Source organism: Nocardia sp. NPDC056541, assembly GCF_042794235.1.
In the GTDB taxonomy this organism is placed as follows: domain Bacteria; phylum Actinomycetota; class Actinomycetes; order Mycobacteriales; family Mycobacteriaceae; genus Nocardia.
Genome location: NZ_JBHTUD010000008.1, coordinates 285,440 through 343,110 on the forward strand (window position 1 = coordinate 285,440; position 57,671 = coordinate 343,110).

Sequence of the window (57,671 nt, forward strand, 5' to 3'; positions counted from 1 at the left end):
AAGCGGCCGCCGCCGCGGCGGTCGCGGTGTGCCTCGACCCGCGTTCGGGACCCGGCGGGGAGTGGGAGCCGCGGTACCTCGCGTGGAAGCGGTCGCGGATCAGGAAGGTCGCCCGGCGGGCGCGTGGTGCGCAGTGGGTGGCCGCGGGAGACGTCGACGGTGTGACGGTCGAGGTCGACGGCGCGCAGGCCCGTGCGTTCGTTCCCGGCCCGGTCGGGGAGATCGATCAGCGCATCCGCAAACTCCAGATCGGCGGTACCGATCTCGACCACGACGAGCCGGGCCCGGCGGATCCGGCATCGCCGGTGCTGTGGGTGAACGCGGCGCTGGAGATGTCGGTGGGCAAGGCAGCGGCGCAGGTCGGGCACGCGAGCATGCTGCTGGCGGGTGCGTTGCCCGTGGACGCGGCGGCCGCGTGGGCGGCCCGCGGATTCCGCTGCGCGGTGCGCGACGCCGGCGAACAGCAGTGGGTGGGGTTGGTGGACGAGGTGGCGGCGGGTCGTGCGGTGGCTGTGCGCGACGCCGGTTTCACCGAGGTGGCGCCCGGTTCGATGACGGTGATCGCGGTGCCGCCACGGGAGTGATCGCCGCGACACGCGCGACGCGAATCCGGCGGTTGGGTTGCGGTTTTCGCGACTCGCCGCGATAACGCGGTGTGGCGGCAGCGCCTCGCGGGTATACGTAACCGACAGCCGTGCACGTCGAGGTACAGGGAGGTTCCGCGATGATGACGACGATTGTGGTGATCCTGATCGTCTGGGTTGTGCTGTCGGTGCCGGTCTCCTTCGTCGCCGCGCGGATGTTGCGCAGCGAGGTTCGCAGCACGGGTGACCCGTCGACGACCAGGATCGACGAATCTCGCACGGGCCGGTCGCTGCGCTGAGAGCCCGCGTGGGCCAAGATGGAGCGCGTGTCGCAACCCGATCCCGATCTGCTCATCGACTTCTCCGATGTGACCATCCGTCGCTCGGGCCGAACCCTCGTCGGCCCGGTCTCCTGGCAAGTAGAGCTCGACGAACGCTGGGTGGTGCTCGGCCCGAACGGCGCGGGCAAGACCTCGCTGCTGAGAATGGCCGCCGCCGAACTCCATCCGACCTCCGGTCACGCGAATCTGTTGGGGGAGACGCTCGGTCGCGTCGACGTCAGCGAATTGCGGCCACGTATCGGACTGTCCTCGGCGGCAGTGGCCAGCCGCATCCCGGTGGACGAGAAGGTCAGTGACCTGGTGGTCTCGGCCGGCTACGCGGTGCTCGGCCGCTGGCGCGAGCGCTACGAGGACATCGACACCGAACGCGCGGTCGACATGCTGGAAACCCTCGGCGCCGAGCACCTTTCCGACCGTACCTACGGCACCCTGTCCGAAGGCGAACGCAAGCGGGTGCTCATCGCGCGCGCCCTGATGACCGATCCGGAACTGCTGCTGCTCGACGAACCGGCCGCGGGCCTCGACCTGGGCGGGCGGGAGGAACTCGTCGAACGTCTCGGCGATCTCGCTGCCGACCCCGACGCGCCCGCGATGGTGCTGGTGACCCATCACGTCGAGGAGATCCCGCCCGGCTTCACTCACGCGCTGCTGCTCAAGGAGGGGGAGGTGGTCGGCCAAGGTCTCCTGGGCGATGTCCTCACCGCCGAGAATCTGAGCAACGCCTTCAGCCAGTCGATCACGCTCGACCGGGTCGACGGGCGGTGGTTCGCGCGGCGGGCTCGTCGTTCGGGCGGGCACCGGCGCCGCAACTGAGCGCCGGCTCGCCGCGCTGACTCGCGGGCGCCGATTACGCGCACCGGCGCCCGGGCTGACCTGGCTGGGCGTCCGGTCGCCGGGAATCCCGGCTCACGGTCGACCAAGCGGGCGTTAGGGTGCTGAGAGGGCTGCGCTCGAAGGAGACAGCCGGTCCGGTCGGCAGATCGGTGGTCGCCGGGCGTGTGGCTCGATGGTGGAGAGGAACGATATGAGTGAGTCCGGGGTCTCCGTGCGGGACGCGTCGACCGTGATGCTGGTGCGCGACGGCGAGGCGGGTATCGAGGTGTTCCTGCAGCGTCGGGTCAAGGCGATGGCGTTCGCGGCCGGGGTGACAGTGTTCCCCGGCGGTGGCGTCGACGCCGCCGACGGCACGGCCGACATCGCCTGGACCGGCCCCGAACCCGCCTGGTGGGCCGAGCGTTTCGCCACCGACGAACAGACCGCGCAGGCGCTCGTCGCCGCGGCCGTGCGGGAAACGTTCGAGGAATGCGGCGTGCTGCTGGCCGGACCGACCGCGGATTCGGTCGTCGACGACTCGGCGCGCTATCGCGCGGCCCGCGGCAAGCTCGAGCGCCGCGAATTGTCGCTCGCCGATTTCCTCGCGGCCGAGGGCCTGGTGTTACGCGCCGACCTGCTCCGCCCGTGGTCGAACTGGATCACGCCGGAGGCCGAACCCCGCCGCTACGACACCCGCTTCTTCGTCGCGGTGCTCCCGCAGGGCCAGATCGCCGACGGTGCCACCTCCGAGGCCGCTCAGGTGGCCTGGCGGACACCGCAGGACGCCCTGGCGAGCTGGCGGGCAGGCGAACACGTGCTGATGCCACCGACGTGGTCGCAGCTCGACGCCCTGTGCGGGTTCGCCGACACCGCGGCCGCGCTGGCCGCCGACCGCGTCGTCGAGCCGATCATGCCGAAGTACTCGCCGGGGGCGGGCGGGCGTCCGCTGTCGGACTTCCCCGACAACGAACGGTATTTCGATGAGCTGCCGCAATTGGGTGCACTCGGCGGCCGGTAGGTTTCTCCCATGGCCGAATTCGTGACCCTCGAGCTGCCCGCCGAGCCGACCACCCGTGGCGTCGCGCTGTTGCGCATCGATCGTCCGCCGCTGAACCTTGTCGACGCCCAGCTGGCCCGTGAGGTGGCGGCTGCGGCGGCCGCGGTGGCCGAGCATCCCGGGGTCTCGGCCCTGATCGTCTACGGCGACGAGCGGGTGTTCAGCGCGGGCGACGAGATGGCGGAGCTGGCCGAGCTCGACGCCGGGCAGGCCGCCGCCATGGCCGCCGATCTCCAGGCCGCACTCGGCTGCCTCTCGCGGGTTCCGCAGCCGACGGTTGCCGCGATTACCGGCTACTGTCTCGGCGCCGGCCTCGAACTCGCGCTGGGCGCCGACCACCGGATCGTCGGCGACAACGTGAAACTCGGTCTGCCGCAGATCAAAGCGGGCCTGATTCCCCTGTCCGGCATCCGAAGGCTCTCGCTGCTCATCGGCGCGAGCCGGGCCAAGGATCTCGTCTACACCGGTCGTTTCGTCGGCGCCGAAGAAGCCGAGAAGCTCGGCTTGGTCGATGAGGTCGTCGCGCCCGACGATGTCCTCACCGCGGCGCGCGCGTGGGCCGCTCAGTTCGTCACCGCCGCACCCCGCGCCCTCGCCGCGGCCAAGGCGGTTTTCGAGTCCGGGCCGCACGGTCACGCCACCGCTGTCACCGAATGGTCGGCCCTGTTCGACACCGACGACGCCCGCACCGGCACCCGTACCTTCGCCGCGGAAGGACCGAACGCCGCGACCTTCACGGGTCGCTAGCAACACCGCCGGAACCTGGGTTAACTTCGTGCGGGCCGGTGTTGTGAGAACCCGGGTAACCTCCCAGCCATCCGGCGCTGGGGCGGTGCGAACCGGCTGTCCGGTCCGATGGCGGCTCGCGCTCGCGGGAGCCCGGCGGCCGGTCGTGGGTGCAGGAAAGAGCAGTCTCTTGTCCCAGCAGCGGCGTGCCCGGGCGCACATATTAGGCTGGCCTGCATGACGGTCCATCCCGACGACCCGGCGCCGAACCCCCACGCCACCGCGGCCCAGGTCGAAGCAGCGCGCAAAGACACCAAACTCGCCCAGGTCCTGTACCACGACTGGGAAGCGGAGACCTATGACGACAAGTGGTCGATCTCCTATGACGAACGCTGTATCGCGTATGCGCGCGGCCGGTTCGACCTCGCCGTCGGCCCGGCTCCGCTGCCGTACGAGCGTGCGCTCGAGCTGGGCTGTGGCACCGGATTCTTCCTGCTCAACCTGATGCAGGGTGGCGTCGCCAAGTCGGGTTCGGTCACCGACCTCTCGCCCGGCATGGTGAAGGTCGCGCTGCGCAACGCCGAGCACCTCGGCCTCGATGTCGACGGGCGCGTCGCCGACGCCGAGACCATCCCGTACGACGACGACACCTTCGACCTGGTGTGTGGCCACGCCGTGCTGCACCACATCCCCGACGTGGAACTGGCGCTCAAGGAGTGCCTGCGCGTGCTCAAGCCGGGCGGGCGCTTCGTGTTCGCCGGTGAGCCCACCACCATCGGCAACATCTACGCCCGTCGCCTCGGCCAGGCCACCTGGAAGGTGACCACCGAGATCACCAAGCTGCCGTTCCTGTCGGGCTGGCGTCGTCCGCAGACCGAACTGGACGAGTCGTCTCGCGCCGCCGCGCTCGAGGCCGTCGTCGACCTGCACACCTTCGACCCGAGCGATCTCGAGAAGATGGCAAAGTCGGCCGGTGCCGTCGATGTGAAGGCCACCACCGAGGAACTCGCCGCCGCCCTGTGGGGCTGGCCGGTGCGCACCTTCGAGGCCGCAGTCCCCGACGAGAAGCTGACCATGCCCTACCGCCTGGCGCAGTACCGCGCGTGGCTGGGTCTGAGCTGGCTCGACGAGAACGTGCTGCGCAAGGTCGTGCCGCGCGAGTTCTTCTACAACGCGATGATCACCGGCGTGAAGCCGGGCGCGGCGCAGAAGTAGGTGGGCTATCGCTTCGGCCGCGACGATGTCGCCTATCTCGGCAGCGCGGCAGGCCGTGCCGCGCTCGCCGAGGTCGACCGGCTGGAGCTGACGACCGCGACGCACCTGCGCGATATCGAGCAGGTGCGTCGTTCGCACGGTGCACTCGCGCCCGCCTTGATCGAGACGGTGCGGTTGCGCCGTAAGGCCGTGGTGAAGCTGCCCACGGCAGGGGAGTGGCTGTTCACCGACGACGCGCTGCAACAGGCGACGCCCGCGCTCGTCGCCCGGCATCGGGCGACCCGCCTGGCCGGCCGCGCGGTGCACGACGTGACTTGCTCGATCGGCGCGGAACTGTCCGAGCTGGCCGCGGCTTGTCCGGCGGTGGTCGGTAGCGATCTCGACGATGTCCGCCTGGCCATGGCCGCCCACAATCTCGGGGTGGGGCCGGTGTCGGCGGTGGATCGCGGCCCGGCGATCAGTGCGGATGCCGCCCCGGCAGCGGCTGGTAGCCGAAACATCGTGTTGGCCAAGGCCGATGCTCTCGTACCGACCACGCGCGACACCGTGATCATCGCCGATCCGGCTCGTCGGGCCGACGGCCGTCGCACCTACGATCCCGCGAAACTCCAACCCCCACTTCCGGATCTGCTCACCGCCTACGCGGGCCGCGATATCGCCGTGAAGTCCGCACCCGGCCTGGATTTCGATCGCCTCGGCTGGGACGGCGAGGTGGAGATCGTCTCCCTCGACGGCGCCGTCCGCGAAGCCTGCCTCTGGTCGCCCGGCCTCACCGAACCCGGCGTCACCCGCCGCGCCACCGTCCTGAATTCCCACGGCGGCGCGACCACGCTCACCGACGCCGCCTCCGACGACATCCCCGACCGCGCCCCCGGCGACTGGATCATCGACCCCGACGGCGCCGTCGTCCGCGCGGGCCTGGTCCGTCACTACGCCGCGAAACACGGCCTCTGGCAACTGGACCCACAGATCGCCTACCTCACCGGCGACACGGTCCCTGCGGGTATGCGGGGCTTCCGCATCGAGGACCGTTTCGAACTCCGCGAGAAGACCCTCCGCCAGGAATTGAACCGCCGTGACTGCGGCTCCCTGGAAATCCTCATCCGCGGCGTCGACGTCGACCCCGATGGACTTCGCAAGAAGCTCAAGCAGCGCGGCTCGACGCCGTACACCCTGGTGATCACCCGCATCGGCCGCGCCGGCGTCGTCTTCCTCTGCCGAGCGGTCGCTCCCACCCGCTGACAACGCACCTATGGCAGGCCGCACGTGGTCACAGGTCAGGCTTCCATCTTCTTCACCACGCGCTGCACCGTGAGCCAGGTGCGGGTGGTGATGTCCTTGCCGTAGATCTTCTCCAGGCGGGCCATGAAGTCAGGGGTCGCGCCGGTGCTGTTGTCGATGACGGTGAGGAAGGCGCGGGCCTTGCGGTCGTAGCCGATGACGCGGGTGAGGGGGTCGTCGTCGAAGGTCTTGGTGTCGGCCTCGCGCATCGTCGTCTTGAAGAAGGTGACGGTGAGATAGGAGCCGCGTTCGTGGGGGAGACCTTCGAAGGGGTCGCGGTCGAGGAGCGCGCGCAGTTCGGGACGGCTGCGGATGATGGTGCCGCCCGGGATGCCGAGTTCGGCGTTGAGTGCCTGCTGGATGCGATCTTCCAGGTCGGCGGGGTCGTCCGCGGTGCGGAAGACGACATTGCCGCTCGTGAGTACCGACGCGACCTTCTCGAAGCCCAGCCCCTCGAACACCCCGCGCAACTTCTCGTTGCGCATGTTCGGGTTGGTCGGCATGATCCCCCGCAGCAGCGCCGCATAGCTTTCCACGTCGCTGACCGTACCGACCCCCACCGACAGAAACCATCGCATCCGGCGGCCGTGTCAGCGAAGCACCCGGAGTCAGGACTGAGCGGCGGCGTTCTTCTTGCGTTCGATGTCGGCCAGCGCCGCCATGTAGGCCTCGCGCTCCTCGGCACTGGCATCCCAGGCGACCTTGCGGTTCTTCACGACCTTGGCGGGAGCGCCGACCGCGATGCTGTAGTCGGGGACATCGCCACGCACCACCGCGTGCGCGCCCAGCACGCAACCGCGGCCGACCCGGGTGTCACGCAGGACGGTCACCTTCGCCGCGATCCAGGTGTCGGGGCCGATCCGCACGGGGCTCTTCACGATGCCCTGATCCTTGATGGGCATGTTGATGTCGTCCATGCGGTGGTCGAAGTCGCAGATGTAGCACCAGTCGGCGACCAGGGTCGACTCACCGATCTCGATGTCGAGGTAGGTGTTGACGACGTTGTCCTTGCCGAACACCACCTTGTCGCCGATCCGCAGCGAGCCCTCGTGGCAGCGCAGGGCGTTGCCGTCGCCGATGTGCACCCAGCGGCCGATCTCCATGCGCGCGAGTTCCGGGGTCGCGTGGATTTCCACATTGCGGCCGAGGAACACCATTCCGCGCAGCACGATATGCGGGTTGGCCAGGCGGAACTTGGCCAGCCGGTAGTAACGCACCAGGTACCACGGGGTGTAGGCGCGGTTGGCGAGCACCCAGCGCAGCGAATCCCTGGTCAGAAATCGGGCCTGCTGCGGATCGCGGCGGCGTGATCCACGCCAGCGCGCGCTCAGCGGCGCGCCCCACATGCTCGTCACGAACTACTCTCCCGTCATGATCGCACCGGGCCTGCCCCGGGGATTCGGTCCTCGGGTACACAGAGTACTTTCGCAGGGCACACTTACCGTGCCATACCCCGATTACACAGGGAGATCAGCAGGTGCGAACTCGGACTCGCGTCGTTGCCTCGCTCGCTGCCGCCGGTGTGGTGGCGCTGGCCGGGTGCGGCACGGATGTGGACGACATCACGGTCGGCGCCGGAAAAGGCTGGCCCGCAACGCATCACGATGGCAGCAACGCGAGCGGCAGCCCGGTGCGGGGTGCGGACTCGATGTCGCTGAGCTGGTCACGTCCGGTGGGCGGCCCGATCGCCCAGCCGTTGACGATCGGCGCCGAGGGCCAGATGTTCGTCACCACGAGCACCGGCAACTGTGCGATCTTCTCCTTTCAGATGCTCACCGGCCGCAAACGCTTCTGCAACCCGCTCGGCCCGTCGACGATCGAAGCGCCGACCGTGCTCGACGGAGTCAGCAATGTGTACGTCGGTGACGACGGCGCGGTGAATTCGTTCAACTACCTCGGGCAGCCGCGGTGGCGCACCCCGGTGGCGGGCGTGCCGGTGGCGATCCAGTTCACCGGCGACGGCAACGTGCTGACGGTGACGCAGTCCGGTCAGGTCGACGTGCTGAGCCGGCAGACCGGCGGTCGGGTGGTCCCGACCCTGCAGCTGCTCGGTGAACCCGACTTCCTGAAGTACCCCGGTCTCACCCGTCCCGCGTCCGGCGACGGGCTCGACGACTGCCAGACGGGTGGTCCCCGCTGTGCCGTCGCCAACACCACTGCCGTCGACCCGTCGACCGGCCGCTTCTTCGTCACCGTCTGGGAGCCGGGCAAGCAGGCCGCCGCTCTGCGCGCGATGCGCTACGCCGACGGCGCCGTGACCCAGGAGTGGAGCGCCGAGGTACTCACCGGCGGCTGCGCGACCAGCCCCTCCCTCTCCGCCGACGGCGACACCGTCTACATCGGCGACAACAGCAAGCGCCTGATCGCCCTGAACACCACCGACGGCGCCACCCGCTGGACCCAGCCGTTGCCGTGGGCGCCGCAGGGCGGCATTTCCGTGGCGGGCGACCTGATCATCCCGGCGGGCGACGACGGTTACCTGACCGCGCTGCGCGACAAGGACGACAAGGCCGAGATCGTCTGGGAACGCAAGGATCTCGCCCTGCGTGGCACCCCGGCACACACCGCGGGCGATATCGGCTACACCGTCGCCGCCATCGGCGCGGGCCTGAGTCTCATCACCTTCGACACCACCACCGGCAACACCATCGACTCCGACCCACTGCCGGCCGCCACCGGCACCACCACGGGCACCTCCATCGGTCCGGAAGGTGAAGTCGTCGTCGCCACCCGCCTCGGTGAGATCTTCGCCTTCACCCCGGACGCCTGAGTACCCGCGAGCTTCTTCCGCCGCGCACGGACGAGGTACGCCTGAATCGCCTCAGTACGGGTTGGCTCGGTCCAGCCAGCGCGCGTCGAGTTCCGTCGCGCGCTGCCGGGTGAAGGAAATACGCGCCGGATCGCCGTCGGCGGTATAGCGCTGGTCCGGGTTCGCGGCGAGCCAGTCCAGCCAATAGGCCGAATCGAACGGGACCGCACCCCGGCCCGATCGGATGCGCGGCACCCCGCCGGGGTCGACCGCGCCGTAGGGGGCGGGGGCGGGGTTGGAGCCCACCAGCATCACGGCGTCGAAGCGGTAGGAGGTGCCGTTCCAGTGGCCTGCCGTGGCCAGTGCGTGGTCGCGGGGATGGATGCCGAGCGGTAGCGCCATGGTGCGCACGGCCGCTCCGGGCGCCGCCGTGGTCACCGCGCGCACATTCTGCACCAGTTCGCGTTGCACGCCGTCGGCGTCCAGGCTCGCGAGGTTGGCGTGATCGGCTGTGTGCGCGCCTATTTCGTGGCCGTTCGCGACCAGCCACGGCAGCGCGCGCGGGTCTGCCCCGAACGGCTCGTTGTTCACGTAGAAGGTGGCCGCCGGGCGGAAGTCGGGGTAGCGGGCCCCGAACTCGGCGAGAATGCCCGCGGCACTGTCCGGTGCCACCGCGCCGGTGTCGGTGAAGCCGAGTTGGCTGCCGGTGGAATCGTCGAAGGTGAGTACCACCGGGTGGGTACCGGCGGGCAGGTCGAGGTCGCCGGAGATGTATCGCGCGGCGGTGACCGGGCGGTAGTTCTCGCGGTACAGCCGTTCGAGTTCGTCCCGGAATTCCGCCGGGGTCTGGTCGTATTCGCCCGCCGGATTCGGGGTGATCTGGTGATACATCAGGACCGGGACGAATCCCAGTTCGTTGGCGGCGATCTCGGCGGGATTCGGCGGTGCCGGTTTCGCCGTCGTCACCGGCACCGTCGTGTGCGCCGGAACCGCGGCATTGTTCACTGCGGTACAGGCTGTGAGTGCGGCCGCCAGCGCTGCCGCCGACACGAGCCGAAACATTGTGTTCGAACCGCCCATCATCAATGCGATATTACGCCGCGGCGACGGATTACAGTCGATCTATCGATACCGAGTACGCCGCGTCGGAACTGCGAAATAGTTGGCGTGTCAATGGTTTTGAAAGGCGGTGTTGACGGTGGAATGGCAGCTCCGATCGGCCGATCGACGGCGATGGATGGCTCCCGTTATCGGTGTCGCCCTCGCGTCGCTGGTGGTCTCCCTGGTAGCCGGATTCGCGCTGAGTAGATCCGCGGAGTCGCCTGTCGCCGACAGCGTGCCGCCGACGCTGCGGATGACACCGACCGATCCGGTGAGCTCCTATCGCGCGCCGGTCGTGGTGCGCGGCACCGCGATCGACGCGGCTCGCGTGTCCATCGGCCCCGATTCGGTGGTCCCCGCCGCGGACGGGACATTCGAACTCTCGGTGCGATGGGCCCCCGCTTTCGAGGTCGTCGCGACGGACGCCGACGGCAATCAGACCAGCAGCACCGCGGTCACGTCGAGCACGCTACCGAGGATGCGCGCGGTGCACGTCACCGCGCACGCCTGGTCGCACGAGGGACTGCGCGAAGCTGTTCTCGATCTTGCCCGTGAGGGCCGTATCGATACCGTGCAGCTCGATATCAAGGACGAGGACGGCGTGATCGGCTACGCCTCCCAGGTGCCGCTCGCCCTCGAATCCGGTGCCGCCGCGGCGATCTACGATGCCCCGGCAGCTCTGCGGCAATTGCACGATATGGGCCTGCGGGTGGTCGGGCGCATCGTCGCATTCCGCGATCCGACTCTCGCGGGCTGGGCCTGGCACAACGGCCGACCCGACTGGGTTGTCCAGAATCCTTCCGGGCAACCCTATTCCAGCCACTACGGCCCGATCGCCTTCACCAATTTCGCCAACCCCGACGTGCGTGGATACAACATCGATCTCGCGGTCGAGGCAGCGCGACTCGGCTTCGACGGCATCATGTACGACTACGTCCGCCGCCCCGACGGCAGCCTGAACAGCATGCGTTTCACCGGCCTCACCGACACCCCCGCCGCCGCGGTCGCGGGCTTCCTCGCCGAGAGCCGCTACCCCGTGCACCTCGCGGGCGCGCACCTGAGCGCCGCGGTCTACGGAATCGCCTCCACCCGCCCGGACGAGATCGCCCAGGACATCCCGCTCATCGCCCGCAGCGTCGACTTCGTGGCGCCCATGATCTACCCGTCGCATTGGGGCCCCGGCGAATACGGCGTCGCGAACCCCAACGCCCAGCCCTACGACATCATCTTCCGCTCACTGCAAGACTTCACGGCGGCCACGGCGGGCACCGGCGCGAAAGTGGCCCCGTGGCTCCAGGACTTCAGCCTCGGCGTCACCTACGGCGACGCCGAACTCCGCGCCCAGATCGACGCCACCCGAGACGCGGGCATCGACAGCTTCTTCCTCTGGAACGCCGCCACCCGCTACCACGGCGGCGGCCTCCAACCGGCCTGAGCCGGAGCAGGGTGTCTGCCGAGCCGACGCCGCGCCGCTCACTGCACCCAGGCGAGTGCATCGCTCTCGTCGGCCAGCGCGAACACCCGCACCTGCGCCGGGATCAGAAACCCGAACAGATGCACAGCCTCGCCCAACATCCGATGATCGGTGACCAGCGCGATCCGCCCCCGCGCATCCCGCGGCACCTTCACCAACTCCAGATCCTTCGCCATCGCCCCCAGCGAATACCTGTCGAAGTCCTCGCCGAGCACATACACCAGATTGACCGGCTCTTCCCGCTCGACGGCTTCCCTGATCGCCGGATCGAGCACCGTCGCGTAGTCGTCGGCAGTCACCGTCCCACTGGCCCGGAACCCGATGGTCGCCGCGGGCAGATCAGAAATCGGCTGCAAAGGCATCGGCTCTCCTCGACTCGAAGACATAGATCCAGACTTCGCGACCCTAGACCCGCCCCACCGCCCCCCACCTCACCCATCGCGGATGAACCGCCCAGAACCTCCTCCGAGCGGCCATTCGAACTACTCGGCTGTTTCCGTCGGGTCCAGGCCGGCCTGTTTCGGGGCGGCGGGGACCCACTCACGCAGCGGTTGCATCACGGCGCCGTAGAAAGCGTCGGTGGCCGTGGTGACGCTGGCGATGAAGCTGGCCGCGGTGCCCGAGCGTTTGTTGCCCATCGGGAAGGTCTGTTCGAGGGTGAACGAGACGATCGGGCTGGTGCGGCCGTCGATGAGTGACTTGGGCGTGGTGCGGACGGTGTCGAGGAATTCGCACGTTTCGTTGCCACGCTCGGCGAAGACGGCTTCGACCTGGACGCGGCCGGGCGCATCGGTGAGCTGTTTGGTCAGCCACGACACACGGCGGCCTTGCGTGCCCTCGTCGGGCGCGGCGATGGTGGTGCGGCAGCGGACCTTGTTCGTCCGCACATCGGCGATAACGGTGAGGTCGCCGGCGGTGTCGGGGATGCGCAGGACGGCCTCGAACGAACCGTCGGTGGCCAGCCGTTCGGCGACGGCGGCGGCCCGCACCGCCGGATCGGCGTGGAACTTGCGGGCGAGGACATGCTTGACCTCGACACCGAGTTCGGCGGTGAGTCGCAGCGCGAGATGCCTGCACAGCGACACCCACGTGTCGGCGACCGTCAGTGCTTTCGCGTCACCCGCCCGCAGTGTTCCCTGGGTCACGGCGTCACGGACGGTGACCCAGTGTCTGCCCATGTCGACGAACTCGGCCGCACCCGAACGGGGATGATCGAGAAAGCGCAGGAATTCGGCGAGAATCCAGGCTTGCAGTGCGTCGTCGATGCCACCGTGGGTGGTGAGCATGCGCGCCTCGTGGGCCACTTCGGCCCACGACAGGTGGCGCAGTGCCACCTTCGTCAGCTTGCGGCGGTCGACTTGGACGGGTAGTTCGCCCGGTCCGGCGGGGATGTCGTTGGACAGGCTGACGACGGCGTCGTACTTCTTTCGCCGCGCGACGTCGAGGTAGCTCTCGAGTTGGTCCCGCCGCAGCTTGCCGTTGCCCGTCTTCACTTCCAGCAGCCCGGTCCACTGCTTGGCACCGCGACTCACCTTCAACACCGCGTCCGGGATGACTTTGGTATCGCCCGATTCGTACTGCACCTCGAGATAGCCCTCGAAAGCCCCTGCGGGCGCGCCCATTCGGGCACAGATGGCCCGGGCGAACGGACGTACGGCCTGCATGGTGGCGATGAGTGCGGAGGTGGTGCGCCGTTCCTGTTCTTCGCCCGCGCCGACCCCGACGACCGAGAACAACCGAGCGGGTTGCCACGTATCCGATTCGGCCTGCCTGAATTCGATCGGCTTGGTTTTGCGCACCACGCGCTTGGCGGTCGCTACTCCGCGCGACGGTGTCTGCACGGCGGGGGTCTCGGGGACAACGACTTCCGGCTCAGCGGGTGCTGGCGCAGGGTCCTCGACAGTGACCCCGAAATCGGTTGCCAGCCCGGACAGGCCCGACTCCCAGCCCTGCCCGACAGCCCGCACCTTCCAGTTGCCGTCGCGCCGATACACCTCGCCGAAGACGAATGCCGACTCCGTGTCCGCGTCGGCGGTGAGATATTCGGCCAGCGAATGCCCGGCCGGATCGATGACGTGGAACGCGAGTTTGCCCAGCGCACCGAATGTCCCCTCACCGACGCTGCCCGCCAAGGCGATGGTGTGGACGTGCACGGGAACCGCCGACAGGTCGATCGAGATCCTGGCTTGCTTTCCTTCCTCGGTGGCACTCGTTCCGAGGAAACATACTGAGCCGTCGGGTGATTCGGTCTGGTTGTAGAAGACGAAGTCGGCATCGGACCCGACGCGCCGGTCGGCGCCGAGTAGCAGCGCGGAGGCGTCGACTTCGATCTCGGGTTCCGGCCAGCCGATCACGATGTCGACGCGGTCGACATCCTCGGGAAGCGGAATGTTCTGGCCCTTGGACAGCAGCGGAGACGACACAGTGGCGGTTCACCCTTCGAAGGTCGGCGTTCAGTCGCAAGGCTGATGCAGCCGACCCGCTCGCTGACCCCCTTGGCGCACACCGCGATGGCATGACGGTGCCGAGGGTTGTCGGCGGCGAAACCTACTCTGTTACACGGATCACGTTTGAATGATCGCCCGAATGGAAAGGGGTGGGTTACTTCGGATCGCGTTCCGGTAGGGGTCTTTCCACGATGTCCGGGCGGCCGAGGGAGGTGCGGACTCGGCGTTTGGCGGCGGTGTAGACCTGGGCGGTTTCGGCGGCCACCACGTCCCAGGCGAAGTCGGCGGTGAGGCGTTCGCGGGCGGTGTGGGCGCGGGCCTGGGCGGTGGACGGGTCGTCGAGGACGGCGCGGGTGGCGTCGACCAGGCCGTCGATGTCGGCGGGGGCGAAGGACGCGCCGGTGACGCCGTCGATCACCGCTTCGCCCAAACCGCCTGCGGTGGAGGCGATCAGGGGGACACCCGCGGCGGCGGCCTCGAGGGCGACGATGCCGAAGGGTTCGTAGCGGCTCGGCAGGACGATGGCGTCGGCGCCGTGCAGCCAGCCGAGGAGTTCGTCGTGGCCGAGGCTGCCGACGAAGTGGACCGCGCGGGCGACGCGGTGCACACGGGCGCGTTCACGCAGCCACTCGAACTGGGTGCCGACACCGGCGACGGTGAGTGTGGTGCCGGGGTGGGCGCGGCGGATGCGGGGGAGAGCGGCGATCGCGTCCTGCACACCCTTCTCGTACTCGAGGCGGCCGACGTAGAGCAGGCGCGGCGGGCCGGAGCGCGGCGCGCGGGAACGGAAGGTCCACGAGCCGACGTCGATGCCGTTGCGGATCACCGTGATCGGCGCGAGCTCGGGCCCGTAGAGCCGGTCGACTTCGTCCTGCATGGAGGTCGAGCAGGTGATGAGCTGATCGGACTCGTTGGTCAGCCACCACTCCACCGAGTGGACCTGCTTGTTGACCCGGCCCGACACCCAGCCGCTGTGACGGCCGGCCTCGGTGGCGTGGATCGTCGAGACGAGCGGCACGTCGTAGTACTCGGCGAGCGCGATGGACGGGTGCGCGACGAGCCAGTCGTGCGCGTGCACCACATCGGGCGTCCAGCCCTCTCCGACGCCGGGCTTGCCGAGCGCTACCCCGGCACGCACCATCGCGTGCCCCATGGCCAGTGTCCAGGCGAGCATGTCCTCGCCGAAGTCGAAGCACGGCGGGTCTTCGGCCACCGCGACGACGAGCACGCCGTCGGCGATGTAGGAGTGGGTGGGGTGAGTGACCGAATCGGTCCCCGTCGGGCGGCGGGCCAGCACCACGACCTCGTGACCGGCCGCGGCCAGCTCGACGGCCAGGTGATGCACATGCCGACCGAGCCCACCGACCACGACCGGCGGGTACTCCCACGACACCATCAAAATCTTCATGCGGATCCTTCAGCGGCGGCCGACGGGACGACGGTCGGCAACCGCCGCGCGTCCAGACCAGGGAAGAATCCGTCGGCCATCGCCCATCCTGCCGCGAGACGGGTCGCTTTGGCGAACTGACCGGCGCCGATCGCCTCGGCGAGCTCCCTGACGGCGTGCGCGTGTTCGTGCGCCCGATCGCGCGCGTACCCGGCGGCGGAGTCCTTGCTGACCATGAACGCCCAGTCGCTGGACACCGTGAGAATCGCCTCACGCAGCAACTGATCGGCGACCGGGTCGCGCAGGGATCCGTCGCGGCGCACTTTGTCGAGGGTGTCCAAGGCCAGGCGAACGATGTCGGCGTTGAGCGCGACGAGGTCGGCGACCTGGTCGCCCGCCCAGACCCGCCAGTCCTTGCCCGAACCCCACGAGGAGTCGTTGAGCTGCACAGGTTCGCCGACGAAGCCCTTCTCGCGGGCATCGGCGAGGGTGCCGACGTTCACCCCCGCTTCGGGCAGGGCGCGCAGCACTTGTTCGAGCCACTGCGGCCCTTCGTGCCACCAGTGCCCGAACAGCTCGGTGTCGAACGCGGCCACCACGAGGGCGGGTCTGCCGATCCGCGCGGACTCCTCGATCAGCCGGGCACGGACGGTCTCGACGAAGTCGGCGACGTCGCGGGTGACCGCTTCGGCCGCCAGTTCGGGATCGTAAGGGGCCTTGTCAGGACCGTCGACGGTCTTGCCCGTGACGCGCGAGGGTTTGAGCCCGGTCGCGTGGTCGTAGTGGTGGAAATCGCGGTAGGCGCTCTGGCCCGGGTAGCCCTGTTTCGGCGACCAGACCCGGTAACTCACGGCCAGGTCGCGCCCGAAGGCCACGACCTCGGAATCGCGGACCGGCCTGCCGAGCGAGGTGTCGCCGCGCAGCGAAGGGCCGTCGACCATGAAGTGGGTGATGCCCGCGGCGTCGTAGCCCCGTTCCATGCCGGGCGTGTAGCCGCATTCGGGTGCCCAGATGCCGGTCGGTGTGGTGCCCCAGCGCAGGCGCGCGTCGGCCAGGCCCTCGGTGAGCTGGAACTGGCGCAGGCGCGGATCGAGCAGCGGCTGGAACGGGTGCGCCAGCGGTCCGCCGAGCAGTTCGATCGCATCGGCATCGATCAGCGAACGCCAGACCGGCGAACCGCCGTGCTGCCAGTTCTGTTCGAAATCGGCCAGCGCGGTCGCGGCGAGCCGATGTTCGTGACGGCCCAGCGCCACATTCCCCGACATCGACGCCTCGTCGGCGCGCAACTGCCAGTTGCCCAGCCAATGGTGCATGCCCGCGAGGCAGTGTGGATCGTCGAGCTGCGCGGCGAGTACCGGTGTGATGCCGAGGCTCAGTAGATGCGAACGGCCTTCGGCGGCAAGATTTTTCAGCACCTTGACCAGCGGCAGATAGGACGCGGCCCAGGACTGGTAGAGCCATTCCTCGCCGACCGGCCAGCGCCCGTGATGGGCGAGCCACGGCAAGTGGGAGTGCAGGACCAGCGTGAACTGGCCCGGCACGGCGGAGCGGGAATCGGTCAACGTGGTGCCTTTTCGGCGATCGCGACCAGATCCAGGCTCGCGTCGATATCGCCCGCGCGCAGGTCGAAATCATCGATGGTGACGGCGGCGACGTCGGCGGTGAGGTCGGCGGGCCACGGCTCACCGGCCAGCGCGCGCTCGATCTGGGCGTCGATGAACGACCCACCGTGCTTGGCGTCCAGCGCTTTCAGGCTCGCGCCGTGGTGCACGCCCAGCATCTCGGAGACGGTGAACCCGGCCTCGACGAGCAGTTCGGTCAGCTCGGCGGCGTTGAGTTCGCGGGTGTGGAACGGGTTGAGGGGGGTGTCGCGACCGGGGGAGAAGGTGATCCGATTCGGGGTGCTGATCAGCAGCACGCCGCCGGGGCGCAGCACGCGCAGGCACTCGCGCAGGAACTGTCCCTGGTCCCAGAGATGTTCGATGACTTGGAAATTCACCACGACGTCGACGGACTCGTCGTCCAGCGGCAGCGCTGCGAGGTTGCCCTGGATCATCTGCACGCGCGGGTAGCGCGCGCGGACGTGCGCGACGGCGCTCTCGTCGTAGTCCAGACCGGTGACGCGCTGGGCGACGCCCGCGATCATGTCGGCGCCGTAGCCCTCGCCCGAGCCCGCCTCGAGCACGATCTTGCCGGTGCAGCGGTCGAGCAGGCGGGCATAGGCGATCTCGTGCCGACGGAACCAGTAGTTCTCCTCGGCGATGCCGGGCACCGTCCGCTCGCCGGTCAACGGCAGTGGTTCATGTGTGGCGGCCACGGGTGCGGCAGGGATCACAGCCTCGCTCATTGGTCCGAGGTTACTGGTACCGCCGGTTCACGCAGGAGTCAGGGACCTCTTGCGCAGGTAGGTTACCCACGAGTAACTTAGCGTAGGGTAGTGTTCCGATCTGAGCTAGATATCTCACACGGACGTACGGCTCAGCTCGTGCGGCCCCACCACACACGTGTCCCCAGAAGGAGGTCGACGAAGACCGATGCCGAACATCGTCGTACTCATCAAGCAGGTCCCCGACACCTGGTCCGAGCGCAAGCTGACCGATGGTGACTACACCCTCGACCGCGAGGCCGCCGACGCGGTGCTCGACGAGATCAACGAGCGCGCCGTCGAGGAAGCGCTGCTGATCAAGGAGGCCCAGGGCGGTGAGGTCACCGTGCTGGCCGCCGGTCCCGACCGCGCCAACGAGGCCATCCGCAAGGCGCTGTCCATGGGCGCCGACAAGGCCATCCACATCAACGATCCGGCGATCCACGGCTCCGACGCCGTGCAGACCGCCTACGTGCTGGCCGCCGCGCTCGGCCAGGTCGAGGGTGTCGAGCTGGTCATCGCCGGTAACGAGGCCACCGACGGCCGCGCCGGTGCCGTGCCCGCGATCATCGCGGAGTACATCGGCATCCCGCAGCTGACGCACCTGCGCAAGCTCACCGTCGACGGCGACAAGATCACCGGCGAGCGGGAGACCGACGAAGGTGTCTTCAAGCTCGAGGCGTCCCTGCCTGCGATCGTCTCGGTCACCGAGAAGATCAACGAGCCTCGCTTCCCCTCCTTCAAGGGCATCATGGCCGCGAAGAAGAAGGAAGTTCTGGTCTTCACCCTGGCCGATCTGGGCGTCGACCCGGAGACCGTCGGTGTCGCCAACGCGGGCACCCAGGTCACCGGTGCCACCCCGAAGCCGGCTCGCACCGCGGGCGAGAAGATCGCGGACGAGGGCGAGGGCGGCAACCAGATCGCGTCCTACCTCATCGGTCAGAAGATCATCTGATCCGGCGCCGTCCGAGACTTCCAAGGAGAAAGAACTAATGGCTGAAGTACTTGTGCTCATCGAGCACGCCGACGGTGCCGTGAAGAAGGTCAGCACCGAACTGCTCACCGCCGCCCGTGCGCTGGGCGAGCCCGCCGCCGTCGTGACCGGTCCCGCCGGTACCGCCGACAAGCTGGCCGCCGCGCTGGCCGCCGGTGGCGCCGAGAAGATCTATGTCGCCGAGTCCGACGACATCGAGGGCTTCCTGGTCACCCCGAAGGTCGACGTCCTGGCCGGCCTGGTCGATTCCGCCGCGCCCGCCGCCGTGCTGGTCGCCGCCTCCGCCGAGGGCAAGGAGGTGTCGGGCCGCCTTGCCGCGCGCATCGGCTCCGGCCTGCTCGTCGACGTCATCGGCGTCAACGCCGACGGCTCCGCTGTGCACTCCATCTTCGGTGGCGCGTTCACCGTCGAGGCCAAGGCCACCGGCGACGTGCCGGTGATCTCGGTGCGCCCCGGCGCCATCGAGGCCGCTCCGCAGGCCGGCGCGGGCGAGCAGGTCGTCGTCGAGGTTCCGGCGCAGGAAGACGGCGTCGTGAAGGTCATCTCGCGTGACCCGATCGTCGGTGGCGACCGCCCCGATCTCGCCGAGGCGAGCATCGTGGTCTCCGGTGGTCGCGGTGTCGGTTCCGCCGAGAACTTCTCGGTCGTCGAGGCGCTGGCCGACTCGCTGGGTGCCGCTGTCGGCGCCTCGCGTGCCGCCGTCGACTCGGGCTACTACCCGGGCCAGTTCCAGGTGGGTCAGACCGGTAAGACGGTCTCCCCGCAGCTCTACATCGCACTGGGCATCTCCGGCGCCATCCAGCACCGCGCCGGCATGCAGACCTCGAAGACCATCGTCGCTGTCAACAAGGACGAGGAAGCACCCATCTTCGAGATCGCCGACTACGGCATCGTGGGCGACCTGTTCAACGTCTCCCCGCAGCTGACCGAAGCCGTGAAGTCCCACAAGGGCTGATCACCACCCGGTCGGTTCGACCTCGGCCCGCGAAACCCGTTCCTGCGCCAGCGCAGCCCGGTTTCGCGGGCCGTTGCCGTTTCCCCGACCGGGCACGGGGCGCTGAGCGGTCGACCTCGCAACATCGAGCGGGGCCGGTCGCGGAGTCGGCCACCGTCGCGAAGGCGTGTGGCGCAGGTACTTCGGTGGACCTCGCCGACGGCGGGTAGCGTGCGAGTCGTGTTGGAATCGGGGGCGGGCTTCGCTGGATATCGCTTGGAGCGGGTGCTCGGGCAAGGGGGGATGGGGACGGTCTATCTGGCCGAGCATCCTCGGTTGCCGCGCAGTGTCGCGCTGAAATTGCTGAATCGGGAGTTCTCGGCCGATCAGGAATTGCAGCGGCGGTTCGAGCGGGAGGCCGATGTTGTCGCGCAGCTGGATCATCCGAGCATCGTCGGGGTGTACGACCGTGGCAGCGATGACGGGTATCTGTGGATCGCGATGCAGTTCATTCGCGGAACCGATGCCGCCACGTGGGATTCGCGTGCGCACGAGCCGGGGGTCACCGCGCGCCTGATCGGGGAAACGGCGTCGGCACTGGACTACGCCAACCAGCACGGAGTGCTGCACCGCGACGTCAAACCGGGCAACATCCTGATCGCCGACGCCGAACACGGTCGTGAAATCCGGGCGGTACTCACCGATTTCGGGATCGCCCGGGTGGCCACCGCCAATACGCAGCTCACGGCGACGGGTACCTTCACCGCCACCCTCGCCTACGCCTCGCCCGAGCAACTCTCCGGTGAGATCGTCGACCACCGCAGCGACCAGTACTCGCTGGCCTGCACCCTGTTCGCGATGTACGCCGGGCATCCGCCCTATACCGCGACCAACCCCGGCCAGGTGGTAGCGGGACACCTGTCGCACCCGGTGCCGCGACTCACCACGGTGCGAACGGATCTGCCGCCTGCGGTCGACGACGTCATCGCCCGCGCGATGGCCAAGCGGCGTGACGAGCGGTTCGGCAGCGCAACGGAATTCACCGAGGCGATCCGGGATGCGCTCGAGGGCAGGCATGTCGCCGCGCCGACCGTGCGCCGGCCGTGGACCGACCCCGCGCACCAGGTCCCGGGATCCGGTGAACACGCGCAGCGACCGTGGACCGATCCCGCCCGGCAGTGGCACGGCTCCGGCGGACATCCGCAGCAGCCCGTCCTCCCGTCGTATGGTCACAGTGAACAGGTGCAGCAGCACAGCCCGCAGGTGCAGGGCGCCGGTGGGCACCCACAACCCGGCTGGGGGCGCGCGGAATACGGTGCGCCGGTGGGTGATCCGCGGATGTACCCGATGGTGGCGGGCAATCAGTGGTACCAGGCCCCGGTCGGCGGCCCGGAGCCGTCGAAGGCCGCCGCGTTCTTCGTCGGCATCGTGACGCTGCTGTTCAGTCTGTCGATCGCGGCCTTCCTGATCTACGGCATCACCGAAACCGTCGACGAGATCGACCGGGGCAAGGATCCGAGCGGGTCGTTCATCGCGATCGCGATTCTCACCGTCGTCGTCGCGTTCACCGGCAGCGGCGCGGTGTTGCTGCTCTGCGCGCGCACCGCCGGTCGTGTCATGTCGATCGTCACCGCGGTGCTCGTCGGGCTCTTCGCGCTGTTCGGGGTCATCGGGTCCGCGGTGGGCGAGGTCTACGCCGCCACCGCCGCCAGTGCCGCGGTGTTCGTCCTCGCGGCGGCGCTGGTCGGTTTCGCGGCATCATCGTCGACCGGGCGCTGGATCCGCTATCGCAAGGCGGTGCGCGCGAGTCGTTGGCGATGACTCGCGGTGCAGGCGGCCATCAGTAGGGTGGGCTGATGTCGTCTGGGCGTGTGGTGCTGCCATCTTCGGTCGAGGAGACGGTTCGCGCGGTGTTCGGTGCGGCCGGGGCGCGGTGGATCGACGCGTTGCCCGAGGTGGTGGCCGGGTTGGCCGCGCGGTGGGGGCTGACGGAGTTCTCCGCCCCGTTCGGTGGCGGAACGCATGCCTATGTGGCGGCCGCGCGGCGCGTGGGCGGGGCATGGGTGGTGTTGAAGGTGCCGATGGTCGACGAGGAGAACGTCGCCGAGGCCACCGCGCTGCACAGCTATGCCGGCGACGGTGCGGTCCGGCTGCTCGATTTCGACCCGGCCAGCGGTGCGATGCTGCTCGAATGGGCCCGTCCGGGCACGGAATTGCTCACCCAGCCGGGGTTCCCGAGCCTGGAGGGGCGACCGGAGAACGCCGACAAGGTGGCGTTCGCCTGCGGGTTGTATCGCCGACTGCGGCGTCCCCGGACCGCGGTTCCCGCCGGTTTCCCGGAACTGCCCATGGCCACCGATATCGTGACCGGTCTCCGTGCGCGGCTGGCCGATCCGGAACCCGCACTGGCCGAACACCTCTCACCGCTGCTGCGAGAACGGGCATTGAGCAGGTGTGCCGAGTTGAGCGAGCCGGCCGGTGAACTGCTGATCGTCAACCGCGACACCCATCTCGGCAATATCGTGGCCGCCGAACGTGAACCGTGGCTGCTGATCGATCCGAAACCCTGCCTCGGCGAAGCCGCCTTCGACGCGGGCTTCCTGATCATGATCCAGGTCCAGACGACGCCGACCCCCGAACACGCGCGCGCCGTCGTCGTCACGACCGCGCGTCACCTCGATGTTCCGATCGACCGCGCGGGCGCCTGGGCTTTCCTGCGCGCGATCGAGGAGATCGTCTGGTCGGTCGAGGACGGCGACGACGACACTCTGCCACTGCACGTGGCGGTCGCGACGGCGCTCGCGGGCGACCCGTGGCGATCCGGCGACCCGACCTGAACGGCCGGGGCCACCACGATTCACGGCCGGTGCAGCGCATCCAGCAGGGTCTGCACGATCGGGTTCTCGCGGGCGTCCTCACGCAGGACCGCTGACACCGGGATGCGAAGGCGGTGGTCGGTGAGGTCGAGGGTGAGCAGGCCCTTGGTGGGGCCCTCGTAGAGGATCGTCCAGGACTCGGGGCGGTTGAGCAGCTCCATCGTGGCGGTGTGATCGGGCGGAATCGGCGGGCCGAAGGTGGGTCCGGTCGGGAGGTCGGCGAAGGCGGAGCGGATCAGTGTGTGCAACAACACCTGCTCCTGCTCGGGCGGGAGCAGCAGGGGGTAGGGGCTCAGATCGGCGAGGGTGACCGCGCCGCGTTCGGCCAGCGGATGATTGCTCGAGATGGCGATCACCAGGTCTTCGACCCACAGCTGTTCCACCGCGAGGCCCGGCTGCTCGACGCTGCCGCGGATCAGCGCCAGATCGCAGTCGCCGTCGGCCACCGCGGTGATCCGCTGACGGAAGGGTTTGATCACGTATTCGATCTCGGCGTCGGGGTGGGCGGCCCGCGCGGTGGCGATCGCCGACAGCGACGGCGCGGCGAAAGACATGTTCGCGGCCAGGCGAATGCGCGGTCCGGTGGTGCGCACGGCGGCACGGATCGCCGATTCCAGGCTCAGCATCTGCTTGGCCAGTGGCAGCAGGCGCGAGGTCGCGTCGGTCGGGACGACGGCGCGGGTGGTGCGCTCGAACAGTTGCGCGCCGAGGTCACGTTCCAGTCTCGCGATCTGGTGGCTGATCGCGGATTGGGAGATGAAGCAGCGGTTGGCCGCGCGGCTGAAACTGAGCTCCTCGCAGACGGCCACGAAGTAGGCCAACTGTCGAAGTTCCACCAGGTACCTCCTATTGATTAGTTATACAGATAAGAGTCATCTCTATTATGCGCCCAGGCAGTGGAAACATCTTCGTTCCGCATCGCGTTTACTCATAGGAAAGGATTTATTACCGATCTGGAACGCGATCTTGGAGCGAGTGATCATGGAACACACAGATGTCGTCATCGTCGGCTCGGGCTTCGGAGGCCTGGCCGCAGCCAAGCAACTGGCCAAGTCACGAGTCGGTGTCGTGCTGATCTCGAGCACGCCCGAACACCTGTTCCAGCCGCTGCTCTATCAGGTGGCGACCGGCGTGCTCGCGCCCGAGGAGATCGCGCCGCCGATCAAGAACGTACTGCGCCGCCACCCCGAGATCGACGTCCGCCTCGGCAAGGTCACCGGTATCGACGCCGAGAACGCGGTCCTCACCTATGAGACCGCCGACGGTCCCCGCCAGATCGCCTACGCCTCGCTGATCGCCGCCACCGGCGCCAGCCAGAGCTACTTCGGCCGCGACGACTTCGCCGAGAAGACCTATTCGCTCAAGACCATCGACGACGCCCAGCGCCTGCGCGACCAGATCGCTCACGTGTTCGCCTTGGCCGAGGGTGCTGACGAGGTGACCAGGCACCGCCTGCTCAGCTTCGTGGTGGTCGGTGCGGGCGCGACCGGTGTCGAGGTGGCCGGCCAGATCAAGGAACTCGCGAAACGGCACTTCCACCAGCAGGTTTCGGTGACCCTGGTCGAGGGCGCCGGCGAGGTGCTGCCGCCCTTCGGCGGCGGGCTCTCGGAATACGCGAAACGCTCGCTCACCGACAGCGGCGTCGAGGTGCTGCTGGGCACCTTCGTTACCGACATCGACGAAGGCAAGGTGACGGTCAAGGACAAAGAGGGCATGGAGCGCCGGATCGCCGCCGAGACGGTGGTGTGGTCGGCGGGCGTGCAGGTCGGCGGCTTCGCGACCTTGCTCGCCGAGGCCACCGGCGCCGAGACCGACCGTGCGGGCCGCATCCTGATCAACCCCGACCTGACCGTCGGCGGCCACGCCGACATCTACGCCATCGGCGACATGACCTCGCTCAACGGCTACCCCGGCCAGTCGCCGGTCGCCATGCAGGAGGGTCGCCACGCCGCCGACATCATCCGGCGCAAGAAGGCCGCGGGCACGCCGTTCGTCTACTGGGACAAGGGCAGCATGGCCGTGATCAGCCGCTTCAGCGCGGTGGTGAAGCTCAACGAGCGCGTGACGTTCAAGGGCACCATCGCCTGGGCGATGTGGTTGGCCGTGCACCTGATGTACCTGGTCGGCTTCCGCAACCGGTTCGCCGCGGTGGCGGGGTGGCTGGTCGCGTTCATCGGGACGGCGCGCCCCGGCTTCGACGAGGCCGAGCGCGCTGAGGCCGAGCGGGCGAAGGTCGAGCCGGTGAAGGCTGAACCGGCGAAGGCCGAGTCGGCGGACGCCGATCGCGCCGACGACACCGTTGCGGCGACCACCAAGGAGCGGGTGAACGCCTGACTCACCCCTGCGACGGCCTGCCGAGGAATCGGCGGGCCGTTGTCGTTTTCGCAATGCTCGAAATACCCGATCGCGAAGTGGGTCCAGCGCCGAGATCGGTCGTGTTCGGCTAGAAACCCGCAGGTGGGCGAACGATGGGCAGCGGGTCGGTAAACGCCCGGTGTGACGCCCATCTCGTTCACCGAACGGGCATCGGCACGACACTGGAGCGTCGCTCCGATGCCAGCTCGGACTGGCTTCATCAGCAGTATGACAATTTCGTCCGTGTTGACCGCCCCGGCGCCGGACTCCGGGGTGGGGAAATCTCGGTACTCCTTGGTCGTCGCGTCTGATGCCGAGCACCGGGAAGCCGCACAGCGACTGCGCTATCAGGTGTTCGCCTCCGAACCCGGTTTCCAGATGCCCGAGAACGCCACCGGCCTCGACGCCGACAAGTTCGACGAGCACTGCGACCACCTGCTGGTTCGGGACGAGTTCTCCGAACAGTTCGTCGGCTGCTACCGCATGCTGCCGCCGGACAAGGTCGACGCGGCGGGCGGCTACTACACCGCCACCGAGTTCGATCTGACCCAGCTCGATCCCACCGGTCACCGGATCGTCGAGATGGGCCGGGCCTGCGTGGTGCCCGATCACCGCAACGGCTCGGTGCTCACCCTCATGTGGGCGGGCATCCTGCACTACATCCAGCTCACCGGATACGACTGGGTGATGGGCTGTGTGTCGGTGCCGATGCGCGATTCCCCGACCGATCCGGCCGGGGTGAACGTGCGCGGCGTGCGCGACCAGCTGCTCGGCCGCCACGCGTGCGACCCCGAGCGCCGGGTGCACCCGTACAACCCGGTCGTCGTCGACGGACTCTCCCTCGATCAGATGACCCCGCCGAGCCGCCCCAAGATGCCGCCGCTGCTGCGCGGCTACCTGCGCCTCGGCGCCGAGATCTGCGGCGAACCGGCCCACGATCCCGATTTCGCCGTCGCCGACTTCGTCGCGCTGCTCGGCATGGAAACCATCAACACCCGGTACCTGGAGCGGCTGCAGAGCGCGGCCGCCAATTTCGACGGGAAGTAAACCCATGGTGTTCGACGCGCCGCTCGCAACGCACTCTCATTCGTGGATGCCGTCGAGCCCCTGTGGGTCCGGCTGCATCGAGCCGATCGACGAGGTCGGCACCGCCAGGATGTTCGCCCGGCTGGCCGGAATGGCCGGGCTGGTGCTCAGCTTCCCGGTACTGACCGTGGCCACCCCGAAGTCGCGGCGCGAGCAGTTGCAGCGCCGTTACGCCAGGGCGGCACTGAGTTGCCTCGGGATGCGATTACGCATCATCGACAATCGGATTCCCGAGCAGTCCTCGGCGGAGGGTTTCGCCGACACCGGCATCGCGGTGATGATCGTGGCCGGGCACATCGGCTGGGCGGATGTGGTGGCGCTGGCTGCGGTGCAGCCGGTGAGCTTCGTAGCCCGTGCCGACATGGTCGAGTGGCCGCTGCTGGGCAAACTCGCCAAGCTGACCCGCGTCATCCCGATCGAGCGGGCGCGACTGCGTGAACTGCCCGGCGTGGTCGGGCAGGTGGCCGACCGGCTGTCCGCCGGTAACCGGATCGTTGTCTTCCCCGAGGGCACCACCTGGTGCGGCCGGGCCTACGGTTCGATGCGGCCCGCCATGTTCCAGGCCGCCGTCGACACCACCACCCCGGTCCAGCCGGTGCGGCTGCGGTATCTGGACAGTGCCGGAATGCCGTGCACCGTACCCGGTTTCGTCGGGACCGACACCTTCGCCGATTCCGCGAAGCGAGTGCTGCGCAGCAAGGGCATGATCGCCGAGATCGTGCTCGAGCCGCTCGAACACCCCGGATTGGATCGCCGGGATCTGGCCCGGCGCTGCGAGGCGGCGGTGCGGGGCACCGACCGTTCCCGCCACGGGGTGGCCGACACCCAGTGGATCGAAGCGGGCAATACCCGCGTGCAGGACCCCTCGATGGGGGAGCAGGGGGAGGTTCGCCGACCGGCGAGGGCTACTGCCTGGTAACCATTCTCGGCCGGAATCATCGACTGCCGGAGACCGCGTTCGCGGTCTCCGGTTTTGTCGTCTGTGTCGGACGAATCGTCACGGACGTGCAGGTCGGCGACGGGCCGACAAATAGTGGGAATGTGAAAAGCTCGCGTCCGCTCGGAGATGTTTCGTCCTGCGTATGACCTGCGTATGAGCTGTGTAACAAACTGGCCAGTCGGCTATACCCATTGGTGTGTACGTTGAAACGATCAAATTGCCACTGCGCCGAAATTGATGAGATATTTGCGGTACCGTCACGCAGGATTTTTCCGATACCCCGTGTAGCCGAGAGTCCAGGCGATGGTCGAGATGTGCGATCGCAAGGGTGATCCATGGTGAAGGGAAGCCTTTCCGGTGACTGAGCAAGCTTCTGGCGTACGCCGTCGCGCCGCGCGTCGAGTCCGCCGCGCGCCCGTGACGTCCACGTTGCCGCGCCTCCTGCTGGCCGCCGTCGAGCGTGCCCCCGAGGCGCCCGCATTGCGCTTTGCCGGGCAGACCCTCACCTACACCGAACTGGACCAGTGGTCGTCGCGTCTGGCCAGGGTGCTGATCGCCCGCGGCCTCGGCCCCGGTGACCGGTTCGTCCTCGCGCTGACCCGCTCGATCGAGTCCGTGGTCGCGGTCTGGGCGGCCGCCAAGTCCGGCGCCACCTTCGTGCCCGTCGATCCCCGCTACCCGGCCGAACGGGTGGCCCATATGCTCGCCGACTCCGGTGCCGCGTTCGGGCTGGCCACGGCGGCGGACGCCGCCCGGCTCGATGCCGGGATCCAGTGGCTCGCCCTCGATTCCGACGAGTTCGGCGTCGAATGCGCCGCGATGTCGGACGAACCCGTGAGCGCGGGCGAACGCGTCCGCAGGCTTTCCCCGGACGACCTCGCCTACATCATCTACACCTCCGGCTCGACCGGCGTCCCCAAGGGGGTCGCGGTCACCCACACCGGTCTGGCCGGGCTGTGCGCCGAACAGGTCCGCCGCTTCGGCATCACCCCCGCCTCCCGCACCCTGCACTTCGCCTCGCCCAGCTTCGACGCCAGCATGCTGGAGATGCTGCTGGCGATCGGCGCGAGCGCGACGATGGTCATCGCGCCGCCCGATGTCTACGGTGGCGACGAACTGACCGAACTGCTGCGCGCCGAACGGGTGACCCACGCCTTCATCACACCCGCCGCCCTGGCCGGGCTCGACCCGGCGGCGCTGCCGGAACTGGCCGCGCTCGCCGTCGGCGGTGAGGCCTATCCGCCCGAGTTGATCGCGCGGTGGGCGCCCGGCCGCGCGTTCTTCAATGTGTACGGCCCGACCGAGACCACCATCGTCTGCGCGATGAGCGATCGGCTGACCGCCGACGACGTGATCACCATGGGCGACACGATCCCCGGGATGACGGCACTGGTCCTCGACGCCCGCCTGCGCCCGGTTCCGGATCGGGTGCCCGGCGAGCTCTACCTCACGGGGGAAGGTCTGGCCCGCGGTTACCACGATCGCGCCGGGCTCACCGCGAGCAGATTCGTCGCCGACCCGCTCGGTCGCGGCAGGCTCTACCGCACCGGTGATCTGGTGCAGTGGGTTCCCGTGCCCGGCGGGGTCGGCCTGAAATTCCTCGGGCGCACCGACGCGCAGGTGAAGCTGCGTGGCTTCCGCATCGAACTCGGCGAGATCGACGCGCTGTTCGCCGCCGACGACACGGTGCGCTTCGCCGCCACGCTGATCCGGACGCTGCCCAGCGGGGAGAGCGCGCTCGTCTCCTACCTCGTCGCGGCTGCGGGTGCCACGATCGACACCACGGCACTCATCCGGCTGGCCGAGCGGCGCCTGCCCCAGCACGCGGTGCCCGCCGCGATCGTGGTGCTCGACGAGGTGCCGTTGACGCCGGTCGGCAAGCTCGATCACCGGGCACTGCCCGCGCCGGAACTCGCCGCCCGCGAGTTCGAGGAGCCGCGCGGTGACACCGAGCGCACCGTGGCCGCGGTCTTCGCCGAACTGCTCGGCGCCGACCCGATCGGGCGCGGCGACGACTTCTTCGCTCTCGGCGGCAATTCGCTGCTCGCCACCCAGCTGGCCGGTCGGCTCGGTGCCGCGGTCGGTGTGCGGGTACCGGCCCGCACCGTGTTCGAGCACGGCACGGTGGCCGAGCTGGCCGGTGCCCTCGACGCGCTGGTCGGTGCCGCGTCGGCACGGGTACCGCTGACCCGGCGCGAACGTGGTGCGCACGTCCCGCTGTCGCTCGCCCAGCAGCGCATGTGGTTCATGGCGCGGCTGGATCCCGACTCCAGCGCCTACAACATCCCGGTCGCGCTGCGGCTGTCCGGCCCGCTCGACACCGTCGCGCTCACCACCGCACTCGACGACGTGCTCGAACGCCACGAGGTGCTGCGCACGGTGTACCCCGAGCACGAGGGCGCGGGTTTCCAGCAGGTGTTGCCCGTGGCGCAGGCCGGCCTCGACGTGCTGGTCGACCCGATCGCGGAAGCCGATCTGCCGGGCGCACTGGCCAGGCTGACATTCGGCGGATTCGACGTGTGCCGTCGAGTTCCCGTGCGCGCGGCCGTGTTCCGGCTCTCCGCGACCGACCATGTGCTGGCGGTGGTCGTGCACCACATCGCCACCGACGGCTTCTCGCTCGGCCCGCTGACGCGCGACCTGATGACCGCCTATGCCGCTCGTGCCGCCGGTACGGTGCCCGGCTGGGCGCCGTTGCCCGTGCAGTACGCGGACTACACGCTCTGGCAGCAGGAAATGCTCGGTGCGGCAGACGATGCCGGCTCGCTGCTGGCCGAACAGCTCGGGTTCTGGCGCACCGCGCTCGCCGGTGCCCCGGCCCTGCTCGAGCTGCCCACCGACCGGCCGCGTCCGCCGGTGGCGGGAACTCGCGGTGCCGCACAGGACTTCGCGGTGCCCGCCGAGGTGCACGCCGCGCTGGAAACCCTGGCGCGCGAACACAATGCCTCGCTGTTCATGGTCGTGCGCGCCGCGCTGTCGGTGCTGCTGGCGCGGGTCGCCGGTACCGAGGATGTCACCGTCGGCGCGCCGGTCGCGGGCCGTGGCGAACCCGAGCTCGACGATCTCGTCGGTATGTTCGTCAACACCATCGTGTTGCGCACCCGCGTCGACGCCGCCGAATCGTTCGCGGCCCTGCTCGATAGGGTTCGCGATATCGATCTGGCCGCCTTCGCCCACGCCGATGTGCCCTTCGAACGCCTTGTCGCCGAACTGGATCCGCCGCGCACCCAGGCACACCACCCGCTGTATCAGGTGGCGCTGTCGTTCCAGAACTTCGGTGCCACGCGCCTCGAACTGCCCGAGCTGACGGTGTCGGCGGTGGATCTGGGCGAGGAAGCGGCACCGGTGGATCTCCAGCTCACCGTTGTTCCGCTCGAGGACAGTGACGGACCCGCCGGTCTGCGCTGCTCGTGGCGCTACGCCACCGACCTGTTCGACGCCTCGACCATGGCGACGCTCGGTGCCCGGCTGGCCGGGCTCCTGGCCGCGGCCGTCGCCGCGCCGCACCGGCCGGTCGGCGACCTGCCGGTGCTGACGGAAGCCGAGCTGACCGAGCCCTCCGGCGAGCTCCGGCTCGTCTCCGACACGACGTTGCTCGACGAGTTCCAGGCCCGCGCCCAGCATCGTCCGGACGCACCCGCGGTCACTTTCGACGAGGTCACGGTGACCTACGGCGAGCTGGCCGGGCGCGTCAACCGGCTGGCCCGGCTGCTGGTCGCCGACGGCGTCGGCCCCGGAAGCACGGTGGGCGTGGCGATTCGGCCGTCGATCGATCTCGTCGTCGCCATGTACGCCGTGTTCGCGGCCGGTGGCGCCTACGTGCCGCTCGATCCCGATTCGCCCGCCGAACGCCGCGCCGACATCCTCGCCGCCGCACAGCCGGTCTGCCTGCTGACCACCACCGGCGACGCGATCACGGCCGACGGACTGCCGGTCGTGGAGGTGGACCGGGTCGCGCTGTCGCACTTCTCGGACGCCTGGCTGACCGACGCCGACCGGCTGCGTTCCCTGCACGCCCTCGACCTGGCATATGTGATCTTCACGTCCGGTTCGACGGGCAAGCCGAAGGGCGTCGGCGTTCCGCACGCGGCGATCGTCAACCAGGCCGCGTTCATGGTCGGCGAGTACGGGGTGGGGGAGTCCGACACTGTCCTGCAGTCGATTCCGTTCACCTTCGATGCCTCGATGATCGGTTTCGCTTCCCCGTTGCGCGCCGGTGCGCACATGATCGTGGCCGCCACGCAGGGGCTCACCGATCCCGCTTACCTCGCCGAACTCGTTGCCCGCCATCGTGTTACCGGTACGACGATCGTGCCCTCGGTCCTGCAGATGCTGCTGGATTCCGCGCCCACCGGCGCCCTGCGTTCGCTGCGCGCGGTATGGGTCGGCGGTGAGGCGCTGCCGAACGCCACCATAGAACGCTTCACCACCGTCACCGCGGGTCGTCTGCACAATCTGTACGGCCCCACCGAAGCCACCGTGTCGATCACCGGCGCCGATGTTACCGAGGTGGGCGACGGCATCGTTCCGATCGGCTTGCCGCACTGGAATTCTCGAGCCTACGTGCTCGACGCGCGGCTGCGGCCGGTGCCGGTCGGCACGCCCGGCGAGCTGTACCTGGCCGGCGCGCAACTGGCTCGCGGCTACCTCGGCAGCCCCGACAAGACGATGGAGCGATTCGTCGCCGACCCGTACGGTCCCGTCGGTGAGCGCATGTACCGCACCGGCGATCTGGTGCGCAGACTCCCGTCCGGTGACCTGACCTACCTGGGCCGCACCGACGTTCAGCTCAAACTGCACGGCCTGCGCATCGAACCCGGCGAGATCGAGGCGGCGCTGCGCACGCATCCGGCGGTCGCGGGCGCGGCGGTCGCGGTGCATCACGAACAGCTGGTCGGCTACGTGACACCCCTCGACGCGTCGGTCGACACCGTCGAGGTGCTGGCGACCATTCGAACCCTGTTGCCCCCGTACATGATTCCGCACCGTCTGGTGGTGCTCGACGAGTTCCCGCTCGGTGCCACCGGCAAGCTCGACCGCAAGGCGCTGCCCGCGCCCGCCGTGGAGATCCGCGAATACCAGGCACCGGCCACCGCCGACGAGCAGATCGTCGCCTCGGCGATCGCCGGAGTACTCGACCTCGAACGAGTAGGCCGTGACGACGACTTCTTCGTCCTCGGCGGCACCTCGCTCGCGGCGATCCGGGTGCGCGCCACCCTCGCCGAGCAACTGGGCATCGAGGTGCCGCTGCGCCTGCTGTTCAGCTATCCGCTGGTCAGCGACCTGGCGCTGGCGTTGCGCGACGAGTCGTCGGCCTCGGCCGCCGGTCCCGATCCGGCCGTGGACGCGATCCTCGACCCGTCGATCGACCTCACCGGCTGCGCGCCCCAGCGCACCGGCGCACCGGCCACGCTGCTGCTCACCGGCGCCACCGGGTTCCTCGGCAGCTTCCTGCTGCGCGAACTCCTCGAACAGACGTCGGCGACCGTTCACTGCCTGGTCCGCGCCACCGATGACGCGGGCGCGGTGGATCGCGTGGTCTCCACCGCCGCGAAGTACCGCATCGATCTGCGGCCCTATCGCGACCGAATCGTCGGCGTCCCCGGCGATCTCGCGCAGCCGAACCTCGGCATGGACCCACTGCGCTTCGCCGAACTCGCCGCCAGGGCCGACGCGATCTATCACAACGGCGCGCTGGTGAACCACCTCGAACCGTATGCGCGGATGCGAGCGGCCAATGTCTGCGGTACCACCGAGGTGTTGCGCCTGGCCACCACCACCAGGGTCAAGCCGATCCACTATGTGTCGACCCTGTCGGTGCTGGCGGGGGTCCCGCAGGACAACGGGGTGCCCGCGGGTCTGCCCGGCTACGCGATGACCAAGTGGGTCGCCGAGCAGCTCGTGCACGCCGCGATCGAGCGTGGCGTTCCCATCGCCGTCTACCGCCCCGGCTTGATCACCGGCGACTCCCGCACGGGCGTCGCCCCGGCCGAGGACGCCTGGTGGACGATGTTGCGGTCCATGCTGGTGCTCGGGGTGGCTGTCGATGTGCGGGCGATCGCCATCGAGATGGCCCCGGTCGACCATGTCGCGGCGGGGATCGTCAGCCGATCTCGCCAGGCGGCGGCCATCGGCAACATCTTCCGGGCCTCCGGCGCGCAGGTGCCGCTGCAAGTCGTCTACGAGGAGATCCGCAGTCGCGGTTACCGTTTCGACTTCATCGACCCGATGGAATTCGGCCTCCAGCTCTCCACCGCGGCCGAACGCCAGGACGCGGACCCCATCCTGGCGCGGGCTTCGGCACTGAGCGGCAACTACGCGGCCGCCCTCGCCAAGGCGAATCCGGCGGCGGTGCTCACCCGCGTGGAATCGGCCCCCGCCGAACCCTTCCGCGGCCTGCCGATCGAGTTCCCCGCGGTCGACGCCGCGGTCATCGCCCGCTACTTCGACCACTACATCGACATCGGCTTCTTCCCGGCGCCCGGAGCGGACCATCTCACGCACGCGTGAGCGGGAGCCCGCCGAGGTTCCCGCAGGAGCACCGGGCTCCTGCGGGAATCAGCACTACTTCGCGTAGTCGTAGAACCCGCGACCGGTCTTGCGGCCCAGTCGGCCCGCGTCCACCATCCGGCGCAGCAGCGCGGGCGGGGCGAGGTGCGGCTCGGCGAACTCCGCGTAGAGCGACTCCGACGCCGCGAGGGCGATGTCGAGGCCGACGGTGTCGAGCAGCGTCAGCGGGCCCATCGGGTAGCCGCAGCCGCCCTTCATCGCCGCGTCGATGTCCTCGGCGGTGGCGTAGCCCGACTCGAGCATCCGGATCGCCGAACACAGGTAGGGGATGAGCAGCGCGTTGACGATGAACCCGGAGCGGTCACCGGCCTGCACGGCCATCTTGCCGAGGGTGTTCTTCACGTAGTCGGTGACGGCCACGGCCGCTTCCGGCGCGGTCACCAGGGTCGAGATGATCTCGACAAGAGGCATCACCGGCACCGGGTTGAAGAAGTGCACGCCCACGACCCGCTCGGGCCGCTCGGTCGCCCCGGCCACCTTGATCACGGGGATCGAGGAGGTGTTGGTGGCAAGGATGCCCTCGGGCTTGACGATCTTGTCCAGCTTGCCGAAGATCTCGTACTTGAGCGCCTCGATCTCCGGCGCGGCCTCGATCACCAGGTCACGATCGGCGAACTCGTCCATGTCCAGGGTGACGCGCACCCGCGCGAGCACCGCGTCGGCCTCGTCCTGGGTGATCTTGCCCTTGGTCACGCCACGGGCGATCGAGGTGGCGATCCGGTTCTTGGCCGCCTCGGCGAACTCCGGCTTCGTCTCGAGCACGAGCACCGAGCTGCCCGCCTTGGCGCACACCTCCGCGATCCCCGCGCCCATCGTGCCGCCACCGATTACACCGATCAACTCCACTGGAGAACTCCCAACATCGCATTGCCCTGGCTGTCCCGGAGATTATTTCACCCGGGCTGGCACTCAGTGCCACAGGCTGCCGGAACGTGAGCTATCGCACCAGCTGGACGCGACGCTGACCAGGGCATTCGTCAGCGAGCCGACTCACTTACCCGCCGGGTACACGGCGTCGACTTCGACCTCGACCAACCATCCCGCCACCGGCAGGCTCGCCACTTCCAGGGCGAAGCGGCTCGGTCGTGCCGCGTTGCGGACCAGCGGTGCGGCCGGGGCAGCGGTGCCGAGGGGGACCAGCTCGGTGTCGCCGGTGGTGAGGTTCGTATTGGCGAAGAACTGCCGGTAGGCGCGGTTCCAGCCGGCGTAGTCGGCACGGTCGGTGCCGGGCGCGTTGTCGAGGAACACCCGCATGGTGATCACGTCGTCCAGGGTCAGGCCCTGGGCTTCGAGGTTCTCCCGGATTCTGGCCAGCACCGACATGCCCTGCGCTTCGGTGACGGTGACACCGGCGGGCAGCTTCGCGTCCGCGAACTGCTGGGTGTCGATGAAGGATTCGGGGCTGCCGGTGGGGGCGGCCTTGTTGGTGGCGGTGGGGCCGAGGCCGCTGGTCTTGTAGACGGTAGCGTCGGCGGCGATCGTCACGCCTTGGGCGATCATCGGATTCGCCTGTCCCGCTTCGAGAACCGAAGTACTCGGCGCAGTGGACGGCTGCGACTCGGCCGGGTCGGCCGAGCAGGAGGTGAGGGTCAGCGCCGCGAGGGCCGTCGCGGCCAGGGTGATCGTCGTCTTCATGGTCGATACTCCTTGTCGGGGTGAGAGATTCAGGCGGCAACGCGGGCGTGCAGGGCGGTCACCACGTCACGGGCGGAGGTGAAGGCGCCGTGCTGCCAGGCGATCGCGTTGGACAGGTGGTCACCGGCGAAGTAGATGTGCTCTACGGGGGCAAGGAGTTTGGTGTACTCGGGGGTGGCCTCACCGCCGTGGGAATTGCTGCCCGACCACCCGACCCACGCGCCCTCGGAATACTTGGTTCGCCGCCAGCTGCCGGAGAACGACGAGGCGATGTCGGCGCGGTACTTGTCGCCGTGGATCGCTGCGCCCTCGTCGACGGCCTTCGCCAGACGTTGCCGGTGGGTGAGTGATTCGAAGGCCTGATGACGTTTGCCGGTGTTGTAGTAGCCGACCACCACGCCACGGTCACCGTTGTAGTGGTCGTAGGGGAACATGATCTGCGCGATGTCCTTGTCGGTATTGCTCGCGCCGCCGTAGATCCGGTCGTCGAGCTCCCACCAGCGGCGCGAGTATTCGATGCCGAGCTTGCCGGAGGACACTGGGATCGCGGCTTTCAGCGCGGTGAGCACATCGGCGGGCAGGTTGTTGGCCAGGCGACCGACGAGATGGGGCGGCAGCGTGCAGATGCAGTAGTCGGCATCGAGGGACTTGCGCGCGCCGTCCTGGGTGTACTCGATCCGCACACCCTCGGGGGTGTTCTTCATCGCCGACACCTCGGCACCGAAATGGATGCGCTGCGTGCCGATCTCGCGCTGGAAGGCGGCGTAGATGCGGTCCATGCCACCGACCGGGGTCATCATCATCATGGCCTGGTCGTAGCCGAATTCGAAGCTGAAATTGCGGCCGAGACCGCTGCGGATCGTGTCGGACATCGGGAACGGTTTCGGCTGTTCGCCGAAGTTCAGACCCGCCCCGGGTTCGGAGGTGTAGCCGCGCCGGGTCGAGCCGAGATAGCGGCCGTCACTGGAGAGGTCGCCGAAATCGCGCAGGAACGACGACAGCGCTTCCTTGTCGGCGCCGGAGAGCACGTCGTCGAGTGCGCCCCGCGACGCGGCCTTCTGCAACAGCTCGGACATGTAGCCGTACATGTCGGCCTTGGCGGCGCGGTACTGCACCGACTGCCCGGAGATCGAGGTGCCGCTCTGATAGTTGACCAAGGTGGACGCGTTCTGGTTGCCGAACGGCTGGATCTCGACACCGAGTTCGCGACAGTAGTCGAGGGTGATGTGGCCCTGCGGGATTCGCGTGGCGCCCAGATTGAAGTAGTGCCCTTCGGCGAAGGTGCAGCTCTGGGTTTCGCCGTTGAGATCGGTTTCGGTGGTGCCGTTGCGCACCGACCACACCCGTCCGCCCGCTCGCTTCCTGGCTTCGAGCACGGTCACGTCGTATCCGGCCTTGCCCAGTTCGTAGGCCGCGCACAACCCCGCGGGGCCGCCGCCGAGGATCGCCACCTTCGCGCCCCCGTCGCCCTTGCCGATGAGGTCGCCCATGGCGGGCGAGCGGAATGACACCTGCGCCGTGGCGGGCGCGAGGCCGAGGGTCGACATCGCGCCGTAGGCGAGGCCGGCACCACCGGTGATGCCGAGACTCTGCATGAATGATCTTCTGGTGACTGCCATGGGTAGCTCCGTCCGCCGCGATATCCGTTCTGCGACAGCGTCCGCCGACGGTGGGTCGGTGCCGCTACGCCGCGGAAAACGTTCACCGATCAGCGAGTGAGATCCCCCGCGGTCGCTTTCTCGCTCGGTGACCATCGCCCCGACTCGCGCCCGCAATACCGCCGAAACCAGGTCTGGATATCCTCGCCCGCACCGACAACGCTGGGAGGTGTGTGGTGACGGCACTGGCCGACGCGGTCGCGCGCTCGTTCGCGGCCGGGGAACCCGAGCGCCCCGCGGTGTCGCCGTTGCGTGCGCTGGGGCGCAGACAACTGCCGGGTGTGGCGTTGCTCGGCCAGTCGATCGCGACCACCGCGCCCGCCGCGTCGATGGTGCTGTTGCCGGTCACGATGCTCACCCACAACGCTCTGCTGCCCGGCCTGGTGACGATCGTCATCGCGACGCTGGTCATCACGCTGATCGCGTACTGCGTCGCACAGTTCACCCGGCGGCTGTCCGCGGCGGGTGGGCTCTACACCTTCGTCAGCCACGGCGCCGGACCGCGTGCGGCGCTGACCTGTGGCGTCGGAATGCTCGTAAAGTACCTGGGCAGTGCGTCGCTGACGATGTATCACGGGTCGCAGACCGCTCTCGCCTTGGCAGCGCAGCTGGGAATCACGCTGCGCGGCTGGCAGATCGGGGCCGTCTATCTCGGCATCGCGGTGCTGATCGGCGCGGTGCTGGTGCGTGGTGTGCGGTTCGCCGCGATCGCGATTCTGGCGGTCGAGGCGTGTTCGCTGGCCTTCATCATCGGCCTCATGCTGGTGTCGGGGCCTGCTGTCGCGATCACCCCGGCCGCGCCGAACGTTCCCGCGGTGCTGGCCATCGCGATGTCGGCGCTGTTCGCGCTCGCGGGCTTCGAGAGCGCCACGTTCTTCGCACCGGAGACGCGGCGTCCGCTGGTCACCGTGACCCGTACGGTGCTGCTCACCCCGGTGCTGTGCGGGGCGCTGTTCATCTTCGCGTCGTGGGCGGCCTGGTCCGGGCATGCGGGAACGGTGGTGAACGCGTATCTGCACGGGACGGCGAGTGGGTCGAGTCTGCTCGTGGTGATCCTGCTCGACGCGGGGCTGACCTGCTCGTGGCTCGGGTCGTCGATGGCTTCGTCGAACGCCGCGTCGCGACTGATGTATTCGATGAGTGTGGAGGGTGTGCTGCCGCGCCTGCTGAGCCGGGTCGGTCCGCGGTTGCGGACCCCGCACGTGGCGTTGGTGCTGATCATCGGCATCGTCGCGACGGCCGGTTCGGGTTTCGTCGCGCTCGACGGTGTGCTCGCCGCGGCCAAGACGGTCATGCGCACGGCGCTCGCGGTGTCCTACATCCTGGTCGCGGTGGGTGCGGTGCTGTTGCTCGGCCGTATCCGCGAGCGCAGCCGCGTCGACCTCGTCGCCGGCTGGGTCGGCAGTGGGGTGCTCGCCGCGGTGCTGGTCTGTCTGACGGTGTCGGACGCGAGCGACGGTGTGGTGGTCGCGCCCGCGACGGTGCTCGCGGTGCTGCTGGCCGGTGCTGCCTGGTATCGCTGGCTGCGGGACAGTTGTCCCGAAAGTCTCACGGCCATCGGTGTTTTCGACAGTCCCGAATCCGCTGACGTGCTGCCCGGCGCCGGGGTGTTCGCCGTCAACGCCCGCGGCGCGATGGCCCTGGTAGGGGCGGACCGCGGCGAACAGTGACAACGACGACCCGCCGCGACGGCCCGACCGGGCACGAGCCGAGGGCTGTCCAGAAGGCCCTCGCTCTGCTCGAGGCGGTAGCGCAGCTGGGTTCGGGCGCCACCGCGAAGGACATCGCCGCGCAGACCGGTATCGCCCCCGCCACCGCGTACCGCCTCCTGAATCTCCTCGTTGCCGACGGCTACCTGGTGCGGATCGAGGACCTGTCCGGTTTCGCCCTCGGCCGCCGTACCCGTGAGCTCGCCGGGGCTGCCGCTCCCGAGCCCGTCTCCGGCAATCACCGGATCCTCGGTGAACTGCGCGCCCAGCTGCGTTTCGGCATCCATCTCGCCTCCTTCGCCGGCGGCCGGGTCAGGATGGTCGACAAGGACCCCGACCATGAGCTGAGTGGGGAGAAGGTGCTGCTCGCCTGCCCGCACGCCTCGGCCATCGGCAAGATCCTGTTGGCGCGGTACCCGGACTTCGCGGCCGAGGCCACCCCGCGCAAGGTCACCACCTTCACCATCACCGACGCCGCCGATCTCGCCGCCGAGCTACGCCGAGTCGCCGCGGACGCGGTCGCCGTCGAGGTGAACGAATGCCGCCTCGGCCGCAGCGCCGTCGCCGTCCCGATCCGCACCGCCGACGGCACTGTCACCGGTGCCCTGGCCGCGATCGGCAAGACCGGCCGCCTGCCCGTGCACGATCGCGACCTCATCGACTTGCTCACGTCGGCGGCCGATCAGCTGACACTGTGACCGCACACCCGAGGCCCGGCGATCCACCGAATCGCCGGGCCCCGGGTGTGCAGCGGGTCTATCGAACCGGTGTCAGTTCCGGTTCCGCGGAATCGGGTCGCCTGCGACCGAGCACCGAGTGCCTGCGCCCGTAGGCGAAGTACACGATGACACCGAGTGCCATCCAGATCACGAAGCGCAGCCAGGTCTCGATCGAGAGGTTGACCATCAGCCACACGCAGGCCAGAGCGCCGAGAACGGGAACCACCGGGACGAACGGAACGCGGAACCCGCGCGGCAGATCCGGACGGGTGCGACGCAGCACCAGCACCCCGATCGACACCAGGACGAACGCGACCAGTGTGCCGATATTGACCATTTCCTCCAGCGTGCCGAACTCGACGAAACCGGCCAGCAGTGCGCACACCACACCGACGAGCACGGTCAGCCGCACGGGTGTGCCCTTCTTGCCGGTCTGCGCGAGACCGCGAGGCAGCAGACCGTCGCGGGCCATGGCGAACAGCACCCGGGTCTGGCCGAGGAACATCACCATCACCACGGTCGACAGCCCGGCCAGCGCGCCGATGGCGATGATGTTCTTCACCCAGGTGGCGCCGTGGATGGCGAAGGCGGTGGCCAATGTGGCGTTGCCGTCGGCCAGTTCGGTGTAGGACACCATGCCGGTGAGGACCAGCGAGACCGCGATGTAGAGCACCGTCACGATCGCCAGCGACGCCAGAATGCCGCGCGGGACGTCGCGCTGTGGGTTGCGCGTCTCCTCGGCGGTGGTGGCGACCACGTCGAAGCCGATGAAGGCGAAGAACACCAGGCTGGCCGCGGCGAGCAGCCCGTACCAGCCGTAGCTGGTGCCACCGGAGCCGGTGAGGAAGGCGAACAGCGACTGGTGCATCCCCTCGGCCTTCTCCGACGGCTGCGCCGGCGGGATGTAGGGGGTCAGGTTCGACGGCTTGAAATACGTCGCGCCGACGACCAGCACCAGCGCGATCACACCCAGCTTGATCGCGACGGCGATGGCCGACACCCGCGACGACAGCTTGGTCCCGGTGGCCAGCAGCACGCCGACCACCGCGATGATCACCACCGCGCCCCAGTCGAACTTCACCGTGCCGAGGTGGAGCACCGGCGCCGATGATCCGAGCACTTCGCCGAGGTACTGTGACCAGCCCTTGGCGACCACCGACACCGCGAGTGCGAACTCCAGGATCAGATCCCAGCCGATGATCCAGGCGATCACCTCGCCGAAGGTGGCGTAGGCGAAGGTGTACGCGCTACCTGCCACCGGCACGGTCGAGGCGAACTCCGCGTAGCACAGCGCGGTGAGCCCGCACGCGATCGCGGCGAAGACGAAGGCCAGCGACACCGCCGGTCCCGCCACCGTGCCCGCGGTGCGCGCGGTGAGGGTGAAGATGCCCGCGCCGATCACGACCGCCACACCGAAGATCGTCAGGTCCTTCGCCGTCAGATCCTTGCGGAGCTTGGCATCCGGATCGTCGGTGTCCCGGATCGACTGTTCGACCGACTTGGTCCGGAACAGGCTGCTCTTGTTCATCATCGCAGCGACCTCGGAATGGCATCGAGACGGCGCTCGGCGAATCGGTTGGCGGCGGCGCCGGTCCCGATCCCCTCGGTGATGGCGGCGGCGATGATCTCGCGGCAGCGCGGGTAGATGTCGGCGACCTCGGCTTCGACCTCGGCCGGGGTGGCGGCGCGCAGTTCACCGGCCACCTGGATGAGGCCACCGGCATTGGCCACGAAATCGGGCACCCAGGTGATGCCGCGGTCGGTGAGCGCCTGCTCGACCTCGGGTGTCGCGAGTTGGTTGTTCGCCGCACCGCAGATGAGCTTCGCCTCGATCGTCGCGGCGCTCGCCGCGGTGAGGGTGGCGCCCATCGCGCAGGGGGCGTACACGTCGACCGGCGCGGTGGACACTGTCGACAGCAGCCGGACGGCGGGCAGTTCGTCGGTGATGCGCCGCAGCGCCGCCTCGTTCACATCGGTCACGCAGACCTCGGCGCCGTCGGCGAGCAGCAGGGCGGTGAGTTCGCGCCCCACCTTGCCGACACCCTCGACGCCGACCGTGCGCCCGGCCAGTGTCGGTGCGCCCCACACGAACTCGGCTCCGGCGCGCATCGAGTGGAAGACGCCGAGCGCGGTCAGCCGGGCACTGTCGCCGCTGCCGCCCGCGCCGACACTGCGGCCGGTGACGTGGCTCGTGTGCCGACCGATGACATCCAGATCGTCGGTGTTCGTGCCCACGTCACCGGCGGTGATGTAGCGCCCACCGAGGGTTTCGACGAACCGCCCGTAGGCGGCGAGCAGGTCCTCGCTCTTGTGGGTGGCCGGATCGCCGATGATCACCGCTTTGCCGCCACCGAGATCCACCCCCGCCGCCGCGGCCTTGTACGTCATTCCCCAGGACAGTCGCAGCACGTCTTGCAGAGCCGCGGATTCATCGGCGTACGGGTAGAAGCGGGTACCGCCGAGGGCGGGGCCGAGTGCGGTCGAGTGGATCGCGATGATCGCCTTCAGCCCGGATCTGTCGTCCTCGCAGAACACGACCTGCTCGTGGGCGCGGGCGCTGAGCTCGTGCGATCGGCCGAAGACTCCTGCTTCGGTGTGCGCAACGGTCACTGTCGATTTCCTTTCCGGTTCCGCGCACCAGGGTTGTGCCCTGGGCTGCGGGGTTGTGGTGCCGCGGGTCCGCGGCAGTTTCAGTTGTGCCGCTGGTGCGGCGACGTAGTGGTGGCGCGGGTGCGCTGCGGCGCGGCGATGTGCTCAGCCGCTTGCCGCGGCGGTGCACGTCGCAGTGGCTGGGTTCGTGTGGCGGTGAGGACGTGGTCGAGCGAACGCGGAGGTGGATGGTGCCGTGGGCTCGGTGGCAACGTCTCCCGTCAGGAGTCGATGCCGAGCTCGCGCAGCTGGGCGCGGTAGAGCTCGACATTGCCGAGCTTGATGTCCTCGTAGCCGCGCACGACGTCGGTCAGTGCGGCTGCCGCAGTGGCTGTTTCGTAGTTCTCGCTGGTCAGATCGTGTGCCAGCCGACGCACCATGTCGGTGTAGTGGGCCAGCAGTTCGCGTTCGACCTTGCGGACATGGGCGTAGCCGAAGGGGTCGAGCCTGGTGCCGCGCAGGAACTTGCCCTTGGCCAGAACCTTCAGCGCCACATGCGACTTCGGCCGCAGACCGATCTTCTTGTCGCGGCCCAACGCACGCAGCATCGGCGGGTGCAGCTTGTAGGTGAGCTTCTCGCCGCCGGGTACCTGGGCTTGCACATCGGCGAGGAAGTCCGGGTCCACGAGCAGCCGAGCCACCTCGTACTCGTCCTTGTAGGCCGTGAATTTGAACAGCCCCCGCGCGACCGCCTCACTGAACTCGGTGCGCTCGGTGACCGAACGTTCTGCCGCCCAAACGGATTCGACCGTCTCGAGGTAACGGTGTGCCACCTTCGCGTTCTGGTAGCCGATCAGCTGAGCCGCTCGCAGTTCCACGACCCGGCGCACCTCGCCCTCGAAGCTGGTGTTCGCCAGCAACTCCGCGGGCGCCACCGGCTGGGTGCGCCGCGGTCGGCCTGTGTCGACCGCCGCCGCGAACGCCGCCGGATCGGCGACGGCGACCCGCCCCCACCGGAACGCCGCGATGGTGGCGTTCACCGCGACACCGTTGATCCCGATGGCCTCCTCGATCGCCGCGACCGGCAGGCGCAGCCCGCCGTTCTGGACGGCCGCGCCCACGATCAGGAAATTGGCCGCTGCCGTGTTCCCGAACAGCGTCAGTGCCGCCGCGAGCGCGTCGAAGTGACTGATCGAATTCGTCGCCGTGGCAAGCCGATCCAGCAGAGTGTCCGTCGCGGGGTAGGCCACCGACTTGTCGAAGACCATGTCGCCGGTCGGGGTCTGGCTCGTCGACGCCACTGCCACGGTGCTCGCCGCGTCGCCGTACTGGAGGTAGCGGGGGTCGGTGGCGGTGAGCAGGTCGACGGCGAGCAGGCAGTCGGCGCTGCCGGGGGTGAGCCGGTTGGCCGGCTCCAATTCCGTTGTGGAGAACCGCAGGTGGGACAGCACCGGGCCGGCCTTCTGGCTCAGGCCGATCTGGTCCAGGCTCTCCACCTCGTAGCCTGCGCGCAGGGCGGCGGTGGCCAGGACCTGGTTCACCGTCACGATGCCGGTGCCCCCGATTCCGGCGATCAGCACGTTCTGCGTGCGGGTCGGCGCGCCCACGCCCGGATCGGCCACGGCGGGCGGCTCGACGGGTTCGCGCCGCTGGGACTTGCCCTTGGCCGGATCCACCTCCACCGTCACGAAGGACGGGCAATCGCCGTCCAAGCAGCTGTAATCGGTGTTGCAGGAGGTCTGATCGATGCGGGTCTTGCGCCCGAACTCGGTCTCGACCGGCTGCACCGACAGGCAGTTCGACTTGGCGCCGCAATCACCGCAGCCCTCACACACGGCCTCGTTGATCACCACCCGGGTGTTGCGGGTCGGCAGTGTTCCGCGCTTGCGCTGCCTGCGGGCGTCGGCGGCGCAGTGCTGGTCATAGATCAGCACCGTGACGCCCTCGATCTCGCGCAGCAGTTTCTGCGCCTCGTCGAGCCGGTCGCGATGCAGGAGCAGCGTGCCCTTCGCCAGCGCTCGCTTGCTGTGCCGCTTCGGCTCATCGGCGCAGATGACGATCTTGCGGACACCCTCGGTGGTGAGTTTGTGGGTGAGCTGCGCGACGGTGATCCCGCCCTCCACGTCCTGGGCGCCGGTCATCGCGACGACCTCGTTCCAGAGCAGCTTGTAGGTGATGTTCACCCCGGCCGCGACGCAGGCCTGGATCGCCAGCTGCCCGGAATGGAAGAAGGTGCCGTCGCCGATGTTCTGGAACAGATGCGGCACATCGGTGAACGGCGCCTGCCCGATCCACTGGCTGCCCTCACCGCCCATCTGGGTGAGCCCGGTGACCGCGCTGTCGGTGCGCCCGGACATGGTGACCAGCGTGTGACAGCCGATGCCGCCGCCGCCGATCGAGCCGTCGGGCAGGGCGGTGGAGCGGTTGTGCGGGCAGCCGCTGCAGAAATAGGGCGTCCGCTTGGCGGAGAGGACCTCCAGCGGAAGTGCCGGGGGCGCTGCCTTTTTCAGCTCCACCCGTCCGCGCAGCACCCGGCGCAGCGGCGCCAGCAGCCGTCCGGCGGTGAGCTCGCCGTCGACCGGCATCAGGCGCGCGCCGCGCTCGTCGCGCTTGCCGAGCACGCGCGGCGCGTCCGGGGTGCCGTAGAGGATCTCGCGGACCTGCGTTTCGATGAACGCGGTCTTGTCCTCGACAACGATCAACTGCTCGAGCCCGCGGGCGAACTCGGTGAGCGCGGCCGTGCCCAGCGGATAGGGCATGCCGATGCGCAGCAACCGGATTCCGGCGCGGTGCATGCTCGCCTCGTCGACACCCAGATCCAGCAGAGCCTGGCGGACCGCGTCGAAGGTGGTGCCGGTGGCCGCGATCCCCACCTTCGCCTCGGCCGGGTCCACCTCGACGACGTCGAGAGCGTTGGCCGCACCGTAGGCGTGCACCGTCGCCCAGCGTGGCCCGTAGAGGTCCGCTTCGGCGAGCACACTGTCGGTCGGCGCCGCCATCGGTCTCTGTCGATAGACGAAAGGCGTTCCCTCCCACTGCACTTCGGGCACCGTCAGGGCGAGGTCGGCCACGCCCTCGTCGACCGTCCACGCCCCGTCGGCGACATCGGCCACGATCTTCAACGCCACCACGCACCCCGAGGCCCGCGACATCGCGATGCCCTGCATACCGAGGGTGATGATCTCCTCGGCATTGCGCGGGAACAGAACGGGCACCCCCATCGCGGCCAGCGAGCGTTCGCTCACCGCGGGTACGGTCGACGATTTCGAGGCCGGATCATCGCCCACCAGCAGCAGCACGCCGCCACGCGGATTCACGCCGTACATATTGGCGTGCCGGATGGCGTCGGTCGCGCGGTCGACGCCGGGACCCTTGCCGTACCAGACGCCGACCACGCCGTCGTGGGTCGGCCGCCCGGCGGGCAGCTCGGCCTGGCTGCCCCAGACCGCGGTGGCGGCCAGTTCCTCGTTGAACCCGGGGACGAAGGTGATGTCGTGCTCGGTGAGTACCTCCGGCATGCCGAGCAGCATCTTGTCCACCCCGCCCAGCGGGCTGCCCTGGTAGCCGGAGACGAACGTCGCGACGCGGCGACCGGCGCGAATATCGCGCACATGCTGTTCCACCAGCAGCCGGGCGATGGCCTGGACCCCGGTCAGCAGTACCGGGCCCGCGCCGGAGCGGTAGCGATCGGCGAGGTCGTAGGGCGCGGCCGGCTCGGCCGACGGTCGGGCAGTCGCACAGACGACGGTGGTCATGAACGCCTCACCACACTTTCCACAACCCAGATCGTGAGCTGCGCAACGAAGGAACTTGCTATCGGTGCTGCGAAATGTGCCGTGGAGGGCAATCGGTGTCAACAGTCAGTCGAATAGTTGATCAGTCTGCTCAAAAGTGATCTGTACCACTGAGCTGGATGTATCAATCTGCTCGAGCGCGAGAGACCTGGGTCACATCACGGCTGATTCGTCCGGTTCGTCAGATGCTCGACCAGTGGCAGGCTCCGATACCCGATCGGCGTGGCCAGGGCGAGCATGGTCTCGGTGTGGTTCACGCCGTCGATGGCGTGCACCCGCTGGATGATCTCCAGGAGATCCTGCTGCGATTGCGCGGCGATGCGCACCAGCAGATCGGCGCGGCCGGTGGTGGCGTGCACCTCGAGGACGTGCGGGAACCCGCGCAGCGTCTCGATGATCGGATCCATCTTGTTCTGATCGAGTTCGATGCCAAGGAAGGCGTGCACCGCGAACCCGATGGCCTGCACATCGATATCAGGCGGATAACCCCGCACGGCACCCGATGCCTCGAGCCGCTTCATCCGCGCCTGCACGGTATTGCGGGCGACCCCGAGTCGCTGCGCCAGCTCGAGAATCGGCGCCCGGGGGTCACGGGCCAGTTCGGCCAGCAACGCGGCATCGAGCGCGTCGAACTTGATGGTCATGGGCGCATTCTGACACGCACCGAACCCGGGAACCGCACACCTGATCTCAACCGTGCAGGGTCGGCCGGTAGACGAGTTCCTGGATATCGCCGTCGAGGCTGGAAAAGACATCGAACGTGTACGTGGTCGCCTCTTACCTTGCTTGCGAAAAAGGCGCACAATTATTCCGTACACCGGCTTCAAGGTTTGCGCCCGGTGGGGAGTTGAGTGCTTGCCGGGCAACATCCGGGGCGGGCATCCTCCGTGATGGCAACGTCCTCGTATCGGGCTGTGACGGCTGGTTTCCGTCGGCCCGAGCGTCACACCGTGCTGAACGCCGGGCGTGGCGAAGGCTGCCTGTAGTGACGAGCCCCTTCGCCGGTTCGGCGTCACTACCAGTAAGGAAACGCCATGTCAGAGCAGAACAAGGCTTCAGCCAAGCGCATCTTCGACGCGTGGAACTCGCGAGACCTCGATGTCTTCGACGAAATCATGGCCGACGACTGCATCAACCACGATCCGCAGAACCCGTTCGCCGAGGTCCACGGCCCCGAAGGCCTCAGGCGGCTCGTGCAGATGTATCTCGCCGCTTTCTCGGATCAACGGTTCCTGATCAACGAACAGATCGCCGAAGGCGACTTCGTCACCACCCGATGGACGGGAACCGGAACCAATGACGGCGAGATGATGGGTATGCCCGCCACCGGCAAATCGGCGGTTGTTCAGGGAATTACGATCAATCGCTTCGCGGACGGCAAGATCATCGAGAGCTGGGCCTCCTGGGACACGCTCGGGATGATGCAGCAACTCGGCGTAGTCCCGTCGGCGCACTCCGCGACAACCTGATTCGTGACGTGGCCGGCTGTCGTGGCGCTGTTACCAGCCCCGGACAGTGGCACAGAAGATGATCGCCGGGTAGGTGGCGACGGACGCCCAGAAAAAGGTCGTCAGGCCCCCCGCGATGACGGGCCAGGGCCCGCCCGGCCCACGGATGCCCGTAGGACTGTGTCGCCAGCACTTCGGGCAGTGCCGCGCCACTGCGCCACGACGAGCCGACCAGCTTCGCCACGCCCGCGGTGAAGTACGCGAGACAAGCCTGTGCCGTCAGGAACCACAGGACGATCTCGTCCGCGCGAGCCTGCTCCACGCCGAAGGCCATCGCCAACGAGGCGAAAACGATGATGGTCATCTGATCTGCCCCGTCGCCCCCGAAACAAGAACTCTCGTTCGATGTGTGCGGTAGAGGAGAATGCGATGTATCGGTCTGCTACGCAACCAATTCGGATCGCACGCTCGTCGCGGGTGCTGCTGGTACTCGTCGCCGTCATGGCGTTTCACGGGTTCTCAGCCCCGCAGGCGCTCGGAGATCACACCACGCCGCCGTTCGGTCCGCATGTACCCCCGATGAGCGAGTCGTTCCACGATGGCCCCGTGGAGGTCGGCACCCTCACCGACGCGGTGATCATCGATCACGCGATCGGCGGCATCGGCGGCCACGCGGTATTCGCCAAGACCGTTCTCGGGAACCAGGAGAGTGAACCTCACCAGGTCTGGTGTGAACTCCGCACAAGCAGCGGCAACTTCGACACCGTGACAGTGACGATACCGCCGAGGTGGAACCCTTCGCGTGGCCCCGCAATCGACGGTTCCGTGTCCGTTTCGCTCCAAGCGATCGACCGCCCGATGGCATCGATCGCTCACTTCGGGCGCCTGACCTGCCGCGCACTCGGTGGGCTGTTCGTTTCGTCGGCAACGATGTCGAAAGTCTGGGCTATCGCGGTGCAGAACTGATCCTGGATCCACCGACGTCACCTTCGGGCTCACCCCCGAGCAGTTCCGGGAGCGCGTGCGGCACATCCTGTCCGCACGCGGCAACCAGACCGATGCGCCGATGCGTCAGCACGCGCGCGCAGTCCGTGGTCTAGGTCCGGCTGATCCACACGGATACCGTCGGTTTTCAAAAACTGTCGGTATTTGGAATGTAGGCTTCGCCCATGCTGCCTCGTCTGCTTTCGATCCTCGCGTTGTGTTGCGCCACGTTGTCGACCGTTCCCATCGCGCATGCGAACCCGACCACGGTCGGCGATTTCTACAGCCCGCCCGACCCACTACCGGCCGCGCGGCCGGGTGATCTGGTGCGCACCGAACCGGCCGCGGTGGCGGTTCCGCTTCCCGCGCGGACCACCCGGATCATGTACCGCAGTACCGATCCGGCGGGGGATGCGGTCGCGGTGACCGGGATTGTGTTCGACCCCACCACCGCCTGGCAGGGGCCGGGCGAGCGGCCGCTGGTGAGTTTCGCGGTCGGCACACACGGCCAGGGTGACCAATGCGCGCCCTCACGCCAGTTCGGGCAACTCGTGCACTACGTTCCACCGCTGGATGTGATGGCCGAATACGAGATCACCGCCGTCGGGGAGTTGGTCGCGCGCGGGGCAGCGGTCGTGGTCACTGATTACCAGGGTCTGGGCACGCCGGGCACGCACACCTTCCTCAATGCTGCGGCCGAAGCCCACGCCGTCATCGATGCCGCCCGCGCGGCCCAGCGCCTGCCCGGATCCACGATTCCCGCCGACGGGCCGGTGCTGTTCTGGGGCTACTCCCAAGGCGGGCACGCGGCAGGCGCGGCCGCCGAACGCGTCGGTGACTACGCCCCCGAACTCGATCTCCGCGGCAGTTACGTCGGTGCGGTACCGGGCGATCTCATGACCCTCGCCGCCTACGCCGACGGGACGGGTCTGTCCGGCGCATTCGGCTACATGCTCAATTCGATGCGCGCCGTCTACCCCGAGACTGTCGCGGTCCTCGACGCCGAGCTCAACGAACAGGGCAAGGCGATGCTTGCCGACACCGCAGGCCAATGTGGCGCGGAAACGGTGCTGCGCTACGGATTCCAGCGCACCGAAAACTGGACGACCAGCAAACGCCCGCTGTTTCCCGACGTCATCGCCGCCGACCCCCGCACCCTGCGCGCGCTCGACGACCAGCGCCTGGGCGACAGGCGACCCACCGCACCGGTCCTGCTACTGACCGGCGACGCCGACGATATCGTGCCCGCATCTGCTGTCCGCGACCTCGCCGCACGATGGTGCGCACAGGGCGCGACCGTGCAACTGCTCGACCTGCGCGACATTCCACCTGTGTTGCCCGGAACGATCATCGGTCACGCCGTCAACTCCGTCGCCTTCCAAGCGACCACCGCGATTCCCTGGATCGACGACCGCGCCGCCGACCTGCCCGCACCCTCCACCTGCTGACCGAAATCCCGCACGCACCTTCCTGGCCCCTGTTCGACCAGGCGACCTTCGCCGGCGACGCCCAGTTCCGCCAGGCAACGTTCGCGGGTAGGTCGAATTTCGTCGCTATTGACTTCGGCTCGAAGCGCGTCGTGTTCCTCCAGCCGCGGCAGTGGGGTCCTCCTCCGCCGGAGTTCGACTGGGGGCGATGATGGCATCGGGAAGCCGAGCAATGTCGAGCCGCAGGACTGGCCGCCCGTTACGCCTGCACCATGACCTCGACACAGGCGGCGTTCGGTCGCCCAGTGTCGAAGAATTGATCTTGGGCTCAAGGGGTGACTGCATCACCACGTGGATGATCATGTCGGCGTGGAGGTTTGGGTGCGGGACTACGGAATGTCCGCCGAATTGACACAATCCCGCACAGGCGTTATCGGCGAAGACTCAGGCGAGAACAGCGGCGAGGAACCCCGCGATGTACGCGAGCGCGAAGAGAAAGGGGATCCACTGCTCGATGTGCGACAGGGGCCAGTACCGGGACCGGTCCTTCCCTTCACCCAGGGCCCACCATTCGGCACGCCAGAACGGGGAAGCCGGGAGTCGTTCCTCGAGCGCGCCGACAACCTGGTACTTGGCGCTGTTCAGGAGCCTGTAGCTGCGGACCAGGTAGAACCAGGCGAAGCACTGGCCGAGGATCGCGGCCAGTGGGATCGCCAGCCACCCCGCGTTGTCCGGCGGTGGGGTCTTCCAGAAGGCGGCGACGAGAGTGAAGATGCCGGTGTTAAGGGTCAGGAAGAACGAATTTGCCAGGCCCCGTCGGGCGCTTACCCGGTCGGCCATCTCCACGTAGAGCCGGTACTGCTCGAGCACCGCGCTCTCATATGCTGTGGCGCGTGCCTCAGGCCCGGACTTGCCCAGTGCATCGTTCCAGAGTCGGGTGCGAAGCTCGGACGGGTGATCGTTGTGGTGCATCGTCCACCTCCTGGAGTGGCGCTGTGTCCTGCGGCGGATCCATCTTTCCATTCGGGCCGGGCCAGCCTCTACGCACGACTTGCGCACGGACTCCGGCGACGAGTCTTGGCGTAAGCCAGCGTTGCTCGCAACTTGAGCGGGGACAAACCGTGGGACAGGTCCTACGCGACAGGTATCTGTCGACCAGCGGAACCGACGTCGACACTACGTTCGTGCGATCACTGTCAGTCTGTTCAATCGGTGACCCGCACGATCTGGACCGTCGGGGTCGGAGCGGACGGGGTGCGGCGCGAGCCGAAACCGATAATTCGATCCGAAGGTGGTTTAGTTGTCGCCCGAATGTTGAGGTAGATCGGGGCATACCGCGGTGTATTCGATGTCGGGTGAGACCCATTCGGACCACTGCTTGCCGCTCATATTCTCGCTGAGTTTCGAGCACAGCTCGTCCTCCCAGGATGCCGGCCCCGGCCAGACCCAGACCCCGCCGCCGGCGCCTTGGTCCGGAGATAGCCAGACCGTACGCACGACGCGACCATCGGGGGTCGCCTGGATCATCATGATCCAGCCGTCTGGACCTTTGAGTGGGTCGCCGATCGGTTCGCCCGTCGCGGCATCCCAGAATCGCAGGACTTGGTCCATGCCTCCGGAAAGGATGTAGCGCGCATCACTGGTGACGACGATGCTGAAGATCTTCCCTGGCTGGCGGCCTGGCATGGGGGCGCCGATCGGATTGCCGGTCATGGAATCCCAGCGTTGCAGGTCAACCCCAACCGCAGTGACGAAGAACTCCCCGTTCGGGCTGATCGCAAAGGCGCCTAAATACCCCGTTGCAGGTGCTTGCGCGACGCGCTGTCCGGTCTCGGCGTCCCACAGGAGAACCGAGTCCCCGCTTACGGAGATGACGCGTCGCCCACCGGAACCGAATCTGACAGTACTGATGTCCCATTCGTGACCCTCGAGGGGGCCACCAATTGTCCGGCCGGAATCGACGTCCCATATCCAGACGGACTTGTCTGTGCTTCCCGCGACTCGGCGCCCGTCCGGACTGAACGCGACATTCACGATGGCGCCATCTGGACCCGTCAATGGTGTGCCGATCGCTCGGCTTGAATCGACGTCCCAGACGATGACGGACTTGTCCGCGCCGCCGGCCACGATGCGGCGTCCATCGCCGCTGAACGCCAGGTTCGAAGCCGAGTCGTGGAGACCGGTGACCGGCCCGCCGAGGGCGCGGCCGGAGTCGGCCTCCCAGATCCGGAAGGTTTTGTCATCGGTACCGATAGCCACGCGACGTCCGTCGGGGCTGAAGGCGCTGGAGGTGATGGTGACTTGTTCGGGTAGCGCTAAGGGGCCCGCGCGAGCTCCGGTATCCGGGTCGACTATCCAGACGGTCCCCTCGCCGGACTGCGGGTCGTTGAATTCGAACGCCAGTATTCGGTGACCGATCGGTTCGACAGCCAGCACAGCACTGTGGCCCGGCCCTCGAGACTCGGTGGACAGTGCTGTCCAAAGATGACCAATGGAGTCGTCCGGTTCGGTATTCCATATGCGCAGGGTTCCGTCAATACTGCTGGAGACGATGCGTGGATTGGCCTTGTCGGGGCTGAATGCGACGCTCGTGACCGTGCCGGTGTGCCCCAGTAGCGGTGGGCCGGCCGACGCGCCGGTCTCGGCATCCCAGAGGAGCACAACATTGTCCCCGCCTCCGGAGACGATTCGTTGGGAGTCGGGGCTGAACGCAACACTGTTGACATAACCTGCGTGGCCGGTCAACGGTTCGCCGACGGGTTGGCGCGTGTCTGCGTCCCACAGGACGATGGGCGCCGCGAGGTCGTAGAGAATGTCGGACCCAGGGGTGGGTCCTCCGCTGCCCGAGACGATGCGCCGGCCGTCCGCGCTGAACGCAACGCTGTTCACAGCCGTGGTGTGGCGTCTCATCGGTTCACCGATGGGCTCGCCTTTGTCGACGTCCCACATCCTGACCGTCGCGTCGCCGCCACCGGAAACCATGCGATGCCCATCGGGGCTGAACGCCACGCTGTGTGCGCCACCCTCGTGGCCGGTGAAGGTAACGAGGGGCACGCGGGATTCGGCGTCCCACACCCGAATTGTCCCGTCGGTGCCGACTGACGCGATGCGGTGCCCGTCCGGACTGAACGCCACACCACTCTTGACGGAGCCGTTTGCATGACCGGTGAGGGGATCACCGACCGGCGTCCCTGTGTCGGCATCCCACAGTTGGATGTTGCCGTCTGCGTTGACGGTGGCGATGCGGTGCCCGTCCGGGCTGTACGCCACGGCGTACGATCCGCGATCCGTTCGGGAAGATAGATCGACCTGCTTACCAGTGTTGGCGTCCCACACTCTTGTTTGGAGACCGCTGGTGGCGATGCGGTGCCCGTCCGGTCGAATTGCAATACTGAAGACCGGCTGCGCGGTTTCGGTTGCACGCCTGAGGCTGTCGGCGGTGGCGTTCGGAGGAATCGAGTACGGGGCACCGGTCCTGATGATCTTTTCGGTGGAGGACAGGGCATTCAGAGTCCGAAGCGCAGCGCCGGGGTTGGGTGTCGTCGCGATCTGTTGGGCGGCGAGTGTTTCCTGGATTGCGCGGACGTCGTCGCGGGCATGTGTGCCGTCGAGCATAGACTCGGCATCGGATTCCAGCCGCAGGGCTATCGCCTGGTTCCGTTGGCGTACCGCTTCGTTGCGTTGGCGTTCCGCCTCCTGTTGTTGCACGAATGCGATCGTGGCCGCGGCGAGTGCGAGGACGGTCAGGAGGACCAGGCCGGCGATGGCGGCGCGGCGGAGGCGGCGGAAGCGGCGTTGCTCCCGCAGATCCTCGCTGGCCAGTTCGTATTTGGGTTTGCCGTGGATCGGGGCGGCCAGGTCGGTGACCTTCTCCCGGAACATCGGTGCGTGGGGATCCCACGGCTCATCTTCACTGACGTCGACGTAGAACGGTTCGGAGGCGAGTACCCCCGGCTCCTCCAGCACCGGCAGGGCCACGTCGGACCGGTCCGGGTCGAACCGTCCGGTGCCCTCGTCCCAGGTCAGGTGTCCGTCAGCGACAACGAACAGCAGCTGGTCCGGTCCGCGCCGGTCCAGCCAGTGGGCGACCTCCTTGTTGACCCAGTGGGAGGCGACTGCGTGCGGGGAGAGCACCACGATGAAATAGCGGGCGCGGTCCATCGCCTCGGTGACCTCGCCCCACAGGTTGGGGCTGGCGGTGAGGTCGGTGGCGTCGCGGAACACCCGCAGGGCGTGCAGGTGGCCCATGCGACGGCCGATGCGGTGTAGGCCCTTCTGGATCCCCGCGGCGACCGGTCGATCGTGGTGGGCATAGGAGATGAAAGCGTCGTAGTCGAACGGCTCACCCTGCCCCTGAGCCTGCTGCTCCGGAGTCTCCGCGGCCTGAGCGCACACGGGTCATCACCCCACTCTCCAGACGGTGTCGAGGCGCGTTGGACGAGACCATCTGAGTCTTACGCAAGCGAGTACGGATGTCGCGGGTACCCAACTACTCGACTTTTGCCGCAAGAACGCAAAGAGTTTGCGCACCTAGGAAGGTGATGGCGAGCCTTGTTCCCGACTGTCAATCCCGTCCCGCTGAGGGATCCGCGCCCGTACGCGCTTCGACCTGCGCTGAGGCTCTTACAAGAGGGTGTCGGCAACGCGTAAGGGCTGATACCCAGTGGGGCCGAGCGACTTCGTTCCACACTCCGCACGAGGCCGGCCGTGGCGAGCACGACGGGCCAGTAGGTGGTCGTGATCGTCTTCGGAATCGCCACCAGGTCCTTACGCGGCCGGATGCCGACCGCCATCGCGGTCACCGCCCTGTCGGTGCGAACACGACGACAGTGCGCCAAGCGATCTCGAACCCGCCCGTGCACGCACCAGTGCCGCCCCCGGTCCGGGGTGGCCTGCGGCATATGGGTTTGTCACGGTAGCGGCGCCGCTAGCGGCCGTTGTCGGCCGCTGCGCGGCGGCCCCGGCCAGCGGGCGGATGCGCTGCAGGGGGCAGTCTGGCGGTCCAAGAAGCATTTGCACGCGCGAGGAATCTCGTATTCATCTGTCTGCCGGGTCGCCGGACCGCTGCGGTCCGGCAGCTCGGCTCCTTCGCACCCAGCTGTCTCGACCGTCTCCCGGCCTGCTCATCGACGATTTGGGAATGAAAGTAGGTGATACACGTGTTGAAGATCCTGGGTAAATCGTCGAAAAATCGTAGGAAGCAGGGGTGGACCCCGAAGATGACCAGGTCAGCGGTGGTATAGGCTTTGTCGGTCATGAAGTCGGCTTATTCGGGTCCGGTCAGCGGTGCGCCCAAGACGGTCTACCTCGATCACGCGGCGACCACTCCGATGTTGCCCGCCGCCGTCGAGGCGATGACGGCTGCCCTCGGGGCGGTCGGCAACGCGTCCTCGCTGCACGGTTCGGGGCGGGCGGCGCGGCGGTCGCTGGAAGAGGCGCGCGAGTCGATCGCGGCTGATCTGGGTGCTCGGCCGTCCGAGGTGATCTTCACCTCCGGGGGCACCGAGAGCGACAATCTGGCCGTCAAGGGGATCTTCTGGGGGCGCAGGGCGGCGGATCCGCGGCGTACCAGGATCGTCACCAGCTCGGTCGAGCATCACGCGGTGCTCGACGCGGTCGAGTGGCTCGAGAAGCACGAGGGTGCGCAGGTCAGCTGGCTGCCGGTCGACGCCGAGGGTGTCGTGTCGCCGCAGGTGTTGCGTGAGGTACTCGCCGCGCATGCCGATGAGGTGGCGCTGGTCAGTGTGATGTGGGCCAACAACGAGGTCGGGACCATCGAGCCGATCGCCGAATTGGCCGCTGTCGCACAGGAATTCGACATCCCGATGCACAGCGACGCCATTCAGGCGGTGACCCAGATTCCGGTCGACTTCGCCGCGAGTGGGCTGGCCGCGCTGAGCGTGGCCGGACACAAGGTCGGCGGTCCGCACGGGATCGGCGTACTGCTGCTGGGCCGAAGTGTGCCGTGTGTGCCGCTGGTGCACGGTGGCGGGCACGAACGCGACCTGCGCTCCGGTACCTCCGATGTGGCCGCGGCGATCGGGATGGCCGCCGCGCTGCGCGATGCCGTCACCGACCTGCCCGGGCGCGCTCAGCGATTGCGGGCGTTGCGCGACGAGTTGATCGACGGCGTGCGGGCCGCGGTGCCGGATGCCGTGCTCAACGGGCCCGCGCAACGACTGCCCGGCAACGCTCACTTCACGTTCCCCGGGTGCGAGGGTGACTCGCTGCTCATGCTGCTCGACGCCGCCGGTGTCGAATGCTCCACCGGTTCGGCCTGCAACGCGGGCGTCGCCTCGCCCAGCCATGTGCTGATCGCGATGGGTGTGCAACCGTGGCAGGCGCGCAGTTCGCTGCGCTTCACGCTCGGTCACACGTCGACCGGAGCCGATGTCGAAACACTGTTGACCGTGCTGCCGCAGGTCATCGATCGGGCCAGGGCCGCAGGCCTGGCCGGCGCTAGAGGAGGTGCCTGATGAGAGTTCTCGCCGCGATGAGTGGTGGTGTCGATTCCGCGGTGGCCGCGGCGCGGGCCGTGGACGCCGGGCACGAGGTGGTCGGGGTGCATCTGGCGCTGTCGGCCAACCCGGGCACGCTGCGCACCGGGTCGCGTGGTTGCTGCTCCAAGGAAGACGCCGGTGACGCGCGTCGCGCCGCCGATGTGCTCGGAATCCCGTTCTACGTCTGGGATTTCGCCGATCGCTTCAAGGAAGACGTGATCGACGACTTCGTCGCCGCCTACGCCGCGGGGGAGACCCCGAACCCGTGTCTGCGCTGCAACGAGAAGATCAAGTTCTCCGCGCTGGCCGATCGCGCGCAGGCGCTGGGCTTCGACGCGGTGGTGACCGGGCATTACGCGCGGCTCGACGAGGGCGTGCTGCGTCGTGCTGTCGACGCGGACAAGGACCAGTCCTACGTGTTGGCCGTGCTCACCGCCGAACAGCTCGCGCGGGCGATGTTCCCGGTCGGCGACACCCCCAAGCCGCGGATCCGCGAGGAAGCCGCCGAACGGGGGCTGGCGGTGGCGAACAAGCCCGACAGCCACGACATCTGTTTCATCCCGTCCGGGGATACCCGCGCCTTCCTCGGTGCCAAGATCGGCATCCGGCCCGGTGCGCTGGTCGATTCCGACGGCACGGTGCTCGGTAGTCACGAGGGTGTGCACGGGTTCACCGTCGGTCAGCGCAAGGGCCTCGGCCTGAGCCACACCGCCGCCGACGGCAAGCCGCGGTATGTGACCGGGATCGATCCCGATTCGGGGACCGTCAAGGTCGGTTCGGTCGAGGATCTACAGGTCGACATCGTCACCGCCGACCGCGCGATCTGGACTTCCGGCGTGCGCCCGGCCTCTTCGGTCGAGTGCGTCGTGCAGGTGCGCGCGCACGGCGGGACCGCGCCGGCCGTGGTCGAGCCCGAGGGCGACGGCTTCGTCGCCAGGTTGCGTGAGCCGCTCACCGGCGTCGCGAAGGGCCAGGCCATCGTGCTGTACCTGCCCGATGCCGACGGCGGCGACACCGTGATCGGCAGCGGCACGATCAACGGCACCGACCGTGCCGCGGGCATCGAGTCCGATTCGTCGGCGGCGTCAGCCTGATCGTGTCGTGGCGGGTGCGCCGGCGGTCGGCGCGCACGGCAGGATGACGGGTGACGGCCCGCGCCGTGGTGCGGCGCACGGTTCGTGGTGGTCGACGCCGATCCGGTGTGGACCACTGACCCAGACGACACGAAAGGTGTTGAGCGCGTGACGTTGTGGCGTGGTAGTGAGCAGTCCGGCGACCCGGCCGCGGCGGAGCCGGTGGACTTGCTCGCCGGGGCGTTCGCCACCGGTCTCGGTTCCTGGCCGGGCACTGATCCACTCGAGGCGGCGACCACCATCGTCGGTGAACTGCCGGAACTGCCCCACCTCGTCGAACTCCCCGAACGCGGGATCGGCGCCGACATGATCGGACGCGCCTCCGCGCTCCTGGTGGATCTGCGGTTCGACGCGACCACCCGCGGTTACCGGCTCGCCGACCGTCCGGGTTCGGTCTCGCGGAAGGCCCGCGACTTCGTGCGCGTAGATCTCGACGCGATCGAGGAAGCCTGGGAGACAGCGGGTCTCGTCGGTTCCGGCCGGGCGATCAAGATCCAGTCGGTCGGGCCGCTCACCCTCGCCGCCGAGGTCGAACTGCCCGGCGGCCATCGCATTCTCACCGATCGCGGTGCGCTGCGCGACCTCACGGACTCGCTGGCCGAGGGCCTGGCCCTGCACGCCGCCGAGATCGGAAAGCGACTCGGGGCGAACGTGGTTGTGCAACTGGATGAACCGCAGTTGACGACGGTTCTCGACGGATCGCTGACCGGCCCGAGCGTGCTCAACACCGTCCGCGCACTGCCCGGTCCGGAGGCGATCCACTTCCTCGACGTCGTGATC

Annotated in this window: 43 protein-coding genes (2 of these 43 running past the window's edge); 25 read left to right on the forward strand and 18 right to left on the reverse strand. The window is 68.3% G+C overall.

Annotation, left to right across the window (positions count from 1 at the left end; translation table 11 throughout):
• From ACFQ9R_RS16690 to ACFQ9R_RS16720, 7 genes are all read left to right on the forward strand, one after another.
• A protein-coding gene (locus ACFQ9R_RS16690; protein WP_378991533.1) for a peptidyl-tRNA hydrolase crosses the window boundary here: on the forward strand, positions 1-584 show its 3' portion. The gene continues 199 nt to the left of window position 1, outside the view; only the last 584 of its 783 coding nucleotides appear in the window; its start codon lies beyond the left edge, outside the window; the stop codon is at positions 582-584.
• Between the two features lie 140 nt (positions 585-724).
• On the forward strand, positions 725-883 hold the full coding sequence (locus ACFQ9R_RS16695) for a hypothetical protein (RefSeq protein ID WP_378991535.1): 159 nt from the start codon (positions 725-727) through the stop codon (positions 881-883).
• A gap of 18 nt (positions 884-901) precedes the next feature.
• Positions 902-1,738 (forward strand): ABC transporter ATP-binding protein, encoded by an 837-nt coding sequence (locus ACFQ9R_RS16700; protein WP_378991537.1) that lies wholly within the window; start codon positions 902-904, stop codon positions 1,736-1,738.
• 211 nt (positions 1,739-1,949) lie between these two features.
• The gene (locus tag ACFQ9R_RS16705; protein ID WP_378991538.1) at positions 1,950-2,756 is read left to right on the forward strand and encodes an NUDIX hydrolase; all 807 of its coding nucleotides are present in this window, start codon (positions 1,950-1,952) and stop codon (positions 2,754-2,756) included.
• 9 nt (positions 2,757-2,765) lie between these two features.
• On the forward strand, positions 2,766-3,542 hold the full coding sequence (locus ACFQ9R_RS16710; RefSeq protein WP_378991539.1) for an enoyl-CoA hydratase-related protein: 777 nt from the start codon (positions 2,766-2,768) through the stop codon (positions 3,540-3,542).
• A 216-nt stretch (positions 3,543-3,758) separates the two neighbouring features.
• Entirely contained in the window at positions 3,759-4,736 is a 978-nt protein-coding gene (locus tag ACFQ9R_RS16715) for a class I SAM-dependent methyltransferase (protein WP_101466273.1), read from the forward strand.
• On the forward strand, positions 4,737-5,978 hold the full coding sequence (locus ACFQ9R_RS16720; protein ID WP_378991540.1) for a class I SAM-dependent methyltransferase: 1,242 nt from the start codon (positions 4,737-4,739) through the stop codon (positions 5,976-5,978).
• 35 nt (positions 5,979-6,013) lie between these two features.
• On the opposite strand, the gene ACFQ9R_RS16725 is transcribed toward ACFQ9R_RS16720, so the two are convergent.
• Positions 6,014-6,553 carry a DUF1697 domain-containing protein gene (locus ACFQ9R_RS16725; protein WP_378991542.1) on the reverse strand — a complete coding sequence of 180 codons (540 nt, stop codon included), beginning with the start codon at positions 6,551-6,553 and terminating at the stop codon, positions 6,014-6,016.
• A 72-nt stretch (positions 6,554-6,625) separates the two neighbouring features.
• Positions 6,626-7,372, reverse strand: a complete 747-nt coding sequence (locus ACFQ9R_RS16730; protein WP_378633250.1) for an acyltransferase — start codon at positions 7,370-7,372, stop codon at positions 6,626-6,628.
• A gap of 122 nt (positions 7,373-7,494) precedes the next feature.
• Here ACFQ9R_RS16730 and ACFQ9R_RS16735 point away from each other — a divergent pair, with 122 nt between their 5' ends.
• Complete coding sequence (locus ACFQ9R_RS16735) at positions 7,495-8,787, forward strand: PQQ-binding-like beta-propeller repeat protein (protein ID WP_378991544.1); 1,293 nt, start codon at positions 7,495-7,497, stop codon at positions 8,785-8,787.
• A gap of 51 nt (positions 8,788-8,838) precedes the next feature.
• Here ACFQ9R_RS16735 and ACFQ9R_RS16740 read toward each other — a convergent pair whose 3' ends face one another.
• Positions 8,839-9,771 carry a polysaccharide deacetylase family protein gene (locus tag ACFQ9R_RS16740; protein ID WP_378991545.1) on the reverse strand — a complete coding sequence of 311 codons (933 nt, stop codon included), beginning with the start codon at positions 9,769-9,771 and terminating at the stop codon, positions 8,839-8,841.
• A gap of 232 nt (positions 9,772-10,003) precedes the next feature.
• On the opposite strand from ACFQ9R_RS16740, the gene ACFQ9R_RS16745 reads away from it, so the two are divergent.
• Positions 10,004-11,302, forward strand: a complete 1,299-nt coding sequence (locus ACFQ9R_RS16745) for a putative glycoside hydrolase (protein WP_378991546.1) — start codon at positions 10,004-10,006, stop codon at positions 11,300-11,302.
• Between the two features lie 38 nt (positions 11,303-11,340).
• On the opposite strand, the gene ACFQ9R_RS16750 is transcribed toward ACFQ9R_RS16745, so the two are convergent.
• From ACFQ9R_RS16750 to ACFQ9R_RS16770, 5 genes are all read right to left on the reverse strand, one after another.
• Positions 11,341-11,703, reverse strand: coding sequence for an STAS/SEC14 domain-containing protein (locus ACFQ9R_RS16750; protein WP_378991547.1), 363 nt, complete (start codon positions 11,701-11,703; stop codon positions 11,341-11,343).
• A 120-nt stretch (positions 11,704-11,823) separates the two neighbouring features.
• A complete protein-coding gene (locus ACFQ9R_RS16755; RefSeq protein WP_378991548.1) occupies positions 11,824-13,764 on the reverse strand; it encodes a TerD family protein in 1,941 nt (646 codons plus the stop codon).
• A 178-nt stretch (positions 13,765-13,942) separates the two neighbouring features.
• Positions 13,943-15,196 (reverse strand): glycosyltransferase family 4 protein, encoded by a 1,254-nt coding sequence (locus ACFQ9R_RS16760; RefSeq protein ID WP_378991550.1) that lies wholly within the window; start codon positions 15,194-15,196, stop codon positions 13,943-13,945.
• Entirely contained in the window at positions 15,193-16,737 is a 1,545-nt protein-coding gene (locus ACFQ9R_RS16765; protein ID WP_378991551.1) for a 1,4-alpha-glucan branching protein domain-containing protein, read from the reverse strand. The genes ACFQ9R_RS16760 and ACFQ9R_RS16765 overlap by 4 nt, the downstream gene beginning before the upstream one ends.
• The gene (locus ACFQ9R_RS16770) at positions 16,734-17,522 is read right to left on the reverse strand and encodes a class I SAM-dependent methyltransferase (RefSeq protein WP_378991552.1); all 789 of its coding nucleotides are present in this window, start codon (positions 17,520-17,522) and stop codon (positions 16,734-16,736) included. The genes ACFQ9R_RS16765 and ACFQ9R_RS16770 overlap by 4 nt, the downstream gene beginning before the upstream one ends.
• A gap of 187 nt (positions 17,523-17,709) precedes the next feature.
• Here ACFQ9R_RS16770 and ACFQ9R_RS16775 point away from each other — a divergent pair, with 187 nt between their 5' ends.
• The 4 genes from ACFQ9R_RS16775 (at position 17,710) to ACFQ9R_RS16790 (ending at position 22,305) form a co-directional block, all read left to right on the forward strand.
• Positions 17,710-18,495 carry an electron transfer flavoprotein subunit beta/FixA family protein gene (locus ACFQ9R_RS16775; protein ID WP_067449214.1) on the forward strand — a complete coding sequence of 262 codons (786 nt, stop codon included), beginning with the start codon at positions 17,710-17,712 and terminating at the stop codon, positions 18,493-18,495.
• Between the two features lie 37 nt (positions 18,496-18,532).
• Positions 18,533-19,489, forward strand: coding sequence for an electron transfer flavoprotein subunit alpha/FixB family protein (locus ACFQ9R_RS16780; RefSeq protein ID WP_378633270.1), 957 nt, complete (start codon positions 18,533-18,535; stop codon positions 19,487-19,489).
• Between the two features lie 219 nt (positions 19,490-19,708).
• On the forward strand, positions 19,709-21,289 hold the full coding sequence (locus ACFQ9R_RS16785) for a protein kinase (protein WP_378991554.1): 1,581 nt from the start codon (positions 19,709-19,711) through the stop codon (positions 21,287-21,289).
• Positions 21,290-21,324: 35 nt separating this feature from the next.
• Complete coding sequence (locus tag ACFQ9R_RS16790; protein WP_378991555.1) at positions 21,325-22,305, forward strand: aminoglycoside phosphotransferase family protein; 981 nt, start codon at positions 21,325-21,327, stop codon at positions 22,303-22,305.
• A 20-nt stretch (positions 22,306-22,325) separates the two neighbouring features.
• Here the strand turns inward: ACFQ9R_RS16790 and ACFQ9R_RS16795 are convergent, their stop codons facing one another.
• Positions 22,326-23,180: a LysR family transcriptional regulator gene (locus ACFQ9R_RS16795; RefSeq protein ID WP_378633279.1), complete on the reverse strand. Its 855-nt coding sequence runs from the start codon at positions 23,178-23,180 to the stop codon at positions 22,326-22,328.
• A 145-nt stretch (positions 23,181-23,325) separates the two neighbouring features.
• On the opposite strand from ACFQ9R_RS16795, the gene ACFQ9R_RS16800 reads away from it, so the two are divergent.
• From ACFQ9R_RS16800 to ACFQ9R_RS16815, 4 genes are all read left to right on the forward strand, one after another.
• A complete protein-coding gene (locus tag ACFQ9R_RS16800) occupies positions 23,326-24,678 on the forward strand; it encodes an NAD(P)/FAD-dependent oxidoreductase (RefSeq protein ID WP_378991557.1) in 1,353 nt (450 codons plus the stop codon).
• Between the two features lie 249 nt (positions 24,679-24,927).
• Complete coding sequence (locus tag ACFQ9R_RS16805) at positions 24,928-25,746, forward strand: GNAT family N-acetyltransferase (RefSeq protein ID WP_378991558.1); 819 nt, start codon at positions 24,928-24,930, stop codon at positions 25,744-25,746.
• Positions 25,747-25,792: 46 nt separating this feature from the next.
• Positions 25,793-26,704, forward strand: coding sequence for a lysophospholipid acyltransferase family protein (locus ACFQ9R_RS16810; RefSeq protein WP_378991560.1), 912 nt, complete (start codon positions 25,793-25,795; stop codon positions 26,702-26,704).
• Positions 26,705-27,082: 378 nt separating this feature from the next.
• A complete protein-coding gene (locus tag ACFQ9R_RS16815) occupies positions 27,083-33,235 on the forward strand; it encodes an amino acid adenylation domain-containing protein (RefSeq protein WP_378991561.1) in 6,153 nt (2,050 codons plus the stop codon).
• A 54-nt stretch (positions 33,236-33,289) separates the two neighbouring features.
• Here ACFQ9R_RS16815 and ACFQ9R_RS16820 read toward each other — a convergent pair whose 3' ends face one another.
• The 3 genes from ACFQ9R_RS16820 to ACFQ9R_RS16830 all read right to left on the reverse strand — a co-directional run bounded on the left by ACFQ9R_RS16820 (position 33,290) and on the right by ACFQ9R_RS16830 (position 36,525).
• Positions 33,290-34,141, reverse strand: coding sequence for a 3-hydroxybutyryl-CoA dehydrogenase (locus ACFQ9R_RS16820; RefSeq protein ID WP_378991562.1), 852 nt, complete (start codon positions 34,139-34,141; stop codon positions 33,290-33,292).
• 144 nt (positions 34,142-34,285) lie between these two features.
• Complete coding sequence (locus tag ACFQ9R_RS16825; RefSeq protein WP_378991564.1) at positions 34,286-34,930, reverse strand: Rid family hydrolase; 645 nt, start codon at positions 34,928-34,930, stop codon at positions 34,286-34,288.
• A 29-nt stretch (positions 34,931-34,959) separates the two neighbouring features.
• On the reverse strand, positions 34,960-36,525 hold the full coding sequence (locus ACFQ9R_RS16830) for a flavin monoamine oxidase family protein (protein ID WP_378991637.1): 1,566 nt from the start codon (positions 36,523-36,525) through the stop codon (positions 34,960-34,962).
• A gap of 239 nt (positions 36,526-36,764) precedes the next feature.
• On the opposite strand from ACFQ9R_RS16830, the gene ACFQ9R_RS16835 reads away from it, so the two are divergent.
• Positions 36,765-38,258 (forward strand): APC family permease, encoded by a 1,494-nt coding sequence (locus tag ACFQ9R_RS16835; RefSeq protein WP_378991565.1) that lies wholly within the window; start codon positions 36,765-36,767, stop codon positions 38,256-38,258.
• Positions 38,255-38,995 (forward strand): IclR family transcriptional regulator, encoded by a 741-nt coding sequence (locus tag ACFQ9R_RS16840; protein WP_378991566.1) that lies wholly within the window; start codon positions 38,255-38,257, stop codon positions 38,993-38,995. The genes ACFQ9R_RS16835 and ACFQ9R_RS16840 overlap by 4 nt, the downstream gene beginning before the upstream one ends.
• Positions 38,996-39,053: 58 nt before the next feature.
• Here ACFQ9R_RS16840 and ACFQ9R_RS16845 read toward each other — a convergent pair whose 3' ends face one another.
• From ACFQ9R_RS16845 to ACFQ9R_RS16860, 4 genes are all read right to left on the reverse strand, one after another.
• A complete protein-coding gene (locus tag ACFQ9R_RS16845) occupies positions 39,054-40,547 on the reverse strand; it encodes an APC family permease (protein ID WP_378991568.1) in 1,494 nt (497 codons plus the stop codon).
• On the reverse strand, positions 40,544-41,626 hold the full coding sequence (locus ACFQ9R_RS16850; protein WP_378991570.1) for a Glu/Leu/Phe/Val dehydrogenase dimerization domain-containing protein: 1,083 nt from the start codon (positions 41,624-41,626) through the stop codon (positions 40,544-40,546). Before ACFQ9R_RS16850 ends, ACFQ9R_RS16845 begins: the two co-directional genes overlap by 4 nt.
• Positions 41,627-41,886: 260 nt before the next feature.
• A complete protein-coding gene (locus tag ACFQ9R_RS16855) occupies positions 41,887-45,360 on the reverse strand; it encodes an indolepyruvate ferredoxin oxidoreductase family protein (RefSeq protein WP_378991572.1) in 3,474 nt (1,157 codons plus the stop codon).
• A 197-nt stretch (positions 45,361-45,557) separates the two neighbouring features.
• Positions 45,558-46,043 carry an Lrp/AsnC family transcriptional regulator gene (locus ACFQ9R_RS16860; RefSeq protein WP_378633322.1) on the reverse strand — a complete coding sequence of 162 codons (486 nt, stop codon included), beginning with the start codon at positions 46,041-46,043 and terminating at the stop codon, positions 45,558-45,560.
• Positions 46,044-46,433: 390 nt separating this feature from the next.
• Between ACFQ9R_RS16860 and ACFQ9R_RS16865 the strand changes: the two genes are divergently transcribed.
• From ACFQ9R_RS16865 to ACFQ9R_RS16875, 3 genes are all read left to right on the forward strand, one after another.
• Positions 46,434-46,868 (forward strand): ester cyclase, encoded by a 435-nt coding sequence (locus tag ACFQ9R_RS16865; RefSeq protein WP_378991573.1) that lies wholly within the window; start codon positions 46,434-46,436, stop codon positions 46,866-46,868.
• Positions 46,869-47,426: 558 nt separating this feature from the next.
• A complete protein-coding gene (locus ACFQ9R_RS16870) occupies positions 47,427-47,813 on the forward strand; it encodes a hypothetical protein (protein ID WP_378991575.1) in 387 nt (128 codons plus the stop codon).
• A 203-nt stretch (positions 47,814-48,016) separates the two neighbouring features.
• On the forward strand, positions 48,017-49,279 hold the full coding sequence (locus ACFQ9R_RS16875) for a lipase family protein (protein WP_378991576.1): 1,263 nt from the start codon (positions 48,017-48,019) through the stop codon (positions 49,277-49,279).
• A 423-nt stretch (positions 49,280-49,702) separates the two neighbouring features.
• Here ACFQ9R_RS16875 and ACFQ9R_RS16880 read toward each other — a convergent pair whose 3' ends face one another.
• Complete coding sequence (locus ACFQ9R_RS16880; RefSeq protein WP_378991577.1) at positions 49,703-50,230, reverse strand: hypothetical protein; 528 nt, start codon at positions 50,228-50,230, stop codon at positions 49,703-49,705.
• Between the two features lie 324 nt (positions 50,231-50,554).
• Entirely contained in the window at positions 50,555-53,653 is a 3,099-nt protein-coding gene (locus tag ACFQ9R_RS16885; protein ID WP_378991579.1) for a TIR domain-containing protein, read from the reverse strand.
• Positions 53,654-54,513: 860 nt separating this feature from the next.
• On the opposite strand from ACFQ9R_RS16885, the gene ACFQ9R_RS16890 reads away from it, so the two are divergent.
• The 3 genes from ACFQ9R_RS16890 to ACFQ9R_RS16900 all read left to right on the forward strand — a co-directional run.
• Positions 54,514-55,734 (forward strand): cysteine desulfurase family protein, encoded by a 1,221-nt coding sequence (locus ACFQ9R_RS16890; RefSeq protein ID WP_378991581.1) that lies wholly within the window; start codon positions 54,514-54,516, stop codon positions 55,732-55,734.
• Entirely contained in the window at positions 55,734-56,852 is a 1,119-nt protein-coding gene (mnmA, locus tag ACFQ9R_RS16895; RefSeq protein WP_378991583.1) for a tRNA 2-thiouridine(34) synthase MnmA, read from the forward strand. Before ACFQ9R_RS16890 ends, mnmA begins: the two co-directional genes overlap by 1 nt.
• A 201-nt stretch (positions 56,853-57,053) precedes the next feature.
• Positions 57,054-57,671: the 5' portion of a methionine synthase gene (locus tag ACFQ9R_RS16900; RefSeq protein WP_378991639.1), read on the forward strand. The gene runs 441 nt beyond the window's last position; the window shows 618 of its 1,059 coding nt (coding positions 1-618); its start codon is at positions 57,054-57,056; its stop codon lies off the right edge, out of view.

Coding starts and splice junctions, on each gene's coding strand:
- ACFQ9R_RS16855 (WP_378991572.1), bottom strand. CDS start 45,360: ATGACCACCGTCGTCTGTGCGACTGCCCGACCGTCGGCCGAGCCGGCC.
- ACFQ9R_RS16710 (WP_378991539.1), top strand. CDS start 2,766: ATGGCCGAATTCGTGACCCTCGAGCTGCCCGCCGAGCCGACCACCCGT.
- ACFQ9R_RS16865 (WP_378991573.1), top strand. CDS start 46,434: ATGTCAGAGCAGAACAAGGCTTCAGCCAAGCGCATCTTCGACGCGTGG.
- mnmA (WP_378991583.1), top strand. CDS start 55,734: ATGAGAGTTCTCGCCGCGATGAGTGGTGGTGTCGATTCCGCGGTGGCC.
- ACFQ9R_RS16750 (WP_378991547.1), bottom strand. CDS start 11,703: ATGCCTTTGCAGCCGATTTCTGATCTGCCCGCGGCGACCATCGGGTTC.
- ACFQ9R_RS16890 (WP_378991581.1), top strand. CDS start 54,514: ATGAAGTCGGCTTATTCGGGTCCGGTCAGCGGTGCGCCCAAGACGGTC.
- ACFQ9R_RS16790 (WP_378991555.1), top strand. CDS start 21,325: ATGTCGTCTGGGCGTGTGGTGCTGCCATCTTCGGTCGAGGAGACGGTT.
- ACFQ9R_RS16760 (WP_378991550.1), bottom strand. CDS start 15,196: ATGAAGATTTTGATGGTGTCGTGGGAGTACCCGCCGGTCGTGGTCGGT.
- ACFQ9R_RS16715 (WP_101466273.1), top strand. CDS start 3,759: ATGACGGTCCATCCCGACGACCCGGCGCCGAACCCCCACGCCACCGCG.
- ACFQ9R_RS16875 (WP_378991576.1), top strand. CDS start 48,017: ATGCTGCCTCGTCTGCTTTCGATCCTCGCGTTGTGTTGCGCCACGTTG.
- ACFQ9R_RS16705 (WP_378991538.1), top strand. CDS start 1,950: ATGAGTGAGTCCGGGGTCTCCGTGCGGGACGCGTCGACCGTGATGCTG.
- ACFQ9R_RS16830 (WP_378991637.1), bottom strand. CDS start 36,525: ATGCAGAGTCTCGGCATCACCGGTGGTGCCGGCCTCGCCTACGGCGCG.
- ACFQ9R_RS16695 (WP_378991535.1), top strand. CDS start 725: ATGATGACGACGATTGTGGTGATCCTGATCGTCTGGGTTGTGCTGTCG.
- ACFQ9R_RS16870 (WP_378991575.1), top strand. CDS start 47,427: ATGAGCGAGTCGTTCCACGATGGCCCCGTGGAGGTCGGCACCCTCACC.
- ACFQ9R_RS16825 (WP_378991564.1), bottom strand. CDS start 34,930: ATGAAGACGACGATCACCCTGGCCGCGACGGCCCTCGCGGCGCTGACC.
- ACFQ9R_RS16780 (WP_378633270.1), top strand. CDS start 18,533: ATGGCTGAAGTACTTGTGCTCATCGAGCACGCCGACGGTGCCGTGAAG.
- ACFQ9R_RS16805 (WP_378991558.1), top strand. CDS start 24,928: ATGACAATTTCGTCCGTGTTGACCGCCCCGGCGCCGGACTCCGGGGTG.
- ACFQ9R_RS16770 (WP_378991552.1), bottom strand. CDS start 17,522: ATGAGCGAGGCTGTGATCCCTGCCGCACCCGTGGCCGCCACACATGAA.
- ACFQ9R_RS16775 (WP_067449214.1), top strand. CDS start 17,710: ATGCCGAACATCGTCGTACTCATCAAGCAGGTCCCCGACACCTGGTCC.
- ACFQ9R_RS16800 (WP_378991557.1), top strand. CDS start 23,326: ATGGAACACACAGATGTCGTCATCGTCGGCTCGGGCTTCGGAGGCCTG.
- ACFQ9R_RS16845 (WP_378991568.1), bottom strand. CDS start 40,547: ATGATGAACAAGAGCAGCCTGTTCCGGACCAAGTCGGTCGAACAGTCG.
- ACFQ9R_RS16700 (WP_378991537.1), top strand. CDS start 902: ATGGAGCGCGTGTCGCAACCCGATCCCGATCTGCTCATCGACTTCTCC.
- ACFQ9R_RS16860 (WP_378633322.1), bottom strand. CDS start 46,043: ATGACCATCAAGTTCGACGCGCTCGATGCCGCGTTGCTGGCCGAACTG.
- ACFQ9R_RS16745 (WP_378991546.1), top strand. CDS start 10,004: ATGGCTCCCGTTATCGGTGTCGCCCTCGCGTCGCTGGTGGTCTCCCTG.
- ACFQ9R_RS16880 (WP_378991577.1), bottom strand. CDS start 50,230: ATGCACCACAACGATCACCCGTCCGAGCTTCGCACCCGACTCTGGAAC.
- ACFQ9R_RS16810 (WP_378991560.1), top strand. CDS start 25,793: ATGCCGTCGAGCCCCTGTGGGTCCGGCTGCATCGAGCCGATCGACGAG.